Here is a 56,957-nt window from a genome sequence, read left to right as displayed (position 1 = left end):
GGTTCCCTCAGCAGGCGCCTCTGGGAACTGCAAGGCCATGGGTTCAGGTACGGTCGATTCCGGCTCGGCTTCCGTAGCGGCCGGCGCCGGCGCTGTGGTCAGCAGCCGCTGGAACACATCCACATGCGCCAGTTCCAGATCCCGGATCAGGGCGTCGGTAGCAAACGGGTCCCAGGCAATTTCCTGCAGGGCGGCGCGAAGGTCGTCCACCAGGCCGGGGATGGCACGGAGCAGCTCTGCCCGGGTATCCGGACCGATCGGGCGTGGGTCCACGCTCCAGGCCAGGCGCTCCATCAACGCCAACGCCTCCGGCCAGCGGGCGGTTTCCGTGCCCTCCCGCAGGTGCAGCCATTGCAGGTAGCGACTGCCGGGCTCTTCCAGCAGGGTCCGGACCGACTCGGGCAGGTCGTGCCCTGCCACCAGCGGGCGAACCACCTCGGCGGTGGATTCGATGGCCTGCTCCTGGCGGGCGCGGCCTTCCTCGGCGTCCCGCAGGCGCTGCTCGATCAGCTCCCGGCGGCGGCGATCCAGGTCCATGAAGTGCTGGAAATCCCTCAGCAGGGTCTCAAACAGGGACACATCGGTGGCGTACTCGCTGAGCACGCGGGTGACCACTTCCTCGATTTTTTCCTTCAGGGGGTCACGCTGGCCGGCGCGCTTTTCGCTCCAGCCAATGGCCGCCAGCGCCAGCTCGTTCAGCAATTTGCGAACCGGGTGGCCGCCCCGATTGAAAAAATTGCGATCGCTCAGCGCCACCTTCAGCACCGGAATCTGCAGGCGACCGATCAGGGCCTTCATGGTGCCGTGGAGCTGCCGGTCTTCCAGGATAAAATCAAACAGCATGGACACCAGGTTGATCACGTCACTGTCCACCTGCCCGACTTTCAGGGCCTCGCCCTGCTCGTTCCGGAACACCGGCCGCAGTTGCTCGCCCAGGGACACCACTTGCCCCGGCTGCAACCTGGCCGCCTGCACCTGCACGGAGCTAAGCCGGGCCATCAACCGGTCCGTATCCAGCAGAATGCCGCCGGCTGAGCCCAGGTTGTCGCTGCCGGTGTGCTGATGCAGCAGGGCTGCCAGTTCGTTGAAGGTCGGTTGGGTAGTGCCGCCAGCGGACGCCGCCGCTTCATCCTGCGATGCAGCAGCCTCCCCGGTGGCGGGCCGCTGGACGGGACTGCCGGAACCCGCGCCGGGACGGCCGGTCACAGGGGGGCGTTTCATCTCAGGCAGCACGCCCTCGTTTACCAGAATCTGGTTGGCGTCCCGGTAGAAACCGGCGAGCTGCTCGGTCAGCGTCCGATCGAAGAGCTTCAGGACCACCAGCTTGGCGCGGATGTCGATGTCCAGATCGGAACAGGCGTCGGCCACCGCCGCACAGAGCACGTCCGGCCCCAGGGGCAGGGCTTTATCGGACAGGCTCAACCCCGGCATTAAATGGCGGAACCGGGCGGTCAGCAGTTGAATGGCATCCTGGTAGCGGTTGCGCAACTTGTTGGCCAGGTTATCGATGGCCACCTGTTGCTCCATCGCTTCGTTGTCCATCAGGCTCAGGGCATCGCTGTCGATCTGCTCCAAGGCGCCCGATGCCTCAGCCTTGCCAGGGCGACCCAGCTCGTTGAAAGCCCGGGAGACGGACTGCAGCAGGGACACCACCATAGCCTTGCGACGCAGGCGCAGCTCGCGCATCGCATCGAAGTAGGCATTCTGGTCCTGATTGGATGCGGCCCGGTCCGCCAGCTCGAACAGGGCATCGTCGGCGCCGTCGAACAACCCGGCGAGGATCTGTCGCAGAGACTGACCGGATGCGTCACGCAAACGTACGAGCGACGCCGGCAACGCCGGCCGGCCAGCGCCCTGGCCTCCCGTCATGCGGACCACGTTGTTGTCCTTTGCCATCTCGTTACTCCCGGATTCAGACGATGCCGTTCTCGTCGATTACTACGAGCATAGTAGGTCCTCAGTGCGTCACCTTGTGTCAGATTTTGTCACCTTTTGTGTCGTGCGGACGCAGTTCACACTTTCACCGCTCCAGAGAGCCGCGCCCGAGCCGGGAAACCGGCTTGGCGTTCATGGCGCGGCGCTTTACAATCAGGCCCCGCCCTCCCCGGAGGCGATCCCACATTTGGCGTAGGGCCCGGTTTGCGCTGAGCTTCACGCCACCGACAACCGCCACGGACTATCGCCATGCTCAACGATGAACTGCTCCGCCAATCCCGCATCGAATCCGTTGCCCTGAGCCTTCGGGAAGACATTGGCGACGGCGACATCACCGCCCGCCTGATTGCCCCCGAGGCCCGCGCCACCGGACGGGTGATTACCCGGGAAGCGGCGGTCATCGCTGGCCGACGCTGGGTAGAGGAAGTGTTCCGGCAGGTGGACGATACGGTGGTACTGCACTGGCAGGTGCAAGATGGCCAGACGGTGGTGCCAGACCAGGTGTTGTTTACCTTCGAAGGTCCAGCCCGTAGCCTGTTGACCGCCGAGCGAACCGCCCTGAACTGGCTGCAGACCCTATCCGGCGTTGCCACCGCCTGCGCCAGCTATGCCCGGCAGGTTGCCCACACCAAGGTGCGCCTGCTGGACACCCGCAAGACTCTGCCCGGGTTGCGGATGGCGGAAAAGTACGCGGTCACCTGCGGCGGCTGCTACAACCACCGGATCGGGCTGTGGGACGCCTTTCTGATCAAGGAAAATCACATTGCCGCCTGTGGTTCCATCGGCGCGGCGGTGGCAGAGGCCCGGCGGATTGGGCCGGGCCGGCCAGTGGAAGTGGAAACGGAGAACCTCGATGAACTGGATCAGGCCCTGAGCGCCGGCGCGGACATCATCATGCTGGACGAGTTCAGCCTGGCGGATATGACCACCGCCGTGGCGCAGACCGCCGGCCGGGCGAAGCTCGAAGCGTCGGGGAACATCAATGAGCAGACGTTGGTACCGGTGGCGGAGACCGGCGTGGATTACATTTCCATCGGCGCTCTGACCAAGCACCTTCGGGCCACGGACCTGTCCATGCGCCTGAACTGATGCCCGGACCGTCCGGGCCGCCCGCCTCAGGACGGCTCGGACAGCAGCCGGTCCATTTCGGCCAGCGCCCGCACCAGGGCATCACCGGATTCAGGCCGGCTTCGGAAGTGCTCTTCTGCCATCGGCGCAATGCCGGAGACCGCCGGCAGTGGGCCTCCCTGCTCCACCAGTACTTTCATGCGCACCAGGAACACAAACTGCAGCCATTCGGGAAAGGCCATGGTGTCAATGCAGAACGGCTGATCGCTCTCGAACGCCTCGTCCGGCGGCGGTGACGACGCCCAGGCGTCCAACTGGCGCAGGGCCATTTCAATGCGCAGCAGGCTATCGGCGACGTCGGACAGCATAGACTCGGGGGTCTGGCTCATGGGGCTCCCTATTCGGTCAGCGGCTCCACATCCACAGACTCGCCGTGCAGCACCCGGTAGAGATCCTGGTACTGGCGGGTCAGCGGATGGTTCGGAGCCATGTGGATCAGAGGTTGCCGGCTCTGGTGAGATTCCTTCATCTTGACCGAACTGGACAGCCGCACCGGCAGCATCGGCAGTCCCTCTTCGGTCAATTCCCGGACCAACTGGCGCGGCAGGCTGGCGCGGGGCTGGAACTGGTTGGCAACGATGCCTTCTACCACCAGCTCGCTGTTGTGGTCTTCCTGAAGCTCGCGAATTTCCCCCAGGATGTTGTACAGGGCCTGGCGGGAGAAATCGTCGCAGTCGAAGGGAATCAGGCAGCGCTGGGCGGCGATCAGCGCCGAGCGGGTGTAGAAATTCAGCGCCGGCGCCGTGTCCACATAAATGGCATCAAAGCTCTCGCCCAGTTTCTTCAGGGCCTCCCGAAGCTTGTAGATCTTGTGCTTGGCCTCAAGCTTGCGCTCAAGAAAGTCCAGCTCCGGGCTGGAGGGCATGACGAACAGCCCGTCAAACGGGGTCGCGTGCACGAATTCGTCGGGGCGACGGTTGAACACCGTAAAGGCAACGGTTTGCTCCAGGAGGTCGGCGACAGTGTCTTTAAGCTCACTGGCGGGACGGCCAAGCAAATAATGGGTCGAGTTGCCCTGGGGGTCCAGGTCCACCACCAGCGTTCGCTTGCCCCGGGCCGCGCTGATGGCCGCCAGGTTACAGGTGATGCTGGACTTGCCGACACCGCCTTTTTGATTGAACACAACCCGTCTCATGTCGTTTCTCCCCTTCGTCGTCGTGGGCCGCTGCCTCGGTCGGGCGCTTGGCCGTCGTTCCCTGGATCGTGGGCTGGCGGTTCACCAGCCCATCACGGTTTTTACAAACGGAATCGTCAGCCGGCGCTGGGCCTGGAGTGAGTTTTCATCCAGCACGTCCAGCAGCGCCAGCAGGTCGCCGAGGCGCCGTGGCGCGCGCCGGAGGATAAACCCGGCAACGTCGTCCGACATCATCAGGCCGCGCTGCTCGGCCCGGGCCTGGAGAATACGCTCGCGGTCGGCGTCCTGATAGGGCTCCAGCCGCAGCAGCAGCCCGTGAGCCAGCCGGGATACCAGGTCGGGCAAGCCAAACGGCAGCGCCGACGGCACCTCCGACAACCCCACCAGCAGCAGATTGCCCCGGTCGTGCACGCGGTTGTACAAATGGAACACCGCCTCCTCCCAGGCGGCATCCCCGGCAATCCTATCCAGATCGTCGAGGCACACCAACCGTTGGGCATCGAGTCCCGCCAGTGACTCTGGGCCAAAAGGCATGAGCTCACCCACACTCATGCAGACCGCGGTCTGCCCGGTCGCTTCGATGTGATGGCAGGCGGCCTGGAGCAGATGGCTCTTGCCAGTGTCCGAGACACCACACACCGTGATCACCGGCAACCCCAGAGGCTGTTCGCAGGCCAGCCGGAGACGGGCAGCCACCGCCTGGTTTCGGTCGCCGTGAAAATTATCAAACCGGGCGTCGTCTCGCAGCCGGACCCCAAGGCTGAGCTGTGACGCCATCATGGTCGCGTTTCCTTCCAAGCCTTCCGCCCCCAGACCCACAGGTAATGGCCGCCACTGACGGCCGCGGATACGGTCACCAGCGCGATGCCCACATCCACCACCCAGGGCTGCATGGGCCAGTCCGCCAGCAGGATGATGATGGAGAGCACCACCAGGATCTGCACCAGGGTGTTGATCTTGCCCGGGAGGCTGGGCGCCATCTCGTATCGGCCAATGCCCACGTGGTAGGCCAGCGCCCCGCCCACAATCAGCAGATCCCGGGCGAGCACCACGAGGAACAGCCACACCGGCAGCACCGCGGTCAGGGTCAGCATCAGGTAGGAGGTGATCAGGAGGGCCTTGTCCGCCAGCGGATCGGCAATCGCGCCGACCCGGGAGCGCCAGCCGAAATGTCGAGCCAGGAACCCGTCAACGGCATCGGTAATCGCGGCAGCGCCGAAGATCAGCAGCGCCTGCCGATAGTGTTCGGCCAGCAGAGAACCTGCGAAGGGAATGATCAGGACGATGCGCAGAAACGTCAGGGCATTGGGAATCCAGCGCCAGCGTTGCGATCTCACAAGGCTCCCTCCAGTCTCGCCAGTCACCGGGCCATCCGCCCGGCGTTACGGTTGCGCTTGGCGGGCGTCACCAGCGTCGTCGGCAGCCGGCCCGGCGGTCACCGTCGGCGCCGCCTGCCAGCGGTAGTGCAGCACCGGGTACAGGGAACCGAAAGCGGAGTCATCGCCCGTTCCGGTGCCTTCCGGCGCGCTCGGGACCGGCGCAGGCTCCGCTGCCGGTGCCTCCTGGGGCACAAAGCGGGTATCCAGCGCCATGTAGCGTTTGAGCTGCTCCAACTCGCCGGAAAACGCCACTTGCAGGGTCAGGGTGTTGCCATGAACCCGGGAGGCTCCCACCGATTTCACCGGTGTGAGCGCATCCAGCAGTGAGACGGCCTTGCCGTAATCGGCGACCGACTGCACGCCATCAATGACAATATCCACCTTGGGCAGGTCACCCACATCGCCGGCGGCTACCGCGTAACGCTGGGCGTAGCGATCCGCCCACCGGTCAATCAGGGCCTGGGCCAGGCCATCCCGGCTGTCGGCGGTCACCGTCGATTCGCCGTCGTTCATGGACATGCCGTCGAACACCCAGCCGGCCCGCCACTGCCCGCCGGAACGGCTAACCCGTACCAGCGCCATGGCATCGTGCTCAGGTGCTCCGTCGACCGTCCGAAGGCGGTCCGCAAACTGCCCCCAGATTTCCGACAACAGGTTTCGGTCTTCTGACATGGCCGCCGGGGGGAACGCCACCGGCAGGCCGCGCACCCGCGCCGCTGACTGCAGCGCCTGGCGCCAACTGTCGGCGCTGGTCACCGGGGCACCGGTGTTGCCAGCCGGGTCCGCACCGCCAGGTGCGCCCGTGACCAATTGCCGGCTACCACCGTCTTCCACAGCGACCCAGGCCAGCGTCAACGGGCGGTTTGCGCCCCAGACCGGCGCGTTTACCGAGGCCAGGGCCTGGTTCACACCGACCGCGCCAAAACTCATTTTCAGCCGGTCCTGGCCATCGTCGCCCCGCACCACCTGATAGGACAGCAACAGGGATTCGGCGTTGCCCAACAGGCCGTCGATACCTTCGTTAGCGAGCACATCACGGCTGCCGGAGACGCGCACCAGAACCCGGCGAAGCCCTTCCGCATAGCCGGCGGCCAGGTCGCCTGTGCTGGTCCCTTCGACCGGCACATCCACCGAATACAGATCAGGCACGGTCACGGCCTGGGCAGAAAACGCTGCGGCCCAGAGGCTTAGGCACACGGTCAAAGGGCGTATGGCCCGGCCGAGCCACCCTGCCGCGTCTTGTCCGGATACTGACATGAATCACCCTGGTGTTGGCATGGATGGCGCATAGGATACACCATGGCCTATACCGTGAGTAGCTGTTAAAATCCGCCGCCTGTCCCACTACTGCCAACGGTCTGCTAACCATGAGCGAACACAAGCCCTCCCTGACGTACCGCGATGCGGGCGTGGATATCGACGCCGGCAACGAACTGGTCAATCGCATCAAGGAGACGGCCGTTCGTACGCGGCGTCCGGAGGTTCTGGGTGGCCTCGGCGGCTTTGGCGCCATGGTGGCCATCCCTCCCGGCTACAACGAGCCGGTCCTGGTGTCAGGAACCGACGGCGTTGGCACCAAGCTGCGCCTCGCCATGCAGTTGCAGCGCCACGACACCATCGGCATTGACCTGGTTGCCATGTGCGTGAACGACCTGGTGGTCGGCGGCGCCGAGCCGCTGTTCTTCCTGGACTACTACGCCACCGGCAAACTGAACGTGGATGTTGCCGCCCAGGTGGTGGCCGGCATTGGCGAAGGCTGCGAGCAGGCCGGCTGCGCGCTGGTGGGTGGCGAAACGGCCGAGATGCCGGGCATGTACGAAGGCGAAGACTATGACCTGGCGGGCTTCTGCGTGGGCGTGGTTGAACGCAATGAAATCATCGATGGCAGTCACGTGCAGCCCGGTGATGTCCTGCTCGCCCTCGGTTCATCAGGCCCCCACTCCAACGGCTACTCGCTGATCCGGAAGATTCTGGAAATCAGCAACGCGGACCTGAGCCAGACCGTCGGCAGCACCGACCTGGCCACCGCACTGATGGCACCCACTCGCATCTATGTGAAAAACCTGCTGCAACTGATCCGGGAAGTGGACGTGCGCGCCCTGTCCCATATTACCGGCGGTGGCCTGCCCGAGAACATTCCCCGGGTGCTGCCGAACGGCACCGTTGCGGCCATCGACACCAACAGCTGGTCCCTGCCCCCGGTCTTCGAATGGCTGCGCGCCGCCGGCGGCGTGGCCATGGAGGAAATGTACCGAACCTTCAACTGCGGCATCGGCATGATCGTGTGCGTTCCTGCCAACCAGAAGGACCTGGCCATTGACACCCTGAACGCCATGGGCGAAACCGTCTGGCAGGTTGGACTGATTGAAAGCGCCGACCAGCCCGACGCCGAGGCGAAAGTGCGCTACGCACCGGGACTGCTGTCGGCATGAAGGCAGACCCGGCGCCCCTGCCCCGCATCCTCGTGCTGGCGTCCGGCCAGGGGTCCAACCTCCAGGCCCTGATTGACGCCAGCCGAGAGCGGGATTTTCCCGGACAGATCATTGCCGTTGGCTGCAACCGCCCGGGCGCCTTCGCCCTGGAGCGGGCCGGCCAGGCCAACATCGAGAGTTTTGTCGTGGACCACACCCGGTTTGACAGCCGGGAGGCGTTCGATGCGCAACTGATGGCGGAGATCCGCCGGCGGGACCCCGACGTCATCGTTCTGGCCGGGTTCATGCGCATCCTCACCACCGATTTTGTCCGCGCCTTCCGGGGCCGGATGCTGAACGTACACCCCTCGTTGCTGCCCCGCTATACGGGCCTGAACACCCACCAACGGGCGCTCGACGCGGGCGACCGGGTGCACGGCACATCGGTTCATTTTGTGACCGAGGAACTGGACGGCGGCCCCGTCATCGCCCAGGCTGAGGTCACCATCGAACCAAACGATACCGCCGACACCCTGGCCGAGAAAGTTCAGGCTCAGGAACACGTGCTCTACCCCGTTGTTCTGCGCTGGTTCTGCGAGGGCCGCATCCAGCTGGGCGCGGACGGCGTACTGTTTGACGGCGCCCCACTGAGAGCGCCACTGATCCTGCCCGCCAGCTGAGAGGACCCGGCCATGCCAAGTACCAGAGCACACCACGGATTCCGAGGCCTGCTACTGGTGCTGGCGCTGGCGCCCGGCCTGGCCAGCGCCGACAGCGCGCCGGCGGCCAGCGAACCCCAGGCGCTGTCACCCTTTTCAGCCACCTACACCGCCGCCGTGGAAAAAGGCCTGGCATTGAACGGCAGCGGCACCCGCAAACTCACGGATTCCGGCAACGGGGTCTGGCTCTATCAGACCGACGTCTCGTCGTTCGTTGCCGACATCCACGAATCCCTGGTGCTCAAGTGGGAAGACGACCGGGTGATTCCGATCACTTACCGCTATCGGCTGTCCGGCCTGTTCATTCGCGATCGCAGCGAAACCATCGATTTCGACTGGTCCGCCGGCGTCGCCACCGGTGAAGCAAAAGGCAAGGCCTTCCGACTGCCCCTCAAGCCGGGCACCCTTGATCCTCTGGGCTACCAACTGCAACTGCGTCAAGACCTTCGGCGCGGCAAGCGTGATGTGACCTACCAGGTGATCGATCACGGCAAGTACGACGATACCCGGTTTGCGGTGGTTGACGATCCGGCAGGGGATTCAGGGCTGGTGAAAGCGGAAAAAGTGCGCGAGGCCGACGCCAAGCGCCAGACCTACCTCTGGTTTGACCCGGAACGGGCCTTCCTGCTGATGCGCCTGCTCCAGGTGGAGCCGGACGGCGAACGCTACGAGCTGCGCCTCAAGGACGCTCAGCTTGGGCGGTAACCGCCCGAACCTCGTCGGCGATGATGCGAAGCCCGTCGGCAACCCGGTCATCGTCCTGGGAATAGGTCACCCGCAGGCACTCGCGCTGGTGCGCCCAGCCGGCATCCTCCCCGGACAACCCCGGGAAGAAATAGTGGCCTGACACCACCAGCACGCCCCGGGCTTTGAGACGCCGGTACAGCTCCAGGCTGGAGATGGGCAAGCCGGGGAACCACAGCCACAGGAACATCGCACCCTCGGGCCGGTGCACGTACCACGGACAGTCGGCCCCTGCCATTGCTTCGGTAAAGACCGCGACCGCTTTGACCATCTTCTGGCGATAGAAGGGGCACACCACATCCCGGCTAAGCCGCAGAATCTCTCCAGACCGGACCAGCGGTTCCGCCAGCACGGCGCCAAAGCTGCCGGTGGCCAGGTTGAGTATGGCGTTCATCCCCGACAGCGCCCGGATCACCGGCGCCGAGGCAATCACAATGCCGGTCCGGGCCGCCGGAAGCCCGAGTTTGGACAGGCTCAGGCACAGGATGATCTGCTCGTTCCAGGTGGGCGCGGCGTCGGTGAACAGCAGACTGGGGAACGGCGTGCCGTAGGCGCCGTCCACAATCAGGGGAATGTCGTGCTGCCGCGCCAGCGATTCCAGGCGAGCCAGTTCCTCGTCGGTAATCACGTTGCCGGTGGGATTGGTCGGCCGTGACACGCAGATTGCCCCGGTCTGGTCCGTGACGTCCAGGGCGTCGAAATCCACCCGATACTTGAACTCGTGCTCCCCGGTGTAGGTAATCTCCGGCTTGTTGGCCCGGAACAGCTCCGGGGCGATGCCCGCGTCCGCGTAGCCGATGTACTCAGGCGCCAGGGGCAGCAGGATGTGCCGGTGTCCGCCCTCGCCGTCTTCGCCGCCGAACATATTGAACAGCATGAAAAACGCCGCCTGGCTGCCATTGGTCAGGGCGATGTTGTCCGGCGTCAGGCCCCAACCGTACTCCCGGTTCAGCAGGTCCACCAGGGCGCTGATGAAGCGCTTTTCGCCCTGGGGCGGGTCGTAAACGCCGACCAGCCGACGAATGTCCTCATCGTTCTGGCTGATGCCCGCCAGAATCTCCCGGATGCGATCCGCCACCTCTGGAATGTGCCCGGGATTGCCGCCGCCCATCATGATCAGGTCGTCCCCTGAGGCCATGGCGTTGCCCAGGTCGTCCATCAACGAGGTGATGCCGGCGTCGGCGGTGAGCTTGCGGGCAAAGGCGGACAGTTTCATGGGCGGGTTATCCCTCGAGGCTGATCCCCAGGTTGCTGACGCCCTCGTTGGCCGCCAGCGCTTTGAGTTCGTCAACAAACGCCTGCACCGGCGTGCGCTGACGCTTGAGTTCCAGCACCAGCGTGCGCTGGAACTGCTTGTCTTCCTTCATCAGCGGGTGCTGTTCCAGCAGCCGCACCAGGCCGTCCTCCTCCAGCCCTTCCCCTTCAGACACCTCGATAAACTGCATCACGGTGCCGGTGGCCAGGAGGGTCGCGTCGGTCGCCCGGTGCCGACTGGGGTTCAGGCGATTCAGCAGGGCCTGCTCCACCAGCTGGCAGACGTCAAACGCCGGGTACACGCCGTAGGCGTCGTAGTCGTCCACGTCGGGCGACAGCGCCTCCAGACGGGTCAGCATCTGGGGAATGGCGGTATCCCGGCTGCCGGTCTGCAATAGATCCCAGGCCTGGTCCAGCAACTGGCGCATCTTGGCCCCGGTCTTCAGGCCCACCGCGTCGGCAAACAGGGCGTAGTTGGGAAACGCCCGCTCGGCCAGGGCCAGCAGGTACGCGTATTCCCGCCATCCCTGGAGCTGACCGACGGCCTTGAGAAACTGGTTGGCGTTCATGTCCGGGGCAGCGTGACGCCGGTCTGGCCCAGGTATTTGCCGCCCCGATCCTTGTAGCTGGTCTCACAGACCTCATCGGATTCGAAGAACAGCATCTGCGCCACACCCTCGTTGGCGTAGATCTTGGCCGGCAGGTTGGTGGTGTTGGAGAACTCCAGGGTCACCTGGCCTTCCCACTCCGGCTCCAGCGGCGTAACGTTCACGATAATGCCGCACCGGGCGTAGGTGCTCTTGCCCAGGCAGATGGTCAGCACGTTCCGGGGAATCCGGAAATACTCGACGGTACGGGCCAGTGCGAAACTGTTGGGCGGAATGATGCAGACGTCACCGGTGTAGTTGACGAAGCTGTTCTCATCGAAGTTCTTCGGGTCCACCGTGGCGCTGTGCACGTTGGTGAAGATCTTGAACTCGTTGCTGCAACGCACGTCGTACCCGTAGCTGGACGTGCCATAGGAAATGACGCGGCCCTGGCCGGCATCGCGAACCTGGCCGGGCTCGAACGGTTCGATCATGCCGTACTGCTCGGACATCCGGCGGATCCACTTGTCGGATTTGATGCTCATCGGTGAAGTCTCATGTGGTGCGGAATCGTCTGCGGAAAAGTGCCGCGTAGTTTACCCCTTCGCCAGGGCCCTGTCGAAGGGACGAGCCGCTCAGTGGGCGGTCACGGAGACACTGGAAATGGTGCCGCCCAGGTTGCGCTCCCGGGTGGACAGCTCGGCGCCCACGCGGCGGGCGATGTCCCGGTACCGGCGCGCCACTTCCGAATCCGGCTCGGCCACCACCGACGGCCGGCCACTGTCGGTCTGCTCGCGGATGGTCATGTGCAGGGGCAGTTGGCCCAGCAGCGTGGTCTGGTACTCGGCGGCAATGCGCTCGCCGCCGCCGTGGCCGAACAGAGGCTCCTCGTGGCCGCAGTTGGAGCAGATGTGCACGCTCATGTTCTCGATCACGCCAAGGACCGGGATGTCCACCTTGCGGAACATCTCGATGCCCTTCTTGCCGTCCAGCAGGGCAATGTCCTGGGGCGTGGTCACGATGACCGCGCCGGTCACCGGCACCTTTTGGGCCAGGGTAAGCTGGATATCACCGGTGCCCGGGGGCATGTCGATCACCAGGTAGTCCAGCTCGTCCCACAGGGTCTGCTGGAGCAACTGAAGCACGGCACCGCTGACCATCGGGCCGCGCCAGACCATTGGCGTCTTGTCGGTGGTCACGAACGCCATGGAGTTGGCCTGCAGGCCGTGGGCCTCCATGGGCACAAAGTACTTGTTCTCCCGGGTGTCCGGACGCTTGCCTTCTGGGACCCCCAGCATCATGCCAATGGACGGGCCGTAGATGTCCGCGTCCAGCAGCCCCACACGAGCGCCCTCGGCTTTCAACGCCAGGGCCAGGTTGACGGCCGTCGTGGACTTGCCGACGCCGCCCTTGCCGGAGGCCACCGCGATGATGTTCTTGACCCCGGGCACCGCCGGCAGGTCTTTGACCACTTTGCAGGCGTGGATGCGCTGGCTGACGTCCACGTTGACGTCGGTCACGCCGTCAACGTTCTCCAGTGCGTTGCTGACAATCTGCCGCAGCGCGCCGGCAATGCCCGCAGACGGGTAAGGCAGCTCCACCGCCAGGCTCACCCGGCCGTCGGCGTCAGACGCCAGCCGGCGAACGGCGCCGAGTTCAAACAGATCCTTGTTGAGGTACGGGTCGCGGTACTCACGAACGGCGGCTTCCAGGGCCGGCTGGGGAATCTGGGTCATCGGGGGTCTCCGGAATCGGTTATGATGGTCGCCTCAGGGCACCAGCGGACAGGCGCGGCATCGCAGGTGAAAATTCGTTGGCCGGAAGGTATCATCTGTGCCCGTTTCTGACCATATGGGGTCGGCACCGGCCGCAATCAACGCGGGTGCGTTATCAGCCCCCTGGCCCATCCAGATCGACGACAAGGTTCGGACAGCATCATGACGCAAGCGAGCACGCCACAGCGCGACATTCTGGTTACCAGCGCCCTGCCCTACGCCAACGGGCCCATCCACCTCGGGCACCTGCTGGAGTATATCCAGACCGACATCTGGGTGCGTTACCAGAACCTGCGCGGTAACAACTGCTACTACGTCTGCGCCGACGACGCCCACGGTACCGCCATCATGCTGCGGGCCGAGCGCGAGGGCATTACTGCCGAGCAGCTGATCGACCGGATCCGCCAGGAACACCAGGCGGATTTTGCCGGGTTCCACATCCGTTTTGACAATTACTACTCCACCCATTCCGAGGAAAACCGGCACTTTTCCGAGTACATCTACCGCAAGCTCAAGGAAAACGGCCACATCGCCACCCGGAACATCACCCAGTTCTACGATCCGGAAAAAGAGATGTTCCTGGCGGACCGGTTCATCAAGGGCACCTGCCCCAAGTGCAAGACCGACGACCAGTACGGCGACAACTGCGAGGCCTGCGGCGCCACCTACACCCCGGCGGAGCTGATCAACCCCCGGTCCGCGGTGTCCGGTGCCACGCCGGTGGAGAAGACGTCCGAGCACTATTTCTTCCGCCTGCCGGACTTCCAGGACTTCCTGACCGAGTGGACCCGCAGCGGCACCCTGCAGCCCCAGGTGGCAAACAAGCTCGCGGAATGGCTCGACGCCGGCCTGCAGGAATGGGACATCAGCCGGGACGCGCCCTACTTCGGCTTTGAGATTCCGGACGCCCCGGGCAAGTACTTCTATGTGTGGCTGGACGCCCCCATCGGTTACCTGGCCAGCTTCAAGAACCTGTGCAACCGGGAAAACATCGATTTCGAGCACTTCTGGCGCGCCGACTCCACCGCCGAGGTGTACCACTTCATCGGCAAGGACATCATTAACTTCCACGCCCTGTTCTGGCCGTCCATGCTGCACGACGCTGGCCTGCGCACGCCCACGGCGGTCTGGGCCCACGGGTTCGTCACCGTTAACGGCAAGAAGATGTCCAAGTCCCGGGGCACGTTCATCATGGCCCGCACCTACCTGGACCACCTGAACCCGGAGTACCTGCGCTACTACTTTGCCTCCAAGCTCACTGGCAGCGTGGACGACATGGACCTGAACCTTGAGGACTTCGCTGCCCGGGTCAATTCGGACCTGGTCGGCAAGGTGGTCAACATTGCCAGCCGCTGCGCGGGCTTTATCGCCAAACGGTTCGATGGCCAACTGGGCACGGTGACCGAGACCGACAAGCTGCGGGAATTCATCGACGCGGGCGCGGAGATCGAAGGCCACTACGAGAGCCGGGAATTCGGCCGGGCCATGCGCCGTATCATGGAGCTGGCGGACATTGCCAACCAGTACGTGAACGACGAGCAGCCCTGGGTGATTGCCAAGCAGGAAGGCCAGGAGGACGCCCTGCACGCCATCTGCACCAACGCCCTCAACATGTTCCGCCTGCTGATGACCTACCTGTCGCCGGTGCTGCCCGAGACGGCCAAGGCCTCCGAAGCCTTCCTGAAGACCACGCTGGACTGGAACGGCCGGGCCGATCTGCTGGAAAGCCATGGCATTGATACCTTCAAGCCGTTGATGAACCGGGTGGACATGGCGCAGATCGAAAAAATGCTGGAGGCTTCCAAGGAAGAGCTGCCTGCCGCGACCGGGCAGCCCGCGAAAGCCGCCATCGAGCCCATCGCCGAGGAAATCGAGTTCAACGATTTCGCCAAGGTGGACCTGCGGGTGGTCAAGATTGTGGACGCCGAGCGGGTTGAGGGCGCGGACAAGCTGCTGCGGCTGACCCTGGATCTGGGTGAAGGCCAGCGCCAGGTGTTCGCCGGCATCAAGTCCGCCTACGAGCCGGACCAGCTCAAGGGCCGGATGACGGTGATGGTGGCCAACCTCAAGCCCCGCAAGATGAAATTCGGCGTGTCCGAGGGCATGGTGCTGGCGGCCGGCCCGGGCGGCAAGGACATCTTCATCCTGTCCCCGGACGCCGGCGCCACCCCGGGCATGCGGGTGATGTAACGGCCGCCGCCGGGACGGGTGCACAGACACCGGGAGCGTTATGTCGGAGTACCTGCTGATTCTCGTCAGCACCATACTGGTCAACAACTTCGTGCTGGTGCAGTTCCTCGGGCTGTGCCCGTTCATGGGCGTTTCCGGAAAACTGGAGACGGCCATGGGCATGTCCCTGGCCACCACCTTCGTGCTGACCCTGTCTTCGGTGTGCAGCTACCTGGCGTACACCTACCTGCTGGCGCCGCTGGGGCTCGAGTTCCTGCGCACCATCACCTTCATTCTCGTGATCGCCGTGGTGGTCCAGTTCACCGAGCTGGTGGTGCGCAAAACCAGCCCGCTCCTGTACCGGGTGCTGGGCATCTTCCTGCCGCTCATTACCACCAACTGCGCGGTGCTGGGCGTGGCCCTGCTGAACCTCAACAAGCATCACAATTTCGTGGAGTCCGTGCTCTACGGTTTCGGCGCCGCCGTCGGTTTTTCCCTGGTGCTGGTGCTGTTCGCCGCCATGCGCGAGCGCATCGCCGTGTCCGACGTGCCGGTGGCCTTCCGGGGTGCTGCCATTGGCATGGTCACCGCCGGGCTGATGTCCCTGGCGTTCCTGGGATTCACCGGGCTGGTGTCGGTCTGACGTTCCGGAGGCAACCATGTGGACGAGCGTGATCATTGCCGTAGGCGTGCTGCTGGCCCTGTCTGCCATCTTTGGCGCCCTGCTGGGCTTTGCCGCCGACCGGTTCCGGGTGGAAGGCAACGCCCTGGTGGACGACATTGACGCCCTCCTGCCCCAGACCCAGTGCGGCCAGTGCGGCTATCCCGGTTGCCGCCCCTACGCCGAGGCCATTGCCGACGGCGACGCGATCAACAAGTGCCCGCCGGGAGGCGACAGCGCCATCGCCGCCCTGGCGGACCTGCTCGATGTCGAGCCCCAGCCACTCGACGCCGAGCACGGCGTCGCCCAGGCACGCCGCGTGGCGGTGATCCGCGAAGACGAGTGCATCGGTTGCACCAAATGCATCCAGGCCTGCCCGGTGGACGCCATCCTGGGCGCGGCCAAGCACATGCACACCGTCATCGAACAGGAGTGCACCGGCTGCGACCTGTGCGTGGAGCCCTGCCCGGTGGACTGTATTGATATGATCACCGTCGATACGGACATCCGCAACTGGCTGCCGCCGGAGCCCGCGCTGATTGCCACGGACCGGCGCCCGTCACTCACCCAGGCCCGGAATGAGCGGCCGGAGGCGAGCCTGCCATGACACGGCTCTGGACCTTTCCCGGCGGCATCCACCCGCCCGAGCGCAAAGCCCTCTCCAATGCCCGCGCCCTACGCGTCGCTGCCCTGCCCGACCGGCTGATACTGCCCCTGCAGCAACACGTGGGCCAGCCAGCGTCAGTGCGGGTAACGGTTGGCCAAACGGTGCTCAAGGGCGACCGGCTGGCGGATCTGGACGGCGGTCGAGGCGTGCCCGTACACGCGCCGACATCCGGCACCGTTGACGCCATCGCCCAGCATCCCGTGCCGCACCCCTCCGGGCTGGATGACCTCTGCCTGATCCTCCGGCCAGACGGCGATGACCGCTGGCGTCATCGTGAACCCTGGCCCGACTATCAACGGCGAGGCCCGGAGGCGGTTCTGGCCCGTATCCGGGACGCGGGCATTGCCGGCCTCGGCGGCGCCGGCTTCCCGACGCACGAGAAGCTCACGGGCGGACGGCAGCGCCCCATTGACACGCTCATTGTGAACGGCGCCGAGTGTGAGCCGTACATCACCGCCGACGACCGCACCATGCGCGAACGGGCCGCCGACGTGGTGGCCGGCATCGCTGTGCTGCAATGGCTACTGTCGCCGGCCCGAACCGTCGTGGGCATTGAAGACAACAAACCCGAGGCCATTGCGGCTATGGCCGACGCCGCCCGCTTCGCCGGAATCGAGGTGGTGGCCGTACCCACCTTGTACCCTTCCGGAGGCGAGCGGCAACTGATCCGGATACTGACGGGCCGTGAGGTGCCCAGCGGCGGGCTGCCGGCGGAGGTTGGCGTTGTCTGCCAGAATGTGGGTACCGCGTTGGCGGTCGGGCAGGCGGTGCTGCAGGACCATCCGCTGATCTCCCGGGTCATCACCCTGACCGGAACCGCCCTTGCCGAACCCGGTAACGTGGAGGCGTTGATCGGCACGCCGGTGGCGGACCTGATGGCGGGCGCCGGGCTGCGTGCCGACAACCTGGAGCGGCTGGTGATGGGCGGCCCCATGATGGGGTTTGCCCTGGCCACGGATGCGGTCCCGGTCACCAAAACCAGCAACTGCGTGATCGCCGTGGCTCCGGGTGAGTTTGGACAGCCGGCTATTGAACAGCCTTGCATCCGCTGCGGCGAATGCGCCAGCGCCTGCCCAATGACGCTGCTTCCCCAGCAGTTGTTCTGGCACGCCAAATCCGGGGAGTACGACAAGGCAGAACACCTCAACCTGTTTGATTGCATTGAGTGCGGCGCCTGCGCCTACGTCTGCCCGAGTGCCATTCCTCTGGTGCAGCATTACCGCCACGCCAAGGGCGAGCTTCGCCAGAGGCGGGACGATCAGAAGCGGGCAGATCAGGCCCGTGAGCGCTTTGAGGCGCGCCAGGCGCGTCTGGAACGGGAGCGCCTCGAGAAGGAAAAGCGCCGGCAGGAGCGGGCCCGCGCCGCCGCTGAAGCCCAGGCCAGAAAGGCCAACGGAGCGGCCGCACCCCAACCCGACGATCGGGCCGCCAAGGCCGCTCTGGTGCAGCAGGCCCTGGCCCGTAAGCGTGCCCGGGCTGACAAAGCGGTGAACGCGCAGAAGACAGCCTCGGCCAGCCCCGGCGACCAATCGCCCACACAGGACTAACGGATGCAGCAATGGTGATGATGACGTCCCAGTCTCCCGGCTCTGTGCGGGCCCCGCACGCCCGAGGCGCCCGCTCGACGGCCACGGTGATGCGCTGGGTCATTGCGGCGTCGCTTCCGGGCCTTATGGTGCAGACCGGCTGGTTTGGCTGGGGCAACCTGATCAACGTGGTGTTCTGCGTGATCACCGCGATGCTGGCGGAGGCGGCCGTGCTGGCGCTGCGCCGCAAGCCGGTGCGGCGCACCCTCACCGATTCCACCGCCGCGGTAACCGGGCTGCTGCTCGGATTATCACTGCCGCCGTTTGCACCCTGGTGGGTCTCCCTGGTGGCGGTGATCGCGGCCATCGTTCTGGCCAAGCAGCTTTACGGTGGCCTGGGCAGCAACCCGTTCAATCCGGCCATGGTGGGCTATGCCCTCGTACTGGTGTCGTTCCCTGTGGCGATGACCACCAACTGGGCCGCCGCCGTTGGCCTTGACCAGGCCCCGGGGCTCGGCGACACACTGGCCCGGATGTTCTCAGCCCCCCAGGCGGCCCCGGACGGCTGGACCATGGCCACGCCCCTGGATGCCGCCCGCCATGCCAGTACCATCGCCGGCGCAGGCCAGGCCACCGCGTGGCTGTGGGTGAACCTGGCCTTCCTGGCGGGCGGCGTCGGCCTACTGGCGCTGCGGGTGATCCAGTGGCCCATTCCCGCGGCCCTGCTGGCGGCCCTGGCGCTTATGACGCTGATGTTCGGCAGCGCGCCGCTGTCGTTGGACGGGCTGTCGCTTCAACTGCTGTCCGGCGCCACCATGCTCGGGGCGTTTTTCATCGCCACCGATCCGGTGTCCGCCGCCACCAGCGTCCGTGGACGGTTGATCTACGGCGCCGGTATCGGCGTGTTGCTGTTCTGCATCCGCACCTGGGGCAACTACCCGGACGCGGTCGCCTTTGCCGTGCTATTGATGAATTTCGCGGTTCCAATGATTGATTACTACACGCCGCCGCGCACCTTCGGACACCGAAAAGCCGCCCGCGGCTTGTCCGGCCGCTCCGGGGAGGCGCCATGACGGAACGCGCCGCCAGCCTCAAACAGTCCGTGATCCGCAGCGCCATCGGCCTCGCCCTGTTTGCGGCGGTCACCGGCGGGGCGATTGCCGTGACCCAGTCGCTGACCGCCGACCGCATCCGCACCCAGGCCGCCAAAGCCGAGGCCCAGGCCCTGCTGGACATCGTTCCCGGCGAGCATCGGGCCGGGCGCCTGCTGCAGGACACCGTCACCCTGCCGGCCAGCCCGGCCATTGGAACCGGTGGGCCCATCATCGCCTGGGTTGCCCGGGACGGGGGCAGCCCCACCGCCATGGTGCTGCCGGTAACCGCGCCGGACGGCTACTCCGGCAACATCCGGCTGCTGGTGGGCGTTGATCCCGACGGCACGCTGCTGGGCGTACGCGTGACCCGGCACCAGGAAACGCCGGGCCTGGGAGACAAGATCGAGGTCCGGAAATCCGATTGGGTCGAGGGCTTTGTTGGCCGCTCCCTGGACAACACCACACCCAACCAGTGGCACGTCCGCAAGGACGGCGGCGTGTTTGACCAGTTTACCGGCGCCACCATCACGCCCCGAGCGGTGGTGGCTGCTGTACACAATGCGTTGCTGTACGTGCGTGACCAACGGCCGGCCATTCTGGCGCGCCTGAATGCCCCGGGCGGCCAGCCTGACGCAACAGACACCACACCGCCACCGGAGGCCTCCGACCCATGAGCGACGCCCCCACGCCCACCGCAGGGACCGTCATCCGCGATGGTCTCTGGAACAACAACCCCGCCCTGGTCCAGGTGCTCGGGCTCTGCCCGCTGCTGGCCGTGACCAGTACGGTCGTCAATGCCCTGGGCCTGGGCCTGGCCACGCTGATGGTGCTGATGGGCTCGAACCTGGCTGTCTCGCTGATCCGACACTACGTACCCACAGCGGTCCGGCTGCCGGCGTACGTGATGATCATTGCCTCGTTTGTGACCTGCGCGGAGCTGCTCATGCAGGCGTTCGCCTACCCCCTGTACCAGATCCTGGGCATCTTCATTCCGCTGATCGTCACCAACTGCGCCATTCTCGGGCGGGCGGATGCCTTTGCCTCCCGCCAGCCACCGGGGCTGGCCCTGCTGGACGGCACCATGAACGGCCTCGGTTTCCTGGCGGTGCTGATCGTGCTCGGCGGCCTGCGGGAACTGGTGGGCCAGGGAACGTTGTTGCGAGACATGGACCTGCTGCTCGGGCCGGCGGCAGCGGACTGGACGCTGACGCCCTTCGCAGACTACCCCAACGTTCTGTTCATGGTACTGCCGCCGGGAGCGTTTCTCGGTTTGGGCCTGCTGATCGCCCTGAAAAACGTCATAGACGGCCGGCTGGCGGCCCGTCCAGAACGCGTCGCCACAGAGAAAGCCGCCACCGGAGGTAAACGGGTGCGCGTTACCGGCCCGGTAGCCTGACGCGGCCCACTGATTCGTTCCGTTCAATCTGATTGCCAAGAGCACCGCCATGAACAAGCAAAAACGCACCGAGATTTTCAGCCGTCTACGGGCGGCCAACCCGACCCCGACCACGGAGCTGAACTACAGCAACGCTTTCGAGCTGCTGATTGCCGTGATCCTGTCCGCCCAGGCCACAGACGTCAGCGTCAACAAAGTCACCGACAAGCTCTATCCGGTGGCCAACACACCAGAGGCGATCCTGGCCCTGGGGGTCGATGGTCTGAAAACCTACGTGCGCACCATCGGGCTGTTCAACAGCAAGGCCGAAAACATCATCAAGACCTGCCGAATCCTGATCGAGCAACACGGCAGCGAGGTACCGCAATCCCGAGCCGAACTTGAGGCCCTGCCGGGGGTCGGCCGGAAAACCGCCAATGTCGTGCTGAACACCGCCTTCGGCCAGCCCGCCATGGCGGTAGACACCCATATTTTCCGGGTGTCCAACCGTACCGGCATCGCCCCGGGCAAAACGGTGCTGGAAGTGGAAAAACGCCTGATGCGGCTGGTGCCGAAGGAGTTCCTGCTGGACGCCCACCACTGGCTGATCCTGCACGGCCGTTACGTGTGTACGGCCCGAAAGCCAAAATGCGGCGCTTGCCCCATTGAGGATCTGTGCGAGTTCAAGGAAAAGCGGGAGTACCTGTAAGAGGCCGGGAGGCGGCCGGAGGGAGGCGGCTGACCGACACACCGGTCAGCCGGGTATTCATTCGGAGATCGGGAGATCAGTTCTTGCCCAGCATCTCTTCCTTCAGGTCTTCCTGGGCCGGCTTGTCGGACAGCCAGATGCCGAACAGCGCCTTCTTGAACGCCAGATCGCCCACGGTGTCTTTCAGCTTGCCGTTCTTCAATACGCGAACGCCTTCACCGGGCACGTAGACCAGATCAAACACGTCGCCTTCCTTGATCTCTTCCTTGAACACCGCCATGAACTGGTCGATGTCGCTCTGAACCGGCGCCAGATTGCCGTGGGTGGAGGCTTCGAAGCCCTCCAGCGTGGCCTCGCTCATGCGGTCGCTGGTGATCAGGCCGGAAATGATGTGCAGGGTGATGGCCTGGGGCTCATCGGCGTTGATGATGGCCTCGCCGTTCTTTTGCGCCTGGGGTACGTACAGCCCACCCACGTACAGGTCCATGAACCACTTGGAGCGGGTTCCCGCGCCGTTCAGGGTCAGATTCTGGTCCATCACCTGATAGGTTTCAGGAACATCCACACCTTCCACGGTGCGGGCCAAGACCGGGGCGCTCAGGGCACCGGCCAGCATTACGGAGGTCAATCCTGTTAACAGGGCCTTCTTCATAGTCCTTTCCTTTTCCATCGTTATTATTCACGTGTTTCATTCGCACCAGGCCACCGCCTACCACGCCCCGGCCCACGCATTCTAACAACGCAGCCGGTTACCCCGGCGCAAACGGGTTCTCATTTGCACATCATAAAAACGCAAACGCCGGCTCAGCAAGCTGGCCGGCGTTTGCAGGATGGAAACCGGACTATTTGAACAACACGTTGCCCGAAAGCCCTTCTTTCTCGAGGATTTCCCGCAGACGGCGCAAGGCTTCCACCTGAATCTGCCGGACCCGCTCCCGGGTCAGGCCAATCTCCTGCCCGACTTCCTCAAGCGTGCTGACCGGGTAGCCCCGCAGACCAAACCGGCGGGACAGCACTTCCTGCTGTTTGTCGCTCAGCTGGTCAATCCAGTTCTCCAGACACGAACACATGTTGTTGTCCTGGAGCAGGTCCGCCGGATCGGAAGCGCCTTCGTCGGCTACGGTATCGAGCAGGGATTTCTCCCCGCCGGCCCCGATCGGGGTGTCCATTGATGCCACGCGCTCGTTCAAGCCAAGCAGGCGCTCAACGTCAGAGACCGGCTTATCCACCATGCGGGCGATATCTTCCGCCGATGGCTCGTGGTCCAGTTTCTGGGTGAGTTCCCGGGCGGCGCGAAGGTACAGGTTCAGTTCCTTGACCACATGAATCGGCAGCCGGATGGTCCGGGTCTGGTTCATGATGGCGCGCTCGATGGTCTGCCGGATCCACCAGGTGGCGTAGGTGGAGAAACGGAAGCCCCGTTCCGGGTCAAACTTCTCTACCGCCCGGATCAGGCCCAAATTGCCTTCCTCGATCAGGTCCAGGAGCGTGAGGCCACGGTTGACGTAGCGACGGGCGATCTTGACCACCAGGCGGAGGTTGCTCTCGATCATGCGCTTGCGACCGGATTCTTCACCCTTACGCGCCAGGCGGGCGAAGTAGACTTCTTCTTCCGGGGTCAGAAGGGGTGAAAAGCCGATCTCGTTCAGGTAAAGCTGGGTGGCGTCCAGCTGCTTGTAAGACGTGAAATAACCGCTGTGCGTGGGGAAATCCGATTCCTCGGACGTCTCTTCCCTGGCGGGCTTGTCCTCCGCCAGAACCTCTTCGTCGGCATCGTCGACGTCTTCCACACGATCCATGATGATGTCTTCTTGCTCTGCTGACATGGTATTGCCCCGCCTCTCAATAATCCTGTTTGAACGCCCGATACTTCTTGTTATTGCGGGCCCCTTGCTTGCGTATGGCTTCTTCAGGACATTTGCAGTGTGCCGGCGCCAATGCCGGCTTTGTTGTTATTGTGCTCGCGGTTTTATATCAGTGCCGGGGCCGATTCACCGGGGCGGCAGGTAACCGATGGGGTCCACCGGGTTGCCGTTCTTCCGGATTTCAAAGTGCAGCATGGGACGGTTTGCTCCGCTGCTGCCCAGTTCGGCGATCACCTGACCGGCTTTTACCTCCTCCCCTTCCTGCACCAGGATCTTTCGATTGTGCGCGTACGCGCTCAAATATTGTTCACTGTGATTTACGATAATCAGATTACCGTACCCGAGCAAGCCATTTCCGGCGTAGACCACGTTGCCGCCTGCGGCGGCCCGGACCGGATCGCCCGGCTGACCGGCAATGTCGATGCCTTTGTTGACTTTTCCGGATGTCGAATATTTTGCAAGTATGGTGCCAGTGTGGGGCCACCGCCAATTGATCGCCGCCACCGTCTGCGTCCGCTTCGCCAGGGCCTGCCGGGTGTCGGCCGGCCGGGTCACCACCGGGCGGGATTCCGTCTGCCGGGTCGTGCGGGCCTGGCCGGCCGGGGCCCGTGACGGATGGCTATTGCTGGCAGTCTGCCCGGAGGATGTGACGGTTCCGCGAACATCCAGCCGCAGGACCTGCCCCGGCTTGATGGTCCAGGGCGGGCGCAGACCGTTGGCCCGCCCCAGTTCCCGGTAGTCCCGACCATACTGCCAGGCGATGCCATACAGGGTTTCGCCCTGCTGGACCACGTGTCGGCCCCAGTAAACCGGCGGGTTGTAGAGGTCGTCCTGGTAAAGGGCCGCGTTGTTGCAGCCCTGGAGCATCAGCACCAAAACGACCAGCAAACCCATCGACAGGCGCCGATTCGGTGCAGGCTGATGGGGGATGAAGGAGGCACAGGCGGAGCCTGAGGCACCAAAGGGGAGCCGCGGATAAGCCGGTCGGACGGTGGACCCTTGCCCACGGATAGGTTTCACAGAGATAAAACCGCCCCTTTATAGAAGAAATCCGTCTTTCACGGACGGCGATGCCAGGCTGTTTCTGAACTTTCGGAAGTAAGCACCTAATTTATTGCACATTTAACGTCGCAATCCAACCCGCCGTCCGGCCGCCGGTGTTACCTCAGAACACAACCAGAGTGTGCGTCAGGTAACACTTTTCCGCTGACCCAGCCACTCGATGGCCAGGACAAGGCCCAGGCCCAGCAGCATCATCAGCAAGGCAAGGCCGATCTCGGGGCTGTGGCCGGTCACCTGTTCGAAGGCGCCAGGCCAGACGTTCAGCTCGGTCAGGGGCACCTGTTCGCCGGCGTGATTGGTGCGCCAGGTGAGCACCTCTTTCCACGGCCAGACCTTGTTCAATGCGCCAATCATGAAGCCGGTGAGCAGCGCCATGACAGCATCATGAAAATGCCGAAACGCCCAGGTAATGAGGCGAGCGATGGACAACAGACCCACCAGACAGCCGCTGGCAAACAACACCAGAATGGCAAGGTCCGCGGACTTGACGGCGTCGAGCACCGGCCCATACATACCGATCATCAGCAGGATGAAACTGCCGGAAATGCCGGGCAGGATCATCGCGCAGATGGCCAGCGCACCGGCGCCGAAAAACACCAGGGGCGACGGCGCTACCTGGCTGGCGGCCATGGTGGTGACCCACCAGGCCGCTGCAATGCCCGCCAGCAGCGGCAGCGCCAGGCCACCACGCCAGCGGATCTGGCGCCCCACGTGCCAGATGGACGCGAGGATCAGCCCGAGGAAAAAGCTCCACACCAGCACGGGATACTCCGCGAGCCCGTAGGTGATCGCCGATGCCAGGCTGACAATGCTGGTGAGGATGCCCGCCAGCAAGGCCACCAGAAAGGTGCCGTCGATCGCGGTCCAGAAGGCCCCGGGGCGACCCCGGAGCAGGTGCCGGAACACCGCCACAGGCACCGCACTGATCGCCGCCAGCAGCCGGAAGTAAATGCCGGAAATAAAAGCAATGGTGCCTCCGGAGACACCGGGCACCACGTCGGCGGCGCCCATGGCAACGCCCCGGAGATACACGGCGGCGGGGTGGTGGTGGCGCTCAACGCCGTCGCTTTCGGTTTCCGGGGTTACGGCCATATCAGTCAACGGACAACGCCTCCAAGCAGGGGAACAAAACGGACCGGCTCAAGTTCACGACGTTCGAAGGCGTCGCCGTGCCGGGTGACCTCAACCAGGACCTGATGCTCATCCCCGACCGGCGCGATCAGAACGCCGCCGTCGGCGAGCTGGTCCAGCAACTCATGGGGGATTTCCGAGGGCGCGGCGGTCACGATGATGCCGTCAAACGGTGCCTTCTCCGGCCAGCCCATGCCCCCGTCGGCGTGGCGGAGCATGGCGTTGCGCACCCCCAGCTGGCGCAGGCGATCCCGGGCTCGGTCCTGCAACGGTTTGATCCGCTCGACGCTGTAGACCTCGGGGAACAGCCGGCACAGCAGCGCGGTCTGGTAACCGGAGCCGGTGCCCAGCTCCAGCACCCGACGGGGCTGGTGCTGCTCCAGAAACTCGGTCATCCGGGCCACAATGTAGGGCTGTGACAACGTCTGGCCGTAGCCGATGGGCAGGGCCGTATCCTCATAGGCGCGATGGGCCAGCGCCTCGTCCAGAAAAATGTGCCGGGGCAGATCCGCCATGGCATCCAGCACACGCTCCGAGGCAATGCCCGCCTCCCGGAGCCGCTGGATCAGCCGCATGCGAGTGCGCCGGGAAGTCATGCCGATGCCCTGCAACTGTGCGCTCATTAGCTACGCCCTTCTGGCAACGCGGCGCCGAGAGACGCCGCTTCGGCCCACTCTTGCAGCGACACCAGGGCGTCGTGCCGGGTCATGTCGATGTGCACGGGGGTCACCGAGATATAGCCCTCGCTGACCGCGTGAAAATCCGTGCCTGGGCCCGCGTCACCACCGGCACCGGCGGCGCCGATCCAATAACGCTGGCGGCCCCGGGGGCAGGTCACCGGAATCGCGCCCTCGGCCCGTTCCCGGTGCCCCAGGCGGGTGATGCGGAAGCCGGCGATGTGCGCCCAGGGGCGATCCGGTACGTTCACGTTCAGGATGGTACGGGGGCCAAGCTGGGGCGGCGGGTCCTGCTCCAGCAGAAGCCGAACCGCCCGGGCGGCCGTGTCGTAATGGAAGTGACCGTCGTTCACCAGGGAGACAGCAATCGCCGGCAGGCCAAGATGCCGGCCTTCGGTGGCGGCCGCCACGGTGCCGGAATAGATGATGTCATCGCCCAGGTTGGCGTGCGTGTTGATGCCGGAAATCACCCGGTCAAAGGGGACATCGAACAGGCCATTGACGGCAAGATGCACGCAGTCGGTGGGAGTGCCATCCACCGAGCGGAACCCGTTCGGGTGGGTTTCCACGGTCAGTGGTCGGTTCAACGTCAGCGCGTTGGACGCGCCGCTATGGTCCCGGTCCGGGGCAACCACGTCCAGGTGCCCAAGGCCCGCAAGCCCTTCATACAGGGCAACCAGCCCCGGCGAGTGGACGCCATCATCGTTGGACAACAGAATTCGCACCGTGTTCTCCGCTAGCAGTTCGTTCGTTATTATCGGTCGTTATGATTCGGGGCCGGCGCTGAGAGACTCGCGTCGGTCAGCGCCAGAATATCCCCGATTACCGTGGTGGCATACTGACCCGGCGCAAGTCGGAAGCGCAGTTCCAGGACACCGTCACCCAGACACCGCCAGTCCAACGCCTCAGGTCTGATCACCAGCGGCCGACGCTCCGGCCGCATACGGGTGGTGGCAAACAGGGGCAGCAGACGAGCGGCGCCCACGCCCGCGCCGTCAACCCGGCCGTCGATGACTGCCCGCTCCCGCTCCGCCAACGCACCGGTGGCACTGGTGCCGCCATCGCCCCAGAGCGGGCCGCTCGGCGCCTGATCATCCGGCGCCGGGTCGCCTTCCACGGTGGTATGCCAGGTGCCGTCACTGACCCGACTGGCCAACACCTCGTTGAACAGCCAGGCCCGGGCGGCCGAAAAGTACAATACGTTTTTCGAGGACCGCTTGCCACCTCGCCGCCCCGCCATCGGACGGGCCGAATCCAGCGCCGCCGCACGTTCCAGGTTTCCGCCCTGATGGCCAAACCGCTGTGGCCCGAAGTAGTTGGGCGCGCCCTGCTCTGCCAGCCGGTTCAGGGCGGCTTCAAGCGACGCCTGGGGCGCATCCAGTGACCGCAGGACGATCACAAAGTCGTTGGCCAGATGCTCACCCCGGCGCAGCTTCCGGGGGCTACGGCCGCTATCGAGCAGGTTCCAGTGCTCCCCCACCGCCGCCAGAAAGTCAGCATCGCCGGCTTCCAGGCCTGGCCGGTACACGCTGAACCACTGCCGTGTGACCGCGTGACGGTCCTTCAGACCACAATAGCCCACGTCGAAATCCCGACAGCCCGACAGCCGGGCCAGGGTTCTGGCTACGTACTCGGTATTGTCGCCCGACTTCTCCAGGTGCAGCATCAGATGTTCGCCGGTGCCAGACGGCAAAAGCGCAGGGGGCAAGACTTCGCTCACCCGGAAGTCGTCCGGCGTGGTTTTCAGCCGGGCCCGGCCCACCCGCTCAACGGAGACCGGCCAGTTCAGGCGCCAGGGACCCATGGCCGTCATGACACCACCGGCTCAAGCAGGCAGACCGCCTGGCAAGCGATGCCCTCACCCCGCCCGGTGAAACCAAGCGCTTCGGTGGTCGTTGCCTTAACGCTGACCCGGTTCGCGGGAATACCCAGATCTTCCGCCAGGTTCAAGCGCATGGCCTCGACGTGCGGCGCCATTTTCGGCGCCTGCGCAATGATCGTGCTGTCCAGGTTAAGCACCTGGAAGCCGGTTTCCCGGACCCGCTCCACCACCTTTCTGAGCAAATCGCGGCTGTCTGCGCCGGCCCACTCGTCGCTGGTGTCCGGGAACAGGTGGCCGATGTCCCCCAGGGCAGCGGCGCCAAGCAGGGCATCAGCCACGGCGTGTAGCAGGACGTCACCATCGGAGTGAGCCTTCAGGCCCTGGTGGAATGGAATCACCACGCCGCCGAGGGTGACCGCGTCACCCTCGCAGAACGCGTGGACATCAAAGCCCTGACCTATACGCATGGGATTCTCCGGAAATCAGAAACGGAATCGCCCACGATCAGCCCTGGCTCAGGATAAAACGGGCCAGCGCCAGATCCGAGGGCACAGTGATCTTGAGGTTGTCGGGCCGCCCTTCCACCAGCAACGGGCGATAACCAGCCTGCTCGATGGCGGATGCTTCATCGGTAATGAGGTTCCCCGTCGCCAGCGCGTCCGCCAGAGCGCGGCGCAGCAGACGGTAGCGAAACATCTGCGGGGTCAGCGCCCGCCAGAGCCCTGACCGATCCACCGTGGCCAGCACCTCGGGCACACCATCCGGCCCGGACTGCTTTAAAGTATCCGCGACCGGTGCCGCCAGCAAGCCGCCTACCGGATGGTCGCGAAGATTGGCCATCAACCGGGACAGGTCGTCACCGTGCAGGCAGGGGCGCGCGGCATCGTGCACCAATACCCAGTCGTCCGGCGCAGCACGACCGTCAAGGGCGTTCAGTGCCGACAGCACGGAGTCGGCCCGTTCGCGGCCCCCGGCGCATGGCGTAATCCGGGCGTCCCGGGCTGCGTCGGTGTGGGCCCACCAGGTATCGTCAGCGCTGATCGGCACCATACAGCCGTCAAAGGTTGCCTGGGACAACAGGCGCGACAGGGTAACGTCCAGCACGGTGTGGCCGTTCAGGGGCAGGTATTGTTTGGGGCAGTCGGCGCCCATGCGTCGGCCGACGCCGGCCGCGGGCACCACGAGCCAGAACTTGGGGTCAGTCATGGGGCGGAATTATAGCGGGTTGTCGATCCGGAGTGGATCAAAAGGGATCAGTTATCGACCACCAGGAAGAAAGTTTCGCCGTCCCGAATCAGGCCCAGGTTCATGCGGGCGCGTTCTTCAACGGCCCCCTGCTCGTTGCGCAGGTTGCGAACCTCGGCATACAGGCTGCCATTGCGGGCCGCCAGTTTGGCGTTCTCGGCGCGCTGCTCGGCAATGGACTGCTTTAGCGACCAGACCTGGGCAAAACTGCCCTCGCCCACCCACAGGCGTACCTGCAGCAGGAGGATCAGCACTACCATGAGGGCCCAGAGCGCTTTCATGCGGATACCGTACAAAAAGTGATCAAATTCGCGTTCACGTCGAACGCTCAGTATAGACGTTCTAGTAGATTAGCAACAAATAATGGTAACTGCTTGTACAAAAAGGCCATCACGTCTGAATTTTCATTCAGAACGCGATGGCCTTAACGAAACAGACGGCCCCGGGGGACCGTCTGTTAGTCTCCGGCACGCCCGGGACTACCCAGGCAGCCGGCAAGCCGATCTCAGGCCTGGCCCTTGATCTCGCTCAGTCCGCGGTAAGGTGCCTTGCCGTCCAGAGCCTCCTCGATGCGAAGCAGCTGGTTGTACTTGGCAACGCGGTCCGAGCGGCACAGGGAGCCGGTCTTGATCTGGCCGGCGCGGGTGGCCACCGCCAGGTCGGCGATGGTGGTGTCCTCGGTCTCACCGGAGCGATGGGAGATCACCGCGGTGTAGCCCGCGTCCTGGGCCATCTTGATGGCGTCCAGGGTCTCGGACAGGCTGCCGATCTGGTTGAACTTGATCAGGATGGAGTTACCAATACCCTTCTCAATGCCCTGCTTGAGAATCTTGGTGTTGGTGACGAACAGGTCGTCGCCCACCAGCTGGATCTTGCCGCCGAGCTTGTCGGTCAGCACTTTCCAGCCGTCCCAGTCGCTTTCGTCCATGCCGTCTTCGATGGAGACAATCGGGTAGCGCTCGCTCAGGCCCGCCAGATAGTCGGCAAAGCCAGCGGAGTCAAAGCTCTTGCCCTCGCCGGACAGCTGGTACTGGCCATCCTTGTAGAATTCGGACGAAGCGCAGTCCAGCGCCAGGGTCACATCCGTACCCAGGGCGTAACCCGCTTTCTCTACGGCTTCCTTGATCACCGCCAGCGCCGCTTCGTTGGACGGCAGGTTCGGAGCAAAACCGCCCTCGTCACCCACAGCGGTGTTCAGACCTTGGGCTTTCAGCACTTTCTTCAGGCTGTGGAAGATTTCCGCACCCACCCGCAGGGCCTCCGCAAAGCTCTTGGCCGCTACCGGCTGCACCATGAACTCCTGGATATCCACGTTGTTGTCTGCGTGCTCACCACCGTTGAGGATGTTCATCATCGGCACCGGCATGGAGTACTGGCCAGCGGTACCGTTGACGTTGGCGATGTGCTCGTACAGCGGCTTGCCCAGGGAGGCAGCAGCGGCCTTCGCCGCGGCCAGGGACACCGCCAGGATGGCATTGGCACCCAGGTTGGCCTTGTTCTCAGTGCCGTCCAGATCGATCATGATCTTGTCCAGGGCACGCTGGTCTGCAGCGTCTTTACCGATCAGCGCATCGCGGATCTGGCCGTTCACCGCCGCAACCGCCTTCAGAACACCCTTGCCCAGGTAACGGGCCGCATCGCCGTCCCGCAGCTCCAGAGCCTCGCGGGAGCCAGTGGACGCGCCGGAGGGGGCGCAGGCGCTGCCAATGGTGCCGTCTTCGAGAATAACGTCGGCTTCAACCGTGGGGTTACCCCGGGAGTCCAGAACCTCGCGGCCCTTGATGTTGGCAATCTTGGTCATTCCTATGAATCTCCGTAAGTTCACTATCTCAAAGGTTATTTCGTATTATCAGATCGCGAGCAGGCGGGGGCTGGCCTTATGAAACCGTGCGGAGCCATGGATGGCGTAGCTCAAGCGTCACGGGGATGTGCCGCCAGGAGCGTGTTTCATAAAGCCAGCCCTAGCCTGCTCCCTACTCCCCCCGAAGCAAAACAAACACCGCCAATCAGGCGGTGTCGATGGGTTTGAAACTTTTCACCAGGTCATCCACGGCCTTGACCCGCTGCAGGAACGGTTCCAGCTGGCTTAGCCGCAGGGCGCAGGGCCCGTCGCACTTGGCGTTGTCCGGGTCCGGATGCGCTTCCAGGAACAGGCCGGCCAGGCCCTGGGACATGCCCGCCAGCGCCAGGTCGGTCACCTGGGCCCGGCGGCCACCGGCGGAATCCGCGCGGCCACCGGGCATCTGCAGGGAATGGGTGACGTCAAAAAACACCGGCACGCTCATGGCTTTCATGATGCCGAAGCCCAGCATGTCGACCACCAGGTTGTTGTAGCCGAAGCTGCTGCCCCGTTCGCACAGGATGACCTGGTCGTTACCGGCTTCCTCGCACTTGGTGATGATGTGCTTCATTTCCTGAGGCGCCAGGAACTGGGCCTTCTTAATGTTGATGACCGCACCGGTTCTGGCCATGGCCACCACCAGATCGGTCTGGCGGCTGAGGAACGCCGGCAACTGGATGACGTCGCACACCTCTGCCGCGGGCTCGGCCTGGGCCGGCTCGTGCACGTCCGAGATGATCGGCACGCCGAATTTGGCCTTGATGTCCGCCAGAATCTGCAGGCCCTTATCCAGCCCGGGCCCCCGGAAGGAATGCACGGAAGAGCGGTTGGCCTTGTCGAATGACGCCTTGAACACATAGGGGATGCCCAGGCGGCCGCAGATGTCCACGTAGGCCTGAGCCACTTCGAACGCCAGTTCCCGGGACTCCAGCACGTTCATGCCGCCGAACAGCACAAACGGCTTGTGGTTGGCGATCTCAATACCGGAGACGTTCAGTTCGCTACGGGCCATGGATCATGCCTCCTGTTTGTGGGCCAGGGCGGCCTTGACGAAACCCTTGAACAGCGGGTGGCCGTCCCGGGGCGTGGAGGTGAACTCCGGGTGGAACTGGCAGGCCACGAACCAGGGATGGTCCGGCGCTTCCACCACCTCAACCAGCCGCCCGTCGGCCGAGCGGCCAGAGACCTTCAGGCCGGCCGCCTCAAGCTGGGGCAGGAAGTGGTTGTTGACTTCATACCGGTGACGGTGGCGCTCGCGGATGGTCTTCTTGCCGTAGCAATTGGCGATGGTGGAGCCCTCCACCAGCACGCAGTCCTGGGCACCCAGGCGCATGGTGCCGCCCAGATCGGACTCTTCCGTGCGCTCTTCCCGCTCGCCACTGGCGTCCAGCCATTCGGTGATCAGGCCCACCACCGGCTCCGGGGTGTGGGACCGGAATTCCGTGCTGTGGGCGTCGGTCAGGCCGGCCACATGGCGGGCGTACTCGATGACCGCCACCTGCATGCCCAGGCAGATGCCCAGATAGGGAATGCGGTTCTCGCGGGCGTAGCGCACGGTGCGGATCTTGCCTTCAACGCCGCGCTCGCCAAAGCCGCCGGGCACCAGAATGGCATCGGCGGAGGCCAGCACCTGGGTGCCGTCGCGCTCGATGTCTTCGGAATCAATGTATTGGATGTTGACCTTGGTGCGGGTCTTGATGCCGGCGTGCAGCAGGGACTCGATCAGGGACTTGTAAGCGTCCAGCAGTTCCATGTACTTGCCCACCATGGCGATGGTGACTTCGCCCTGGGGGTTCATCAGTGCCTCGACCACGCTGTCCCACTCGGACAGGTCGGCGGCGCGGGCATTGAGGTTGAAACGCTCGATCACCAGCTGGTCCAGCCCGTGCTCGTGCAGCATGCGCGGAATGGCGTAGATCGATTTGGCGTCCCGGAGCGGGATGACGGCACGCTCTTCCACGTTCGTGAACAGCGCGATCTTGCGGCGGGAACTGGCGTCCACCTCATGCTCGGACCGGCACAGCAGGATGTCCGGCTGCAGGCCGATGGAGCGCATTTCTTTCACCGAATGCTGAGTCGGCTTGGTCTTGATCTCGCCGGCGGTGGCGATGTACGGAACCAGGGTGAGATGCATGAACAGGGCGCGCTGCGGCCCCACCTCCACCTTCAACTGGCGGCACGCCTCGAGGAACGGCAGGGATTCGATGTCGCCTACGGTGCCCCCCACTTCAATCAGGGCGACATCCACACCGGCGGCGCCCTCGATCACACGGCGCTTGATTTCATCGGTGATGTGCGGAATCACCTGCACCGTGCCACCCAGATAATCGCCGCGACGTTCCTTACGGATGACTTCCTCGTACACGCGGCCGGTGGTGAAGTTGTTGCGGCGGCTCATCCGGGTCCGGATGAAGCGCTCATAGTGGCCAAGGTCCAGGTCGGTTTCGGCACCGTCTTCGGTCACGAAGACTTCACCGTGCTGGAACGGGCTCATGGTGCCCGGATCTACGTTGATGTAAGGGTCCAGCTTGAGAATAGTGACCTTCAGGCCGCGTGCTTCGAGGATGGCTGCCAGGGACGCCGAGGCAATACCTTTCCCCAGGGAAGACACGACACCGCCGGTGACGAAAATATAACGCGTCATGCAGATTCCGTGATTGTCTGGTTCGGTGAAGGGGGGAGATTGTTCATCTCAAGATGGGTCGCCAGAGTACCAGAAAGGCCCTGACGACTCAATCACAATCCCGCTCGACAACCAGCCGCCAGCCGGCGGCAGGAGCGCTTCCGGAGTATTGTTCAGAACACCAGAAATCGCCAACGGCCACCAGCGATTCGGCCCCTTCCGATGCCTCGAAAACCAGCGGAAGACGGGCTCGTTCCCAGGGGGGAACCGCGGTTTCCTGAAGCCAGTTTTTCAGGGTCTTCAGCGGCCCACCCGGCTGCGGGCGAAACCGTTCGCCACCGAGCCTGGCCCGCACCTGAATCGACGGTGCCGGCTGATCCCCTGCCGGCTGGAGTATGAGCTGCCAGTCACCCCATCGAAGCGGCTGACCCGGGCACAGCGTGGCCTCGACCGGCCTGGCCGAGGGCTGTTCCGCAACGAGGTGCAGCCGGCCCTGGTAGCGCCGCACCCGGAAGCCCTCTCCCACCAGTTCCGGCGCGCGATCAGGGGCCGCCGCCAAAAGCTGACCCAGCACCTCTGGCCAGCCCCGGATAGCGGGCACCGGCCAGCCACCGCGGCGAATCCACCACTGCATCAGGTTCTTTTGCTCAGCCACCGGAAGCCTGCCAAGGCCGGCCACCGCCAGGGTCTGCCCGTCCTCCGTGCACTCCCGCCACTGGCGTTCCGCTAGTGCGTCCGCCAGCACGGCGGCCTCGCGGCAGGCCTCGGCGGTCGCCGCCAGGCGCCGGTTCAGATCAGGCCAGCGGCTTCGAAGCACCGGCAGGGCCTGATGTCGCAGGAAATTCCGGTCAAAACGCGGGTCGGCGTTGCTCGGATCGTCCTTCCAGGTGACACCGGCGGCCCTGGCCGCCTGAGCCAATACGTCTCGGGAAACGGACAACAGGGGCCGGTACAGCATGCCCTGCCCGAGCTGACGCTGCCGGGGCATGCCCGCCAACCCCCGAACCCCGGTGCCCCGCAGCAGCCGGAACACTAAGGTTTCAGCCTGATCATCGGCGTGGTGGGCCATGAGCAGTAGGTCACCGGGGCCAAGCACTTCCTCAAACACCCGGTAACGGGCGTTGCGGGCAGCCTCTTCCAGGCCGCCCGCCGGAGTGTCGCTGGCGACCACCGATACCCGATGTACCTGCACAGGCACGCCCAGGGTAGCGGCCACGTCCTGGCAATGTTGGGCCATGGCGTCCGCGTTGGGCTGGAGCTGATGGTTTACGTGGATAGCGGTGGGTAATTCCGCGGTGGCCCGGGCGGCCACCGCCAGATGCAGCAACACCGTCGAATCCAGGCCACCACTGAAGGCGACCCAGAGACGACGGTATTCGGGGAGCGAGCGGACCAGAGCAATCAGTGGCTCTGGCCAGGGGGATGTCGCAGCCTGGGCGCCTGGGTTAGCGCCCGTTGTCATAGCGGGTCAGACGCTCATAGCGACGGGACACCAGCTCATCGGCCGGCAGCCGGCTCAGTTCCGTCACGCCCTTGGTGAGGGCTTTCTTCAGCGCCTCCGCCATTTTTTCCGGATTCCGGTGCGCGCCACCAAGGGGTTCCCCGATCACGTTGTCCGCCAGCCCCAGGTCCTTCAGCCGGTCCGCCGTCACGCCCATGGCCTCGGCGGCCTGGGCAGCGTACTCCGCGCTCTTCCACAGGATGGAGGCGCAGCCTTCCGGAGAGATAACGGAGTAGGTGGCGTACTGCAGCATGTACAACTGATCGCACACGCCAATGGCCAGGGCGCCGCCGGACCCTCCCTCACCAATCACCGTTGAGATGATCGGTGTTTTCAGCCGGGACATCACCGCCAGGTTGTAGGCGATCGCCTCACTCTGGCCCCGTTCCTCGGCTCCGATGCCCGGATAGGCGCCTGGGGTATCGATAAAGGTCAGGATGGGCATGCGGAAGCGTTCGGCCATCTCCATCAGGCGCAAGGCCTTTCGATAGCCTTCCGGACGGGGCATGCCGAAATTACGACGCACCTTGTCCCGCACTTCCCGGCCCTTCTGGTGACCAATGACCATCACCGGCTGGTCGTTCAGGCGAGCGGTGCCACCGACGATGGCCTGGTCGTCGGCGTAGTGCCGGTCGCCGTGCAGCTCATCGAAATCTTCAAACATGAGGTCAATGTAATCCAGCGTGTAGGGCCGGCGCGGGTGCCGTGCCAGGCGGGCAATGTCCCAGGGCTGGAGGTCCGAGAAGATGTTCTCGGTGAGGCTCACGCTCTTCTTCTTGAGGCGGCTGATTTCATCGGTGATGTTGATGTCGGTGTCGTTGCCGACCATGCGAAGCTCTTCGATCTTGGCTTCCAGGTCGGCGATCGGCTGTTCGAAATCCAGGTAATTAGGGTTCATGATGTTCCATCATTTGATTGCCAGGTGACCCGTAGGGCCACCCTAACCAGAATTTGGGACCAAGATAACAGCGGCCAAACAGCGGCTAAAGCGGACATTGGTCTTAATCATAGACCAGTTCGACGGATTTCTCGCCCACCAGATGCCGCAGCTCCAGCAGGAGGTTGTCGTCCGGCTGCACGCGCCAGGATTCCCCGAGTTCGATCCGCGTGTTGGCCTGGTCACTGCTGTACTCGATCCACACCGGGCTGCCCTCGCAGCGAAACGGTCGCAGGGTACTGTCAATGCGGTCCAGCAGGCCGTTCTGGAGCTGGTCCGCCCGCAGCGCCAGTTTCAGGCCGCGGCTGAACTGCTGGCGGGCCGAGGCCACGTCCATGACCGAATTAACCCGCATTTTCATCTGCCCCGAGTAATCGTCGTGGCTGACCTGCCCTTCCACCACAATGACCTGATCGGATTGGAGCAGTTCCCGGTTCTCGAAGAACGCCTCCGAGAACAGCGTCGCCTCGATGCGAGCGCTGCGGTCGTCCAGAGTGATGAAGCACATGGTGGAGCCGGATTTGGTTTTCATGGTGCGCTGGGCCACCACCAGGCCCGCGACCCGCTGGGGCGCCTTGTTGGGCTTGAGATCCGAGATGGCGTTGCGCACGAAGCGGCGCACTTCCCGCTCGTACTCGTCGAACGGGTGGCCGGTCAGGTACAGGCCGAGGGTGTCTTTCTCCCCTTTCAGACGCTCCTTCTCCGGCCATTCCCGCACGTTGGCCACGTCCGCGTAGGGATCGCCGCCATCACCGCCGGCCTCCAGCATTTCGCCAAACATGTCCATCATGCCGGCCGCCTCATTCCGGGACTGCTGGTCTGCCTGCTGGATGGCCTTGTCAACACTGGCCATCAGTTGGGCCCGGCCCGGCCCAAGCTTGTCCATGGCGCCAGAGCGAATCAGCGCTTCCAGCGCCCGCTTGTTCACCTTCTTCAGATCCACCCGACGGCAGAAATCAAACAGATCCTGAAACGGCCCGTCCTTCGCCGCCGCCACAATGCTGTCGATGGGCCCCTCACCGAGGCCCTTGATGGCACCGAGGCCGTACACAATCTGGCCGTCGTCGTTGACGGTGAAGGTGTACTCGGAACGGCTGACGTCTGGCACCAGCAGGTCCAGCTTCATGTTCCGACACTCTTCCACCAGCGTGACCACCTTGTCGGTGTTCTGCATATCAGCGGTGAGCACGGCGGCCATGAACTCGGCGGGATAGTGGGTTTTCAGCCACAGCGTCTGGTAGGACACCAGCGCGTAGGCGGCGGAGTGCGACTTGTTGAAGCCGTAGCCCGCAAACTTTTCCACCAGGTCGAAGATGTTCTCCGCCAGGGTCTTGTTGATGCCGTTGTTTTCACAGCCGTCCAGGAAAATCGCCTTTTGCTTGGCCATTTCCTCCGGCTTCTTCTTACCCATGGCCCGGCGCAGCATGTCGGCGCCGCCGAGGGTGTAGCCGGCCATCACCTGGGCAATCTGCATGACCTGCTCCTGGTACAGGATAACCCCGTAGGTGGGCTCCAGGACCGGCTTCAGGCCTTCATACTGGTAATCCGGGTGCGGGTAGGACAACGGCTGTCGGCCATGCTTCCGGTCGATAAAGTCGTCCACCATGCCCGACTGAAGCGGGCCGGGCCGGAACAGCGCCACCAGGGCGATCATGTCCTCCAGGGAGTCCGGCTGCAGGCGCCGGATCAGATCCTTCATGCCCCGGGATTCCAGCTGGAACACCGCGGTGGTTTCCGCCTTCTTCAGCAGGTCGAAGGAGGGCTTGTCCTCGAGCGGAATGGTGGCGATGTCCAGATCGTCCAGGCCTCGGGCCCGGCGACGGGGATTGATCATGTTCAGCGCCCACTTGATGATGGTGAGCGTGCGCAGGCCCAGGAAGTCGAACTTGACCAGTCCGGCGTCTTCCACATCGCCCTTATCAAACTGGGTGACCAGGCTGCCGCCGTCTTCGTCGCAGTACAGGGGCGAGAAATCGGTGATCTTGGTGGGGGCGATGACCACCCCACCGGCGTGCTTGCCTGCGTTCCGGCACACGCCCTCCAGCTTCAGGGCCATGTCCCAGATTTCCTGGGCTTCCTCGTCCTGCTCGAGGAACTCCTTGAGCTGCGGCTCCTGCTCGATGGCCTTGTTCAGGGTCATGCCCACTTCGAACGGAATCATCTTCGACAGCTTATCGGCCAAGCCATAGGACTTGCCCTGCACCCGAGCGACATCCCGCACCACCGCCTTGGCCGCCATGGTGCCAAAGGTGATGATCTGGGACACCGCCTCGCGGCCGTATTTCTGGGCGGTGTATTCAATCACCCGGTCCCGGCCTTCCATGCAGAAATCGACGTCGAAGTCAGGCATCGAAACCCGCTCCGGGTTCAGGAAGCGCTCGAACAGCAGATCGTACTGAAGCGGGTCGAGGTCGGTAATGAGCAGCGCGTAGGCCACCAGTGAGCCCGCGCCGGACCCCCGGCCCGGCCCCACCGGCACGCCGTTGTTCTTGGCCCACTTGATGAAGTCCATCACGATCAGGAAGTAACCCGGAAACCCCATCTGGGTGATGATATCCAGCTCGAAGTTCAGCCGGGTGTAGTACTCGGCGCGGCGGGTCTCGTAGTCCGGATCGTCCTTGCTGAGAATGGTGGACAGGCGGAATTCGAGCCCTTCTTCCGACACATGGCGGAAATACTCGTCCATGGTCATGCCATCGGGAATCGGGTAGTTGGGCAGGAAGTACTCGCCCATGCGCACTTTCACGGAGCAGCGGCGGGCGATTTCCACCGTGTTCTCGATGGCCTCGGGGATATCGGCGAACAGCTCGACCATCTCCTCGGCGGAGCGCAGGTACTGCTGGTCGCTGAACCGGCGATCCCGCCGCGGGTCGTCCAGGGTCCGGCTCTCACCGATGCAGACCCGGGCCTCGTGGGCTTCGAAATCGTCGGCGGTCAGGAAGTGCACGTCGTTGGTGGCGACCACCGGCAGCCCCATTTTACCGGCCAGTTCCACGCTCAGGTGCAGGCAGTCCTCATCGCCCTCCCGGCCCGTGCGCTGGAGCTCCAGGTAATAGCTGTTCGGGTACAGACCCTGCCAGTACGCGGCGCGCTCCCGGGCCAGCTCGGGCTTCCCCGCGAGCAGTGCCTTGCCGACATCCCCCATCTTGCCGCCGGACAGGGCAATGAGCCCTCCGGCTCGGGCTTCCAGCCAATCGCGCTGAATGATAGGGCGGCCAAAACGCTGGCCGTCGGTGTAGCCCAGGGAAATGATTTCAGTGAGATTGCGGTAACCATCCTCATTGCGGGCCAGCAGGGTCAGGCGAAACGGCGCCTCCGGTTCTTCCGGGTTATCCAACCACAGGTCCGCGCCGATGATGGGCTTGACCCCGGCGCCCATGGCCGCTTTGTAGAAGCGCACCAGCGAGCACATGTTGGACTGCTCGGTGAGCCCCACCGCGGGCATCCCCAGCTCGGCGACCCGGCTGACCAGCGGTTTTACCCGCACCAGCCCATCGACCATGGAGTATTCGGAATGTACGCGAAGGTGTACGAAGGTCTGCGCCGTCATGTGAGGCTGGTCCTGCTGCTGTTCGGTGGTCGGGCTATGGCCCGCACACGCCTCCTGATAGACTGCGGGCTCCGAGCCGGGGATTATACGCCACCCGGGGTCGCCTTCGACAGGGTAGATCAGCGACAGGACCACCCGACATGGGCCAATCAGAGACACCGACTTTCCCGCACGCCGCCTTGCCGGCCGGCGCCCTGACCCTGCGCAGCCTTTGCCAGCTGCTGGCGGACGCCGGAGAGATCACACCCCGGGACGCCGAACGGGTGAGCCAGGCCAATCTCGGCAGTGCCAGCACCCGCACCGCCGCCCAGCGCCACCCCATCGAACTGGTGGCCATTGCTGGCCTGACCAGCAAGCGGGACGGCCGCGCCCTGGACGCCGAGCGCCTGACTCAGTGGCTCGCCGGGCAGGCGGGCCAGGGGTATTACCACATCGATCCGCTCAGCGTGGACATTCCGGCGGTGGCCCGGGTGATGTCCTACGCCTTCGCCCAGCGCCACGGCATCCTGGCGGTGGAGGTCACCCCCGATACCGTGGTCATTGCCAGCGCCGAGCCGTTCAAGGCGGACTGGGAAACCAACCTGCAGCAGGCAGTGCGCCGTGAGATCCGCCGGGTGGTGGCCAACCCGGAGGACATCCGGCGGTACACGGTGGAGTTCTACCAGCTGGCCAATTCGGTCAGCAAAGCCGGCGGCCAGACCAACAGCGTCGGCAGCCAGAATTTTGAACAGCTGCTGGACCTGGGTGCCAGCGACAACCCGGACGCCAACGACCAGCACGTGGTGCGCATCGTCGACTGGCTGTTGCAGTACGCCTTCGACCAGCGCGCCTCCGACATTCACATTGAGCCTCGACGGGGCGTGACCCGGGTTCGATTCCGCATCGACGGGGTACTGCACAACGTCTACGAATTCCCGGAGCACGTGGGTATGGCGGTCACCAGCCGCCTGAAAATTCTGGGGCGGCTCAACGTGGCGGAAAAGCGGCGGCCCCAGGACGGCCGCATCAAGACCCGCAAGCCGGACGACCGGGAAGTAGAACTGCGTCTGGCCACCATGCCCACCGCCTTTGGCGAGAAAATGGTCATGCGGATCTTTGATCCGGAAGTGCTGCTGAAAAGCTACGAGCAGCTCGGCTTCGGCCGGGAGGATCGGGAAAAATGGCAGCAGATCACCGATCATCCACACGGCATTGTGCTGGTTACGGGCCCCACGGGCTCGGGCAAGACCACTACGCTGTACTCCACCCTCAAACAGATTGCCTCGCCGGAGCTGAACATCTGCACCATTGAGGACCCGATCGAAATGGTGGAGCCGGCATTCAACCAGATGCAGGTGCAGACCAACATCGATCTAACCTTTGCCGCCGGCGTACGGGCGCTGATGCGCCAGGACCCGGACATCATCATGATTGGCGAGATCCGTGACCTGGAGACCGCTGAAATGGCGGTGCAGGCGGCGCTCACCGGGCACCTGGTGTTGTCCACCCTGCACACCAACGACGCCCCCAGCGCGGTCACCCGGCTGATGGAACTGGGCATTCCGCCCTACCTGATCCGAGCCACCGTGCTCGGGGTAATGGCCCAGCGGCTGGTGCGCACCCTCTGCCCCCACTGCAAGCGCCCCGCCCCGGCGGACGACGACGCCTGGCAGGCCCTCACCCGCCCGTGGAAGGCCACGACGCCGGCGCAATTCCAGGAGCCGGTCGGCTGCCTGGAATGCCGGAACACGGGCTATCTGGGCCGCGCCGGGGTCTATGAAATCATGACGCTGTCGGACGGACTGATTGCTCAGATTACCGACCAGTGCGAGTTGGACGGCCTGCGCCGGTCGGCCTACCGGGAGGGCATGAAATCCCTGCGGCTGAGCGGTGCCCAGAAGGTGGCGGCGGGCCTGACCACGGTGGAGGAAATCCTGCGGGTGACGCCCCAGAGCCAGCGCTGAGGCGCCTCGCCTCGCCTTGCTCCACCTCGCATCACCTGGCCTTTGCTTAGGCCCCCGGCCGCATCCCGCACTGACCCAGCAGAGCCTGCCAGGCGCGGGTGTGGTCCGCCATGGCGCGGTCCAGCCCTTGCCACACGCTGGTCTCACCGGTCAGGGCCAGATAACGCTCATACCACGGACGGAACGTGGCCGGCATCACCGCCGACTGCGCCTCCGCCAGCGCCGCCATCGGCACCATCAGAGCATCCCGCGCCCGCCGAACGTCGGCCAGATACGGCTGCACCTTGCCAATGTAAATGTTGAAAAACACGTTGCGAACGACGGTGGCCTGGGGATTGGGCTTCTGGTTCAGGCACAGGGGACGGCCGTCCAGGCGGCGCTGGATCAACCCGGTGGCATCGTCAAGGCGGGCCGTCAGCAGGACAGCGCTGCGAATCAGCTGCCCGGCCCGGCTCTCTGCCTGCCACCGCTGGTGGACGTCGCCCGCGAACTCGAGGGAAACATCCAGCTTGCCAGCCAGCAGACGTTGCACTGCCGCGTCCATCTGAGCCGCCTCCCGCGCCAGGTCCGACACGGGGTTACCTCCGGTATCCCCGGGCTTGCGCACCGGATAGGTCCCCTGAGCAAGGGAGAACAGCGATTCAATGTCCGGGGAGCCCCAGGTGGCGTTCCAGATCGCCAGCGGCAGGGATTTTTGTTTGGCGGCGATGGCGTCTTTGACGGTAGTCCGGAGGTCCTTGTCGTCCACCGAAGGCAGGCAGTCCTGGGCGGACCGGATGAAACGCAGCTCGTAGCGCAAACGATTCAGAGGTTGCATGACGCGGCCGAGGACCGAATTCTTCTCGCCGACCACGTACTGCAGTTCACAGCCGTAGAGGGACAGGAAATCCAGGATACCCATGTCCAGGTCCGGCAGCGCCAACATCCGGTCCCGCCGCCTCGGCATGCGCGCCGCGTCCGGAACCGGTGAGAGCTGTGCGTCCACCTCAAGCACCCGACCGACCCGCTCGACGTACTCATCCATCATTGAGGGGGCCTTGGAAAACGGGTTGCAGGCCCCGAGCCACGGCAGCAGCGCCAGTAGCAAGCACACCCGCAAGGGCGGCCGCGCTCGGGCGAATGGGACAGCACGCATGACAGCTCCTGGTCGACGGCAAAGACCGGCGGCGCTCCTTTGAACGGTGAGGCTCTGGGGCTCCGCCGAGCCGGGATCAGCGCCGGCGCAACAGCGCGTCCACCTCGTCGAACGAGCGGGCCACCGGGCGGCCGGTATCGGGCAGCTCACCGTCCCGGACCAGCCAGACGGTCTTCAGGCCGACGGCTTCGGCCGCCTCCAGCTCTGCCTCTACGTCCGAGAGAAACAGCACCGAGGACGGCGACACCCCCAGCTCTTCCAGAATGGTCTGGTAGGCCTGTGGTTCGCGCTTGGCGCCAACGCGGGTATCAAAATACCCCGAGAAGAACGGCGTAAAGTCGCCCTCGGTGGTGAACCCGAAAATCAGCTTCTGGGCCTTCACGGACCCGGAGGAGTATACGAACAGGCGAAGGCCCCGATCATGCCAGCGCTGCAGATAATCGGCCGCGTCCGGGTAGATGTGTCCTTTCAATTCGCCCCGGGTGTAGCCCTCCTCCCAGACCATGCCCTGCAGAGCCTTGAGGGGCGTGGCTTTGCGATCCTCGGCGATCCACAACAGCAATACCTCGATGAGACCGTCCAGATCCTTGCGGTCGACACCGCTTTCCCGGGCCACGGCATCCAGCTGCTCGGCCACCGCCGCCTCCTTACCGTGGGCGCGGACAAACGCCGGCAAATGGTCACGGGCGTAGGGAAACAGCACCTCATGCACGAATGAAATCGAACTGGTGGTGCCTTCAATATCGGTCAGAATGACCCGGATCATGCACGGGCCTCCGCCAGGGCTTCATAGCGCGGCAACCGGGCGGCGATATCCTCGCCCGTGAAGTTGGCCACCCATCCCTCGGGATTGGTGAACAACCGGATGCAGGTGAATGCCGGCTCGGGCCCCATATCAAACCAGTGACGGGTGCCGTCCGGGACGCTGATCAGGTCGTTCTTCTGACACAGCAGCGCGTATACCTGCCCGTTCAGATGGAGGTAAAACAGCCCCTGACCCCGCACGAAGAAGCGCACTTCGTCTTCGCTGTGCACGTGTTCGTCGAGAAATTTCTGGCGCAGGACGTCCTTTTGGGGGTGGTCCGGCGTCAGGCTGATGACATCGGCGGTCTGGAAACCTCGCTCGGCTTTCAGGCGCGCCACCTCCTCTGCGTAGGCCTCCAGAATGTCCTCCTGACCCGCATTCTCCGGCAGGTTCCGGGTGGGCCACTGCTCGAAGCGGATGCCCTGCCCGTCCAGCAACGCGGCAATACGGGCCGGATCGGTGGTGACGGTGTGGGCCTGATCGGGCCGGGACGGATCAAAAATGCTGAGAGTGGTCATGGGCGGAGCCTCCTGGTCTCAAGCTCGCAGTCAAACAGGAATTCAAACGCTTCAACGTGGCGGAGGCACTCCGCCATGGTGCGCCCCCAGGTATACAACCCGTGGCCGCGAATCAGGTAGCCCGGCTGGTCCGAGTGCTCCCGGAACCATGCCCGGGTTTGCTCTGCCAGGGCGTCGATGTCCTGGGTGTTATTGAAGACCGGGACCGTCACCTGCCCTTCGTGGGTGGTGACACCGGCAAACGCTTTTTGCAGCTCGTAGCCCTCGAACACCAGCGGTTCCCCCGGGGGGATCAACCGGCTCAGCACCGTTGCGCCAACAGAGTGCGTGTGAAGGACCGCACCAACGGCCGGGAACTGCTCATACAACACCGTGTGCAGGCGGGTTTCCGCCGATGACCGGGCATCGCTCTGGATCGGCTGGCCCGCCAGATCCACCACCATCACATCGCCGGCACCCAACTCGCCCTTATGGCGACCCGACACCGTAATGGCGATATGGCGGTCATCCAGCCTCGCCGAATAATTGCTGCTGGTGGCCGGTGACCAGCCCTTCTGGTACAGAAACCGACCGGCCCGGATAATCTCATCCGCAGCCTGGGCATACTGGAGTACGTCAAACACGGTGGATGGTGCTCCTGCCGGGATGCCTTATTTGATGATCTCTTTGCCGTCTTTGTTGACCCAGATCTTGCGTTCTCCGGAGTCCATCTTGCCGTTGGTGTTCCAGACCGTCCGGTCTTTACCGGCTTCCTCGATTTTTCCGTGATCGTCCCAGATTACCCGGTTCTGGCAACCGGCGAGTACCGCCACAATGGCGGTCAACATGACAACTTTCTTGATCATTACCTATCTCCTGCCGTGAAGGTCACGGTTCCGTTGTTTGTCCTGGTCGCCCTTGCGAATCATCACGTACACCGCGCCGGTGCCGCCATGATGCTTCTGGGCCGAATGAAAGGCCAGCACGTCAGCCAGCTCTGGCAGCCACTTGGCCAGGTAGCTTTTCAACTGGGCAATGCCATCGGGATTCCGCTCACCCTTGCCATGCAGGATGATGACCGAACGCAGCCCGTAGCGCACGCAATCGCCGACGAAGCCAAATACCTCACGTCGAGCCTGCTCCACGGTCATCCGATGCAGATCCAGCCGGGCCTCAATCGGATACTGGCCCAGCCGGAGTTTGCGGAACACGCCGTGCTGCACGCCCGGCCGCTGCCAGCACAATACGTCGTGAGCGGTCAGAGGTTCCACCATGTCAGCGGTCAGCGGGTTGGTGTCCCGAAGGGGCTTGGCCACGGCCGACCGTTGCCGTTCGAGGTGCCCCGGTGTCAGCTCGCGGGGGCGTTCCACCTCCGCCCGGTTGCCTCTGCGAATGCGCCGGACGTCCTTCATCTCTTCGAGAAACGCCAGTCGCTCGTCTTTCGTTGTCATGGGTGATGGATTCCGGTTATCCGAATGCCCGCACTTTACCACCGGCGGCAGGCGCCATAAAGAAAGCTGGACGGCGGCGGCGCCATGAGACCAAAATCCCAGCGACGGCCGGCCCGACCTGTCCTACACTCCGGTCAGGGCCAAAGGATCGCAAGGAACCCGACATGACCGTTCAACCGGACAGCCAACGCCCCCAGAACATTCGCGCCATCATGGGCTTTCTGCGGGAACACGCGCCGTTCTCGGGTATGGACGATGCCCATCTGGCCCACTTCGCCGAACACGCGTCACTGCGCTTTTTTGCTGACGGTGACGTGGTTCTGGCCCCGGACGATGGCGTGATTGACCGATTCTACGTCGTCAAACAGGGACGGATTCGTGGCGAGCGTTACAGCGAACAGGAAGGCCGCACCAAAACCACGTTTGAGATCAGCCAGGGGGAGTGCTTTCCGCTGGCGGCGCTGATCGGCGAACGCCCAACCCGCACCCTGCATCGCGCCCAGGGTGATACCTTCTGCCTGACCATTGAACAGGATGCGTTTATTACCCTGTTCGCCGAAAGCGAGCCCTTCCGGGATTTCTGCGTGCGCGGCGTCAGCAGCCTGCTCGACCAGGTCAACCGGCGAATCCAGTCCCGAGCCATGGCGTCCATCGGGCCGAGCCATTCCCTGGATACGCCCCTGGCCCGTTATGCCTTGCGCAACCCGATCGTCTGTTCACCGGACCTACCGGTGAACAAGGCCGTTGCCCGAATGCACGAGAACAGCGTGGGCAGCATCGTCGTGACCGACGATCACCGGCACCCCATCGGCATTTTTACGCTCCGCGACCTGCGCACCCTGGTCGCAGAGGGTACGGCACCTCTGGATGCGCCCATTCGCCAGGTGATGACGCGGGAACCCTGCCGGCTACCGGCGGAGGCCGACGCCTTTGAGGCCGCGATGATCATGGCGGAACGCCACTTCGCCCATCTCTGCGTGGTGGACGGGGACGATCGGCTGATCGGCGTGGTCTCGGAGCGGGACCTGTTCTCTCTCCAGCGGGTTGACCTGGTCAATCTGGCCCGGACCATCGGTACCGCGCCGCACCTGAAAACCCTGGTCAGCCTGCGGGCGGACGTGTCCCGGCTGGTCGACACCATGCTGGCCCACGGGGCCGATTCCGGGCAGGTGGTCAAGATCATCACCACTCTGAACGACGTCACGGTGCGGCGGGTACTGGAGCTGAACCTCAAGGCCAACGACCCCGGCATTACGTTTACCTGGTTGACCTTCGGCAGCGAGGGCCGTCAGGAGCAGACGCTGCTGACCGACCAGGACAACGGCATGCTGTTCCAGGTGCCCGAGGGCATGACCGAGGACGGTGTCCGTGAGCGCCTGCTGCCGTTTGCCCGTAAGGTGAACGACGACCTGGCGGAGTGCGGCTTCACCCTGTGCAAGGGCAACATCATGGCGAGCAATCCCAAGCTGTGCCTGAGCGGCGCGGAGTGGGACGACTGGTTCGTGCGCTTTATCGATGCCTCAACGCCCCAGAATCTGGTGTATTCCTCGATTTTCCTGGACATGCGTGCGGTGTTCGGCCCCACTGAGCCTCTGGACCACTTGCTGGATCGGGTGCTGGTTCGCATCCGCAAGAACGCCCTCTTCCAGAAAATGCTGGCGGGCAACGCGTTGCAGCGGCGGCCGCCGCTGACCCTGTTCCGGACGTTCCGTTACGTCACGGACGGCGACCGCCAGGCCCTGGACCTGAAGCGTCAGGGCCTGGCTCCGTTCGTGGAAGCGGTCCGGGTGTTTGCCCTCGCCAACGGCGTGGCAGCGGCCAATACCCTCGAACGCATGGACGACCTGGCCCGCAAGGGCGTGTTCGACGCCAAGGACGCCAACGCCTGGAAAGAAGGCTACAGCCTGATCCAGGCGATCCGGATGCGTGCTCACCAGGAGATGCTGGCGCGGGAGGAACCGTTGACGAATTTGATCCACCCCGACGACCTGAACCCCCTTGACCGCCGGATTCTCCGGGAATCGTTCCGGCAGGCCCAGCGCCTGCAGCAGAAACTCGAACTCACCTACCAACTCTGATGCCCTGTGACGATGCTTGATGTAATTCGTGAGTGGCTGGAGCGCCGACGGGCCGGACAGGCCATCGACTGGCAACACGCGCCCACCCCGAAGCTGGCGGATGACCGACCGCTCAGCAATGCGCGGTTGGTTGTGCTGGATCTCGAGACTACTGGCCTGAATGCCGGGCGGGATGAAGTGATCGCCATTGGTGCCGTAGCCATCCAGGGCGAGCAGATCCACCTGGATGACCAGTTTGACCTGGTGCTTCGCCGGCCGGAACTGGACATCCGGGAGACGGTGCTGATTCACGGTATCGGCCCGGAAGCCCTGACTCACGGCCACGAAACCGAGGACGCGCTGCTGCGGCTTCTGGACTGGATGAACGGCGACCCGATTCTGGCTTACCACGCCGCGTTCGACAAAAAGTTCCTGGAGAAAACCCTCAAGCAACAGCTGGGCTACACCCGAAGCCACACGTGGCTGGACGTGGCCGAGCTATTACCCGCCTTCTTTCCGGACGCCAGCCCGGGTGGCCACGGCCTCGATCACTGGGCCGATCACTTTGGCCTGGACATCAGCGCAAGGCACAACGCCGCCGCCGACGCCCTGGTGACCGCCGAGCTGACCCTCGCCGCCCTCAACAAAGCCCACAAGACCGGCGTAAACACTCTGAAAGCCCTCCACGACAAGCTCCGTTACCAGCGCCAGCTCAAAAACATGAAGCGGATGTGAGCGCCGGCGCAAAATGGCCCCAAACCACTGAGAATTAGACCTTTTGCCAATATCTATAACTGGCTTGACGGGTAAAGTCGGATGTGACAACAGTCGGAGAAATACCTATATGAATAATAAATTCTCTTTGTCAGCGCTCTCATTGAAAACCCATCCAATTTCTACAACAACAACCAAGGAGTGATGCGATGTCAGGTCAAAGCTATGATCCTGAAAAATACTGGAAGGCGAACCTCCGCCTCATCTTCGGAAGCCTGGTCATCTGGGCTCTCGTCTCCTACGGCTTCGCCATTCTGCTGCGCCCGATGCTGGCAGGCATTCACATTGGTGGTACCGACCTCGGCTTCTGGTTCGCCGAGCAGGGCTCCATTCTTACCTTCATTGTTCTCATCTTTTTCTATGCCTGGCGCATGAACAAGATCGACGAACAGTTCGGCGTGCAAGAGGAGTAAGAACCCATGAGCCAATTTGCCATCAACATTATTTTCGTCGGGGGCTCTTTCCTCCTGTATATCCTGATTGCGATCTGGGCCAAAGCCGGAAGCACGAAGGATTTCTACGTCGCTGGCGGCGGGGTTCACCCGATCACCAACGGCATGGCTATCGGTGCCGACTGGATGTCTGCGGCGTCGTTCATCTCCATGGCGGGCCTGCTGGCCGCCGGCGGTTACGCCAACTCCGCCTTCCTGATGGGCTGGACCGGTGGTTACGTGCTGCTGGCTATGCTGCTGGCGCCGTACCTGCGGAAGTTCGGCAAGTTCACGGTACCCGAGTTCATCGGTGACCGGTTCTACAGCAAGAACGCCCGTCTGGTGGCGGTTATCTGTCTGATCGTGGCGTCCGTCACCTACGTTATCGGCCAGATGGCCGGTGCCGGCGTGGCCTTCTCCCGCTTCCTGGAAGTCGATTCAACCACCGGCCTGCTGATTGCTGCCGTTGTGGTCTTCGTGTACGCGGTACTCGGCGGCATGAAGGGCATCACTTACACCCAGGTGGCCCAGTACATCGTGCTGATCATTGCCTACACCATCCCCGCGGTGTTCATCTCCCTGCAACTGACCGGCAACGCCCTGCCCCCGCTGGGCCTGTTCGGCACGCATACCGAGTCCGGTATGCCCCTGCTGCAGAAGCTGAACGAAGTGGTGACGGATCTGGGCTTCAACTCCTACACCGCCGACGTGGACAACAAGCTGAACATGGTGCTGTTCACCCTGACACTGATGATCGGTACTGCCGGCCTGCCCCACGTCATCATCCGCTTCTTCACCGTGCCGAAAGTGGCTGACGCCCGCTGGTCCGCCGGCTGGGCCCTGGTGTTCATCGCCCTGCTGTACCTGACCGCACCGGCCGTTGCCTCCATGGCGCGTCTGAACCTGCTGAACACCATCTACCCGCAGGGTACCCAGGCCGCGCCGATCCAGTACGACGAGCGTCCGGACTGGATCAAGAACTGGGAAGTGACCGGCCTCATCAAGTATGAGGACAAGAACAACGACGGTCGTATCCAGTTCTACAACGACTCGCCCGCGTTCAAAGACCAGGCCCAGGCCCGTGGCTGGAACGGCAACGAGATGACCGTAAACGGCGACATCCTGGTTCTGGCCAACCCGGAAATTGCCAACCTGCCGGGTTGGGTGGTCGGCCTGATTGCCGCTGGTGGCCTTGCCGCCGCGCTGTCAACCGCCGCCGGTCTGCTGCTGGCCATCTCCTCGGCGGTCAGCCACGACCTGATCAAGGGCTCGATCAACCCGGACATCTCCGAGAAAGGCGAGCTGATGGCCGCCCGGATTGCCATGGCAGTGGCGATTGCCGTGGCTACCTATCTGGGGGCGAACCCACCGGGCTTCGCCGCGCAGGTGGTGGCCCTGGCCTTCGGTATCGCGGCAGCCTCGCTGTTCCCGGTGCTGATGATGGGTATCTTCTCCAAGCGGGTGAACAACAAGGGCGCCGTTGCCGGTATGCTGACCGGTCTGGCGTTCACCCTGGTATACATCTTCGTGTACAAGGGCTGGTTCTTCATTCCGGATACCAACAACCTGCCGGATAACGCGGCAAACTGGGTACTGGGTATCTCCCCGCTGTCCATCGGTGCCATTGGTGCAATCATCAACTTTGCGGTAGCCTTCGTGGTGTCCAACGCCACCGAAGAACCGCCCGTTGAGATTCAGGAGCTGGTTGAAAGCGTCCGTTACCCGCGCGGTGCCGGACAAGCGACCGACCACTGAGCATCGAGCCGGGCTGAGCCAGTCTCTGGACAGTCCGGTTGATACCGGACGGGCTTCCTCTCAGAGGGAGCCCGTTTTTTTTGAGGAAACTGAAACATGTTCTGGAATTTGATCGCCACGGTCGTCTGTGGCCTTGGGGCGGCCGGCATTGCCCTCAGTATTCGTGCCGTCACCCGACAACGCGCCCCGCGCTGGCTGATTCCGGTGTTCGCCGGAGCCGGCATGCTGGCGTACCTGATTTACGGGGAGTACACCTGGTTTTCGCTCAAAGAGCAGCGGTTGCCGCCGGAAGCGGTCATCGTCGATACGGAGCAAGAAGGCATTCTCTGGCGACCCTGGACCTTCGTGGTACCGTACGTGACGGCGTTCACCACCGTCGATACCAAGAGCATCGCCCGGGATACCGACAACCCGGACATCGTCCGGTTCACCCTGTACCGGTTTAATCAGAAAGTGACGGACGCGGTGTCTCACCGGGTGCACCTGTTGAACTGCGATAGCCGCGAACTGGTACCGCTGGGCGACGACGGCCGCCCCCGCGTGGATAATCTGAAAGTGCTGGCACCCGGCGACCGGTTGCTGAAAACGGTCTGCGGCCGCTGATCGCCGCCGGCCCACAACGCGTGTAGAGGACACAACGGCATGATCAGCGCCTGGCTGCTGGTACTCATCTCGATTACCTACATTTCGGTCCTGTTCGTGATCGCCTGGGCCGGCGACAAGCACCCCGGGCTTTACCGGCGCCGGCTGGCGCGCACGCACATCTACGCCCTGTCGCTGGCGGTCTACTTCACCTCCTGGACGTTCTACGGTGCGGTGGGCCGAGCCACCCAGGAGGGCCTGGGCTTCCTGCCCATCTATCTCGGCCCATTGCTCGTGTTCGTGTTCGGCGCGCCGCTGTTGCGACGGATCATCTACATCTCCAAACGCAACAACAGCACCTCCATCGCCGACTTCATCGCCTCCCGCTACGGCAAGTCACAGGTGCTGGCGGCGATGATTGCCACCTTCGCCCTGATCGGCAGCGTGCCTTACATCGCCCTTCAGCTGAAGGCCATATCCATGGGCTTTAACGTACTGAGTGATACCGGCTCCGGCTACCATCAGCTCAGCTCGACGCTCTGGAACGATTCTGCCTGGTACATCACCCTCGCCCTGGCCGTATTCACGGTGCTGTTTGGTACCCGCCATCTCGAGTCCACGGAGCATCACCGGGGCATGATTCAGGCGGTGGCGTTCGAATCCCTGATCAAGCTCGTGGCCTTTGTCGCCGTCGGGCTGTTTGTCAGTTACGGAATGTTCAACGGATTTGGTGACCTCTTCGGGAAGATCCGCGAAGCCAACCTGATGGACGTTCTGACCACCGAGCGACTCGAGGCGCCGGCGTTCATTACCCAGACCCTGGTCGCCATGCTGGCGATTGTCTGCCTGCCCCGCCAGTTCCACGTGATGGTGGTGGAAAACACCGATCACCGGGATTTCGAGGTTGCACGCTGGGCCATGCCGATCTACCTGGTGGTCGCCAGCGCGTTTGTGCTGCCCATCGCCGCCGGCGGACTGCTGCATCCGGAATCCATGCTGGGCAATCCAGACATTCTGATTCTCCAACTGCCCATATCCGCCGGCAAGGAATGGCTGGCAATCCTGGCGTTCTTGGGGGGTGGTTCGGCGGCCGCGGCCATGGTCATCGTCTGCTCGGTGGCGATTGCTACCATGGTGAGCAACGAGATCATCATGCCGGCGCTGCTGAAATTTTTCCGGCCGGGCATGAACCGCCGGGCCGACCTCAGCCATCTGCTGCTGAGCATCCGGCGGGTGGCCATTTTCGTGATCCTGCTCACCGCCTATGGGTTCTATCGGATGGCGGGAGCAGAATACAGCCTGACCGCATTCGGCCTGCTATCGTTCGCCGCCGCCGCCCAGTTCGGCCCCGCCCTGGTGGGCGGTATCCTCTGGCGTCAGGGCAACTTTACCGGCGCTGCCTGGGGCCTGGCCCTCGGCTTCCTGATGTGGTGCTACACGCTGCTGCTGCCGGCTCTGGTGAGCACCGGCTGGCTCCCGGACAACCTGGTGGAACAGGGCCTCTGGGGCCTCTCCTGGACCCGCCCGACCGCCCTGTTCGGCTCAGACCTTGATCAGGTCAGCCACGGCATTCTGTGGAGCCTGGGCATCAACACCCTCACCTATATTGCGCTGTCACTCGTCACCCGGCAGCGTGTGCGGGAAAAAATCCAGATTGCCTCGTTCTTCCACGATCCGCAGCCCCGGGCGGAAACGCCCCACCACCAGACCTGGCAGGGCGAGGTCCTGACCTCGGACCTGCAGGCGCTGACCGACCGGTTCATGGGTGAGGAACGCTCGGAGACCGTGTTCCGGAACTATGAACGGCGTAACGCGCTGCGTCTGCACCCGCAGCGCCCGGCCTCCACCCATTTAATGAAGTACATCGAGCGCCAACTGGCGTCGGTGATTGGTGCTTCTACGGCCCGGGTGGTGCTGGAATCCACCCTCACCGGCCGGGACATGCAGATCGAGGATGTGGTGAGCATCGTCGACGAAGCCTCCCAGGCCATGACGTTCAGCCGGGAACTGCTGCAGTCCGCCATCGAGAACATCAGCCTGGGCGTGTCGGTGGTGAATCACCAGCAGCAGCTGGTGGTGTGGAACCACCGCTACCTGGAGCTGTTCAACTACCCCAAGGGCTTTGTGCGGGTGGGCCGCCCCATCGAAGACCTGATGCGCTACAACCTGACCAACGCCAACCTGTCGGCGCGGCGTATCGATGAAATCGTCGAGGACCGCTGCAACAGCATGCGCCAGGGTACGCCCATGTCCTACGAGCGCCAACGCCCGGACGGCACGGTGGTCCGGATTGACGGCAGCCCGATTCCAGGGGGCGGTTATGTCACTACCTTCCAGGACATCACCGCCATGCGCCGCACCGAGCAGGCGCTGAAGGAAACCAACATCTATCTGGAACAACGGGTCAAGGAGCGTACCCAGGAACTTCAGGTGATCAACGAGCAGATGCTCAAGGCCAAGTCCGTGGCCGAACAGGCCAACCAAAGTAAAACCCGCTTCCTGGCGTCGGCGAGCCACGACCTGCTGCAACCTCTGAACGCGGCCCGCCTGTTTACCTCCGCCCTGGCTGGCAAGACCGAAGACGGCGAGATGAAGAATCTGGTGGACCACATCGACAGCTCCCTGGGCGCTGCCGAAGAGATTATCAGCACCCTGCTGGACATCTCCAAGCTGGACGCGGGCGCCCTGGAACCGGACATCGGCGTCTTCCCGGTGGACGATCTGCTGAGCCACCTGGCCACCGACTTTACCGCCATCGCCAACGAGCAGAACCTCTCCCTGCGGGTGGTACCAAGCACCGTCTGGGTGCGCTCCGACGCCAAGCTGCTGCGCCGTGTCGTGCAGAATTTCCTATCCAACGCCATACGCTATACCCCAAAAGGCCGCATCCTGCTGGGCTGCCGGCGTCTGAAAGGGTATATCCGCATTGAGGTCTGGGACACCGGGCCAGGTATCCCAGACGATCAGCTCAACCACATCTTCGAGGAGTTCCGGCGCTTCCAACAGGGCCGGGACAAGAAGGGCCTCGGCTTGGGTCTGGCCATCGTTGACCGGATCAGCGGAATGCTCAACCACCCGGTGACGGTCCGCTCCACCCAGGGCCATGGCAGCGTGTTCGGCATCACGGTACCGGTCGCGCCGGCCGAGCCGGTCCCGCAACCGGCGGTCCGTCCTGGCGGGCAATCCCGCCGGCTATCGAGCCTGGGAGGACTGCACGTGTTATGCATCGACAACGACCCGGCCATCCTGCAGGGAATGACCGCCCTGCTCGGCAACTGGAAATGCAACGTGACCGCCGCGGAGAGCCTGGAAGACGCCCTGGACAAGCTGGAGGGAAGCCGGCCGGATATCATGCTGGCGGACTACCAGCTGGACGATAACCGCAACGGCCTGGACGCGATGGACAGCCTGCGATCGCACATAGATCCGAAAATACCCGGTATACTGATTACTGGATATATGGCGCCGGAAGTCAGGGACGACGCCATGAAACGTGGATATCATGTGCTTTATAAGCCGGTGAAGCCGGCGGCACTTCGGGCGCTCGTCAACAAACTACTGAAGCAGACACGCTGATGACGGACGCACTTTCACCTTCGCCGACCAGCGCTATTGCGGCGTTCGCCAAGCTGAATTTTCTGGTGCTCGACGATTTCGAGAATTTCCGCCTGTCCATGCGACAGATGCTCCGGAGTTGCGGCGCCAACCGGATTGAGCTGGTCGGCCAGGCCAACCAGGCCATCCAGTACTGCACCTACAACCCGGTCGACGTGGTGCTCTGCGATTATAATCTGGGCGGCGGCAGAAACGGTCAGCACGTGCTGGAAGAGCTTCGCCACAAGAAGCTGCTACGACGATCGTCCCTGTTCCTGATGGTGACCGCAGAAACGTCCAAGGAGATGGTCATGGGCGCCCGGGAATACCAGCCGGACGGCTACCTGACCAAGCCCATTAACCGGGCCATGCTGGAGAAGCGCCTGGGTGCTCTGATCGACCAGCGCAACGCACTGCTCCCGATCAACCGGGAAATTGATCGGGAAAACTACCCCGAGGCCATCTCCCAGTGCCTGCAGGCCCTGCCGCGGCAGCCACGCTACAAAACCTGGCTGATGAAAACCCTGGGGGACCTGTATTACCGCCTGGGCGACCTGGCCCATGCCCGCAAGATCTATGAAGACGTGCTCGCCCAGCGGGAACTCTCCTGGGCGCGTCTGGGCCTGTGCCGCGTACTGCTCGCTAACGGCAGCCACGACGAAGCGGTGGAGCAGCTTCGGGCGCTGATCGCCAAACACCCTGATTACATGGAAGGCTACGACCTGCTGGCCGAAGGCCTGGAAAAGCAGGGGCGCCCGGTCCGCGCCCAGAAGGTTCTGGAGGACGCCGCCGAGCGCTCCCCGAATGCCCTGCTCCGTCACCGACAGTTGGCCGAACTGGCCGGCATTAACCAGGACGTGGAAACGGCCACCAGCGCCTGGCGCCAGACCGTTTCCCTGGGCACCCACTCCATTCACGACAGCAGTGCCCACTACCTGGCCCTGGCCCAGAGCCTGTCGGACCTGAGCGACGGCGACACCTCCGAGGAGGCCGGCCAGCAGGCGGCGGAGGCACTGGCAGTACTGGGGCGCATGGAAAAACGGTTTGAAGACGACCACCTGTCCGTACGCAGCGCGATCATCCAGTGCCGGGTACACGCCGGTCAGGGTCGACAGGCCGAGGCCTCACGCCTGTTGGCGCAGGTTCGGGAATCGCTGCCGGAAGACGATCAGTTGCCGGCGGATATGGGGATCGACTTTGCCCGAACGCTGTTTCGACTCGGCCAGGAAGACGACGCCAAGACGCTACTGAAAGGACTGGCCCAGCGTTTTTCTGACGATCCAGACGTGCTGCAGCAGATTGAAAGCCTTCTGGATGAACCGGTAGGTTTCCGCCAGAAGCTCAAGGCCCGGGCACTCAACCGGGACGGCATTCAGGCGTTTGAAAGTGGCGACCTGAAGGCGGCCGCAGAGGCATTTCAGGAAGCGCTCGGAGTGGTGCCTGACCATGCGGCCCTGAACCTGAACCTGGTGCAAGTGCTGATCAAACAATACCTGTCAGGCGGCCGCGACGCGGCCGTGCTGAAACGCTGCCAGACCTGTCTGGACCGGCTTGGAACCCTGCCCGAGCAACACCGGCAGTATCGGCGCTACCGGGCACTGCAACAGAAACTCGAAGGCCTCCTGTCATGACCGATCGCAACATCGATTTTTCCATGGTTCTGGCGTCCGCCGTTCACGATATGAAGAACTCTCTGGGCATGCTCCTGAACTCCATCGACGAGCTGAGAAACCAGAATGAACCGTCGCTGGCCGGCTCGCGGAGTTTCAATACGCTCCAGTACGAAGCCGAGCGCATGCATAACGATCTGGTGCAATTGCTGGGCATCTATCGGCTGGGGGAGAACAACCTGTCGGCGCACATGGAGGAGCACTATGTACCCGACTTTCTCGGTGAACACCTTGCCCGCCACACCCCGCTGCTTGATGGGTTATCCATCGAACATGAGATTGACGCCGAGGAGATCAATGGATTTTTCGACGCGGATCTGCTGACCGGCGTGCTCAACAACACCATCAACAACGCCATCCGGTACACCCGCTCGCGCATTCGGCTGACCGCGAGGCAGGACGAGGATTTCCTGGTGATTGGCGTGGAAGATGACGGGCAGGGCTATCCTGAGAGTATGCAGTATAGCGGTACGCCCGACTTCAAGGCGCTGGACTTCAAGAGCGGGAGTACTAGCTTGGGGCTGTTTTTCGCATCGTCCGTGGCGAAGCTACACACTGAGGGCCAACGGACGGGCGCCATTCGACTGCGTAACGGTGGCAGCCTGGGTGGCGGGATTTTCGAAATCTGGTTGCCGTAACCTGCTAATTCGATTGCTTTTTTCTGCCAATAAAAAACCCCAGCATCGCGAGATGCTGGGGTTTGGGTATTAAGAGCCTGACGATGACCTACTCTCGCATGGGC

At 63.8% G+C, this 56,957-nt stretch carries 53 protein-coding genes (1 of these 53 running past the window's edge); 21 read left to right on the top strand and 32 right to left on the bottom strand.

The window, feature by feature from the left end:
- On the bottom strand, nucleotides 1-1,896 hold the 5' portion of the coding sequence (locus tag V3388_RS15810) for a DUF1631 domain-containing protein (RefSeq protein WP_336368537.1). The gene continues 453 nt to the left of window position 1, outside the view; 1,896 of the gene's 2,349 nt are visible here — the first part of the coding sequence; it begins with the start codon at nucleotides 1,894-1,896; the stop codon falls past the left edge of the window.
- A gap of 288 nt (nucleotides 1,897-2,184) precedes the next feature.
- On the opposite strand from V3388_RS15810, the gene nadC reads away from it, so the two are divergent.
- Complete coding sequence (gene nadC / locus V3388_RS15805) at nucleotides 2,185-3,024, top strand: carboxylating nicotinate-nucleotide diphosphorylase (protein WP_336368536.1); 840 nt, start codon at nucleotides 2,185-2,187, stop codon at nucleotides 3,022-3,024.
- 26 nt (nucleotides 3,025-3,050) lie between these two features.
- Here nadC and V3388_RS15800 read toward each other — a convergent pair whose 3' ends face one another.
- The 5 genes from V3388_RS15800 to V3388_RS15780 form a co-directional block, all read right to left on the bottom strand.
- Entirely contained in the window at nucleotides 3,051-3,392 is a 342-nt protein-coding gene (locus V3388_RS15800) for a YqcC family protein (protein ID WP_336368535.1), read from the bottom strand.
- Between the two features lie 8 nt (nucleotides 3,393-3,400).
- The gene (locus V3388_RS15795; RefSeq protein WP_336368534.1) at nucleotides 3,401-4,198 is read right to left on the bottom strand and encodes a ParA family protein; all 798 of its coding nucleotides are present in this window, start codon (nucleotides 4,196-4,198) and stop codon (nucleotides 3,401-3,403) included.
- An 81-nt stretch (nucleotides 4,199-4,279) separates the two neighbouring features.
- Nucleotides 4,280-4,978: a DnaA regulatory inactivator Hda gene (gene hda / locus V3388_RS15790; RefSeq protein ID WP_336368533.1), complete on the bottom strand. Its 699-nt coding sequence runs from the start codon at nucleotides 4,976-4,978 to the stop codon at nucleotides 4,280-4,282.
- Entirely contained in the window at nucleotides 4,975-5,535 is a 561-nt protein-coding gene (locus tag V3388_RS15785) for a CDP-alcohol phosphatidyltransferase family protein (protein ID WP_336368532.1), read from the bottom strand. Before V3388_RS15785 ends, hda begins: the two co-directional genes overlap by 4 nt.
- 45 nt (nucleotides 5,536-5,580) lie before the next feature.
- Complete coding sequence (locus V3388_RS15780) at nucleotides 5,581-6,726, bottom strand: DUF2066 domain-containing protein (RefSeq protein WP_336368531.1); 1,146 nt, start codon at nucleotides 6,724-6,726, stop codon at nucleotides 5,581-5,583.
- Between the two features lie 218 nt (nucleotides 6,727-6,944).
- On the opposite strand from V3388_RS15780, the gene purM reads away from it, so the two are divergent.
- The 3 genes from purM to V3388_RS15765 are packed head-to-tail and all read left to right on the top strand — an operon-like array spanning nucleotide 6,945 to nucleotide 9,412.
- Nucleotides 6,945-8,009 (top strand): phosphoribosylformylglycinamidine cyclo-ligase, encoded by a 1,065-nt coding sequence (gene purM / locus V3388_RS15775; protein WP_336368530.1) that lies wholly within the window; start codon nucleotides 6,945-6,947, stop codon nucleotides 8,007-8,009.
- Nucleotides 8,006-8,668, top strand: a complete 663-nt coding sequence (purN, locus tag V3388_RS15770) for a phosphoribosylglycinamide formyltransferase (RefSeq protein WP_336368529.1) — start codon at nucleotides 8,006-8,008, stop codon at nucleotides 8,666-8,668. The genes purM and purN overlap by 4 nt, the downstream gene beginning before the upstream one ends.
- Before the next feature lie 12 nt (nucleotides 8,669-8,680).
- Nucleotides 8,681-9,412 (top strand): DUF3108 domain-containing protein, encoded by a 732-nt coding sequence (locus V3388_RS15765; RefSeq protein ID WP_336368528.1) that lies wholly within the window; start codon nucleotides 8,681-8,683, stop codon nucleotides 9,410-9,412.
- On the opposite strand, the gene V3388_RS15760 is transcribed toward V3388_RS15765, so the two are convergent.
- The 4 genes from V3388_RS15760 to apbC form a co-directional block, all read right to left on the bottom strand.
- Nucleotides 9,387-10,667: a valine--pyruvate transaminase gene (locus tag V3388_RS15760; protein ID WP_336368527.1), complete on the bottom strand. Its 1,281-nt coding sequence runs from the start codon at nucleotides 10,665-10,667 to the stop codon at nucleotides 9,387-9,389. The two genes, V3388_RS15765 and V3388_RS15760, sit on opposite strands and share 26 nt — an antisense overlap.
- Nucleotides 10,668-10,674: 7 nt before the next feature.
- The gene (locus V3388_RS15755) at nucleotides 10,675-11,274 is read right to left on the bottom strand and encodes a YjaG family protein (protein ID WP_336368526.1); all 600 of its coding nucleotides are present in this window, start codon (nucleotides 11,272-11,274) and stop codon (nucleotides 10,675-10,677) included.
- The gene (gene dcd, locus V3388_RS15750; RefSeq protein ID WP_336368525.1) at nucleotides 11,271-11,837 is read right to left on the bottom strand and encodes a dCTP deaminase; all 567 of its coding nucleotides are present in this window, start codon (nucleotides 11,835-11,837) and stop codon (nucleotides 11,271-11,273) included. Before dcd ends, V3388_RS15755 begins: the two co-directional genes overlap by 4 nt.
- Nucleotides 11,838-11,927: 90 nt before the next feature.
- Nucleotides 11,928-13,028 carry an iron-sulfur cluster carrier protein ApbC gene (gene apbC, locus V3388_RS15745; protein ID WP_336368524.1) on the bottom strand — a complete coding sequence of 367 codons (1,101 nt, stop codon included), beginning with the start codon at nucleotides 13,026-13,028 and terminating at the stop codon, nucleotides 11,928-11,930.
- A 201-nt stretch (nucleotides 13,029-13,229) separates the two neighbouring features.
- Between apbC and metG the strand changes: the two genes are divergently transcribed.
- The 8 genes from metG (at nucleotide 13,230) to nth (ending at nucleotide 21,268) form a co-directional block, all read left to right on the top strand.
- Nucleotides 13,230-15,257: a methionine--tRNA ligase gene (metG, locus tag V3388_RS15740; protein ID WP_336368523.1), complete on the top strand. Its 2,028-nt coding sequence runs from the start codon at nucleotides 13,230-13,232 to the stop codon at nucleotides 15,255-15,257.
- A gap of 40 nt (nucleotides 15,258-15,297) precedes the next feature.
- On the top strand, nucleotides 15,298-15,879 hold the full coding sequence (gene rsxA / locus V3388_RS15735; protein ID WP_336368522.1) for an electron transport complex subunit RsxA: 582 nt from the start codon (nucleotides 15,298-15,300) through the stop codon (nucleotides 15,877-15,879).
- Between the two features lie 16 nt (nucleotides 15,880-15,895).
- Nucleotides 15,896-16,504 carry an electron transport complex subunit RsxB gene (gene rsxB / locus V3388_RS15730; protein ID WP_336368521.1) on the top strand — a complete coding sequence of 203 codons (609 nt, stop codon included), beginning with the start codon at nucleotides 15,896-15,898 and terminating at the stop codon, nucleotides 16,502-16,504.
- Nucleotides 16,501-18,111, top strand: coding sequence for an electron transport complex subunit RsxC (rsxC, locus tag V3388_RS15725; RefSeq protein WP_336368520.1), 1,611 nt, complete (start codon nucleotides 16,501-16,503; stop codon nucleotides 18,109-18,111). Before rsxB ends, rsxC begins: the two co-directional genes overlap by 4 nt.
- An 89-nt stretch (nucleotides 18,112-18,200) precedes the next feature.
- Nucleotides 18,201-19,163 carry an RnfABCDGE type electron transport complex subunit D gene (locus V3388_RS15720; RefSeq protein WP_442915660.1) on the top strand — a complete coding sequence of 321 codons (963 nt, stop codon included), beginning with the start codon at nucleotides 18,201-18,203 and terminating at the stop codon, nucleotides 19,161-19,163.
- Nucleotides 19,160-19,858, top strand: coding sequence for an electron transport complex subunit RsxG (gene rsxG / locus V3388_RS15715; RefSeq protein WP_336368518.1), 699 nt, complete (start codon nucleotides 19,160-19,162; stop codon nucleotides 19,856-19,858). The genes V3388_RS15720 and rsxG overlap by 4 nt, the downstream gene beginning before the upstream one ends.
- Nucleotides 19,855-20,580 (top strand): electron transport complex subunit E, encoded by a 726-nt coding sequence (locus V3388_RS15710; protein ID WP_336368517.1) that lies wholly within the window; start codon nucleotides 19,855-19,857, stop codon nucleotides 20,578-20,580. Before rsxG ends, V3388_RS15710 begins: the two co-directional genes overlap by 4 nt.
- A gap of 49 nt (nucleotides 20,581-20,629) precedes the next feature.
- On the top strand, nucleotides 20,630-21,268 hold the full coding sequence (gene nth, locus V3388_RS15705; RefSeq protein WP_336368516.1) for an endonuclease III: 639 nt from the start codon (nucleotides 20,630-20,632) through the stop codon (nucleotides 21,266-21,268).
- 76 nt (nucleotides 21,269-21,344) lie between these two features.
- On the opposite strand, the gene V3388_RS15700 is transcribed toward nth, so the two are convergent.
- From V3388_RS15700 to dnaE, 16 genes are all read right to left on the bottom strand, one after another.
- Nucleotides 21,345-21,920, bottom strand: a complete 576-nt coding sequence (locus V3388_RS15700) for a chalcone isomerase family protein (RefSeq protein ID WP_336368515.1) — start codon at nucleotides 21,918-21,920, stop codon at nucleotides 21,345-21,347.
- Nucleotides 21,921-22,110: 190 nt separating this feature from the next.
- Entirely contained in the window at nucleotides 22,111-23,094 is a 984-nt protein-coding gene (gene rpoS, locus V3388_RS15695; protein ID WP_336368514.1) for an RNA polymerase sigma factor RpoS, read from the bottom strand.
- Between the two features lie 165 nt (nucleotides 23,095-23,259).
- Complete coding sequence (locus V3388_RS15690) at nucleotides 23,260-24,027, bottom strand: peptidoglycan DD-metalloendopeptidase family protein (RefSeq protein WP_336368513.1); 768 nt, start codon at nucleotides 24,025-24,027, stop codon at nucleotides 23,260-23,262.
- A gap of 294 nt (nucleotides 24,028-24,321) precedes the next feature.
- A complete protein-coding gene (locus V3388_RS15685) occupies nucleotides 24,322-25,287 on the bottom strand; it encodes a DUF368 domain-containing protein (protein ID WP_336368631.1) in 966 nt (321 codons plus the stop codon).
- Between the two features lie 5 nt (nucleotides 25,288-25,292).
- Nucleotides 25,293-25,949 (bottom strand): protein-L-isoaspartate(D-aspartate) O-methyltransferase, encoded by a 657-nt coding sequence (locus tag V3388_RS15680; protein ID WP_336368512.1) that lies wholly within the window; start codon nucleotides 25,947-25,949, stop codon nucleotides 25,293-25,295.
- A complete protein-coding gene (surE, locus tag V3388_RS15675; protein ID WP_336368511.1) occupies nucleotides 25,949-26,728 on the bottom strand; it encodes a 5'/3'-nucleotidase SurE in 780 nt (259 codons plus the stop codon). Before surE ends, V3388_RS15680 begins: the two co-directional genes overlap by 1 nt.
- A gap of 29 nt (nucleotides 26,729-26,757) precedes the next feature.
- The gene (gene truD, locus V3388_RS15670; RefSeq protein ID WP_336368510.1) at nucleotides 26,758-27,816 is read right to left on the bottom strand and encodes a tRNA pseudouridine(13) synthase TruD; all 1,059 of its coding nucleotides are present in this window, start codon (nucleotides 27,814-27,816) and stop codon (nucleotides 26,758-26,760) included.
- Entirely contained in the window at nucleotides 27,813-28,292 is a 480-nt protein-coding gene (ispF, locus tag V3388_RS15665) for a 2-C-methyl-D-erythritol 2,4-cyclodiphosphate synthase (RefSeq protein ID WP_336368509.1), read from the bottom strand. The genes truD and ispF overlap by 4 nt, the downstream gene beginning before the upstream one ends.
- Before the next feature lie 37 nt (nucleotides 28,293-28,329).
- Entirely contained in the window at nucleotides 28,330-29,031 is a 702-nt protein-coding gene (gene ispD, locus V3388_RS15660) for a 2-C-methyl-D-erythritol 4-phosphate cytidylyltransferase (protein ID WP_336368508.1), read from the bottom strand.
- Nucleotides 29,032-29,078: 47 nt separating this feature from the next.
- Complete coding sequence (locus V3388_RS15655; RefSeq protein ID WP_336368507.1) at nucleotides 29,079-29,351, bottom strand: septum formation initiator family protein; 273 nt, start codon at nucleotides 29,349-29,351, stop codon at nucleotides 29,079-29,081.
- A gap of 224 nt (nucleotides 29,352-29,575) precedes the next feature.
- Nucleotides 29,576-30,871: a phosphopyruvate hydratase gene (eno, locus tag V3388_RS15650; protein ID WP_336368506.1), complete on the bottom strand. Its 1,296-nt coding sequence runs from the start codon at nucleotides 30,869-30,871 to the stop codon at nucleotides 29,576-29,578.
- 205 nt (nucleotides 30,872-31,076) lie between these two features.
- Nucleotides 31,077-31,922 carry a 3-deoxy-8-phosphooctulonate synthase gene (gene kdsA / locus V3388_RS15645; RefSeq protein ID WP_336368505.1) on the bottom strand — a complete coding sequence of 282 codons (846 nt, stop codon included), beginning with the start codon at nucleotides 31,920-31,922 and terminating at the stop codon, nucleotides 31,077-31,079.
- A 3-nt stretch (nucleotides 31,923-31,925) separates the two neighbouring features.
- Nucleotides 31,926-33,554: a CTP synthase gene (locus V3388_RS15640; RefSeq protein ID WP_336368504.1), complete on the bottom strand. Its 1,629-nt coding sequence runs from the start codon at nucleotides 33,552-33,554 to the stop codon at nucleotides 31,926-31,928.
- 88 nt (nucleotides 33,555-33,642) lie between these two features.
- On the bottom strand, nucleotides 33,643-34,995 hold the full coding sequence (gene tilS, locus V3388_RS15635) for a tRNA lysidine(34) synthetase TilS (RefSeq protein ID WP_336368503.1): 1,353 nt from the start codon (nucleotides 34,993-34,995) through the stop codon (nucleotides 33,643-33,645).
- Complete coding sequence (gene accA / locus V3388_RS15630) at nucleotides 34,979-35,932, bottom strand: acetyl-CoA carboxylase carboxyl transferase subunit alpha (protein WP_336368502.1); 954 nt, start codon at nucleotides 35,930-35,932, stop codon at nucleotides 34,979-34,981. The genes tilS and accA overlap by 17 nt, the downstream gene beginning before the upstream one ends.
- Before the next feature lie 103 nt (nucleotides 35,933-36,035).
- Nucleotides 36,036-39,521 (bottom strand): DNA polymerase III subunit alpha, encoded by a 3,486-nt coding sequence (gene dnaE / locus V3388_RS15625; protein WP_336368501.1) that lies wholly within the window; start codon nucleotides 39,519-39,521, stop codon nucleotides 36,036-36,038.
- Nucleotides 39,522-39,661: 140 nt separating this feature from the next.
- On the opposite strand from dnaE, the gene V3388_RS15620 reads away from it, so the two are divergent.
- Nucleotides 39,662-41,464 carry a GspE/PulE family protein gene (locus tag V3388_RS15620; protein ID WP_336368500.1) on the top strand — a complete coding sequence of 601 codons (1,803 nt, stop codon included), beginning with the start codon at nucleotides 39,662-39,664 and terminating at the stop codon, nucleotides 41,462-41,464.
- Nucleotides 41,465-41,510: 46 nt separating this feature from the next.
- Here the strand turns inward: V3388_RS15620 and V3388_RS15615 are convergent, their stop codons facing one another.
- The 6 genes from V3388_RS15615 to smrA all read right to left on the bottom strand — a co-directional run bounded on the left by V3388_RS15615 (nucleotide 41,511) and on the right by smrA (nucleotide 45,352).
- Nucleotides 41,511-42,599, bottom strand: coding sequence for a DUF3080 domain-containing protein (locus V3388_RS15615; RefSeq protein ID WP_336368499.1), 1,089 nt, complete (start codon nucleotides 42,597-42,599; stop codon nucleotides 41,511-41,513).
- Nucleotides 42,600-42,675: 76 nt separating this feature from the next.
- Complete coding sequence (gene mtnC / locus V3388_RS15610) at nucleotides 42,676-43,365, bottom strand: acireductone synthase (RefSeq protein ID WP_336368498.1); 690 nt, start codon at nucleotides 43,363-43,365, stop codon at nucleotides 42,676-42,678.
- A complete protein-coding gene (locus tag V3388_RS15605) occupies nucleotides 43,362-43,922 on the bottom strand; it encodes a 1,2-dihydroxy-3-keto-5-methylthiopentene dioxygenase (protein WP_336368497.1) in 561 nt (186 codons plus the stop codon). The genes mtnC and V3388_RS15605 overlap by 4 nt, the downstream gene beginning before the upstream one ends.
- Nucleotides 43,919-44,545, bottom strand: coding sequence for a methylthioribulose 1-phosphate dehydratase (locus V3388_RS15600; RefSeq protein ID WP_336368496.1), 627 nt, complete (start codon nucleotides 44,543-44,545; stop codon nucleotides 43,919-43,921). The genes V3388_RS15605 and V3388_RS15600 overlap by 4 nt, the downstream gene beginning before the upstream one ends.
- Before the next feature lie 27 nt (nucleotides 44,546-44,572).
- Nucleotides 44,573-44,767, bottom strand: a complete 195-nt coding sequence (locus tag V3388_RS15595; protein WP_336368495.1) for a hypothetical protein — start codon at nucleotides 44,765-44,767, stop codon at nucleotides 44,573-44,575.
- Nucleotides 44,768-44,770: 3 nt separating this feature from the next.
- Nucleotides 44,771-45,352 (bottom strand): DNA endonuclease SmrA, encoded by a 582-nt coding sequence (gene smrA / locus V3388_RS15590; protein WP_336368494.1) that lies wholly within the window; start codon nucleotides 45,350-45,352, stop codon nucleotides 44,771-44,773.
- Between the two features lie 164 nt (nucleotides 45,353-45,516).
- On the opposite strand from smrA, the gene V3388_RS15585 reads away from it, so the two are divergent.
- The 8 genes from V3388_RS15585 to V3388_RS15550 all read left to right on the top strand — a co-directional run bounded on the left by V3388_RS15585 (nucleotide 45,517) and on the right by V3388_RS15550 (nucleotide 56,853).
- A complete protein-coding gene (locus tag V3388_RS15585) occupies nucleotides 45,517-47,430 on the top strand; it encodes a putative nucleotidyltransferase substrate binding domain-containing protein (protein WP_336368493.1) in 1,914 nt (637 codons plus the stop codon).
- A gap of 12 nt (nucleotides 47,431-47,442) precedes the next feature.
- Nucleotides 47,443-48,144 carry a 3'-5' exonuclease gene (locus V3388_RS15580; protein ID WP_336368492.1) on the top strand — a complete coding sequence of 234 codons (702 nt, stop codon included), beginning with the start codon at nucleotides 47,443-47,445 and terminating at the stop codon, nucleotides 48,142-48,144.
- A 188-nt stretch (nucleotides 48,145-48,332) separates the two neighbouring features.
- A complete protein-coding gene (locus V3388_RS15575; RefSeq protein WP_336368491.1) occupies nucleotides 48,333-48,596 on the top strand; it encodes a DUF4212 domain-containing protein in 264 nt (87 codons plus the stop codon).
- Nucleotides 48,597-48,602: 6 nt separating this feature from the next.
- Entirely contained in the window at nucleotides 48,603-50,369 is a 1,767-nt protein-coding gene (locus V3388_RS15570) for a sodium:solute symporter family protein (RefSeq protein ID WP_336368490.1), read from the top strand.
- A gap of 96 nt (nucleotides 50,370-50,465) precedes the next feature.
- The gene (locus V3388_RS15565; RefSeq protein WP_336368489.1) at nucleotides 50,466-50,972 is read left to right on the top strand and encodes a hypothetical protein; all 507 of its coding nucleotides are present in this window, start codon (nucleotides 50,466-50,468) and stop codon (nucleotides 50,970-50,972) included.
- A gap of 39 nt (nucleotides 50,973-51,011) precedes the next feature.
- On the top strand, nucleotides 51,012-54,527 hold the full coding sequence (locus tag V3388_RS15560; protein WP_336368488.1) for a hybrid sensor histidine kinase/response regulator: 3,516 nt from the start codon (nucleotides 51,012-51,014) through the stop codon (nucleotides 54,525-54,527).
- The gene (locus V3388_RS15555; RefSeq protein WP_336368487.1) at nucleotides 54,527-56,176 is read left to right on the top strand and encodes a tetratricopeptide repeat protein; all 1,650 of its coding nucleotides are present in this window, start codon (nucleotides 54,527-54,529) and stop codon (nucleotides 56,174-56,176) included. Before V3388_RS15560 ends, V3388_RS15555 begins: the two co-directional genes overlap by 1 nt.
- Complete coding sequence (locus V3388_RS15550; RefSeq protein WP_336368486.1) at nucleotides 56,173-56,853, top strand: sensor histidine kinase; 681 nt, start codon at nucleotides 56,173-56,175, stop codon at nucleotides 56,851-56,853. The genes V3388_RS15555 and V3388_RS15550 overlap by 4 nt, the downstream gene beginning before the upstream one ends.
- Nucleotides 56,854-56,957 lie beyond the last annotated feature (104 nt).

Source organism: Marinobacter sp. C2H3 (assembly GCF_037080155.1).
Taxonomy (GTDB): Bacteria; Pseudomonadota; Gammaproteobacteria; order Pseudomonadales; family Oleiphilaceae; genus Marinobacter.
Note: the sequence above shows the minus strand (reverse complement) of the source record. Positions and strands in the feature narration are given on the sequence as shown.

Bases quoted from the DNA above. Each gene is read 5' to 3' on its own strand.
- V3388_RS15795 (WP_336368534.1), bottom strand. From the start codon at position 4,198: ATGAGACGGGTTGTGTTCAATCAAAAAGGCGGTGTCGGCAAGTCCAGC.
- eno (WP_336368506.1), bottom strand. From the start codon at position 30,871: ATGACCAAGATTGCCAACATCAAGGGCCGCGAGGTTCTGGACTCCCGG.
- V3388_RS15615 (WP_336368499.1), bottom strand. From the start codon at position 42,599: ATGCGTGCTGTCCCATTCGCCCGAGCGCGGCCGCCCTTGCGGGTGTGC.
- mtnC (WP_336368498.1), bottom strand. From the start codon at position 43,365: ATGATCCGGGTCATTCTGACCGATATTGAAGGCACCACCAGTTCGATT.
- ispF (WP_336368509.1), bottom strand. From the start codon at position 28,292: ATGCGTATAGGTCAGGGCTTTGATGTCCACGCGTTCTGCGAGGGTGAC.
- V3388_RS15690 (WP_336368513.1), bottom strand. From the start codon at position 24,027: ATGGGTTTGCTGGTCGTTTTGGTGCTGATGCTCCAGGGCTGCAACAAC.
- smrA (WP_336368494.1), bottom strand. From the start codon at position 45,352: ATGACAACGAAAGACGAGCGACTGGCGTTTCTCGAAGAGATGAAGGAC.
- tilS (WP_336368503.1), bottom strand. From the start codon at position 34,995: ATGACAACGGGCGCTAACCCAGGCGCCCAGGCTGCGACATCCCCCTGG.
- V3388_RS15655 (WP_336368507.1), bottom strand. From the start codon at position 29,351: ATGAAAGCGCTCTGGGCCCTCATGGTAGTGCTGATCCTCCTGCTGCAG.
- V3388_RS15570 (WP_336368490.1), top strand. From the start codon at position 48,603: ATGAGCCAATTTGCCATCAACATTATTTTCGTCGGGGGCTCTTTCCTC.
- rsxB (WP_336368521.1), top strand. From the start codon at position 15,896: ATGTGGACGAGCGTGATCATTGCCGTAGGCGTGCTGCTGGCCCTGTCT.
- nadC (WP_336368536.1), top strand. From the start codon at position 2,185: ATGCTCAACGATGAACTGCTCCGCCAATCCCGCATCGAATCCGTTGCC.
- V3388_RS15580 (WP_336368492.1), top strand. From the start codon at position 47,443: ATGCTTGATGTAATTCGTGAGTGGCTGGAGCGCCGACGGGCCGGACAG.
- V3388_RS15800 (WP_336368535.1), bottom strand. From the start codon at position 3,392: ATGAGCCAGACCCCCGAGTCTATGCTGTCCGACGTCGCCGATAGCCTG.
- V3388_RS15680 (WP_336368512.1), bottom strand. From the start codon at position 25,949: ATGAGCGCACAGTTGCAGGGCATCGGCATGACTTCCCGGCGCACTCGC.
- V3388_RS15760 (WP_336368527.1), bottom strand. From the start codon at position 10,667: ATGAAACTGTCCGCCTTTGCCCGCAAGCTCACCGCCGACGCCGGCATC.
- V3388_RS15620 (WP_336368500.1), top strand. From the start codon at position 39,662: ATGGGCCAATCAGAGACACCGACTTTCCCGCACGCCGCCTTGCCGGCC.
- V3388_RS15700 (WP_336368515.1), bottom strand. From the start codon at position 21,920: ATGAAGAAGGCCCTGTTAACAGGATTGACCTCCGTAATGCTGGCCGGT.
- kdsA (WP_336368505.1), bottom strand. From the start codon at position 31,922: ATGGCCCGTAGCGAACTGAACGTCTCCGGTATTGAGATCGCCAACCAC.
- V3388_RS15755 (WP_336368526.1), bottom strand. From the start codon at position 11,274: ATGAACGCCAACCAGTTTCTCAAGGCCGTCGGTCAGCTCCAGGGATGG.
- V3388_RS15565 (WP_336368489.1), top strand. From the start codon at position 50,466: ATGTTCTGGAATTTGATCGCCACGGTCGTCTGTGGCCTTGGGGCGGCC.
- V3388_RS15685 (WP_336368631.1), bottom strand. From the start codon at position 25,287: ATGGCCGTAACCCCGGAAACCGAAAGCGACGGCGTTGAGCGCCACCAC.
- rpoS (WP_336368514.1), bottom strand. From the start codon at position 23,094: ATGTCAGCAGAGCAAGAAGACATCATCATGGATCGTGTGGAAGACGTC.
- ispD (WP_336368508.1), bottom strand. From the start codon at position 29,031: ATGACTGACCCCAAGTTCTGGCTCGTGGTGCCCGCGGCCGGCGTCGGC.
- V3388_RS15585 (WP_336368493.1), top strand. From the start codon at position 45,517: ATGACCGTTCAACCGGACAGCCAACGCCCCCAGAACATTCGCGCCATC.
- V3388_RS15640 (WP_336368504.1), bottom strand. From the start codon at position 33,554: ATGACGCGTTATATTTTCGTCACCGGCGGTGTCGTGTCTTCCCTGGGG.
- apbC (WP_336368524.1), bottom strand. From the start codon at position 13,028: ATGACCCAGATTCCCCAGCCGGCCCTGGAAGCCGCCGTTCGTGAGTAC.
- nth (WP_336368516.1), top strand. From the start codon at position 20,630: ATGAACAAGCAAAAACGCACCGAGATTTTCAGCCGTCTACGGGCGGCC.
- rsxC (WP_336368520.1), top strand. From the start codon at position 16,501: ATGACACGGCTCTGGACCTTTCCCGGCGGCATCCACCCGCCCGAGCGC.
- V3388_RS15605 (WP_336368497.1), bottom strand. From the start codon at position 43,922: ATGACCACTCTCAGCATTTTTGATCCGTCCCGGCCCGATCAGGCCCAC.
- V3388_RS15560 (WP_336368488.1), top strand. From the start codon at position 51,012: ATGATCAGCGCCTGGCTGCTGGTACTCATCTCGATTACCTACATTTCG.
- V3388_RS15595 (WP_336368495.1), bottom strand. From the start codon at position 44,767: ATGATCAAGAAAGTTGTCATGTTGACCGCCATTGTGGCGGTACTCGCC.
- purN (WP_336368529.1), top strand. From the start codon at position 8,006: ATGAAGGCAGACCCGGCGCCCCTGCCCCGCATCCTCGTGCTGGCGTCC.
- dcd (WP_336368525.1), bottom strand. From the start codon at position 11,837: ATGAGCATCAAATCCGACAAGTGGATCCGCCGGATGTCCGAGCAGTAC.
- V3388_RS15720 (WP_442915660.1), top strand. From the start codon at position 18,201: ATGCGCTGGGTCATTGCGGCGTCGCTTCCGGGCCTTATGGTGCAGACC.
- rsxG (WP_336368518.1), top strand. From the start codon at position 19,160: ATGACGGAACGCGCCGCCAGCCTCAAACAGTCCGTGATCCGCAGCGCC.
- purM (WP_336368530.1), top strand. From the start codon at position 6,945: ATGAGCGAACACAAGCCCTCCCTGACGTACCGCGATGCGGGCGTGGAT.
- rsxA (WP_336368522.1), top strand. From the start codon at position 15,298: ATGTCGGAGTACCTGCTGATTCTCGTCAGCACCATACTGGTCAACAAC.
- V3388_RS15575 (WP_336368491.1), top strand. From the start codon at position 48,333: ATGTCAGGTCAAAGCTATGATCCTGAAAAATACTGGAAGGCGAACCTC.
- truD (WP_336368510.1), bottom strand. From the start codon at position 27,816: ATGACGGCCATGGGTCCCTGGCGCCTGAACTGGCCGGTCTCCGTTGAG.
- accA (WP_336368502.1), bottom strand. From the start codon at position 35,932: ATGAACCCTAATTACCTGGATTTCGAACAGCCGATCGCCGACCTGGAA.
- dnaE (WP_336368501.1), bottom strand. From the start codon at position 39,521: ATGACGGCGCAGACCTTCGTACACCTTCGCGTACATTCCGAATACTCC.
- metG (WP_336368523.1), top strand. From the start codon at position 13,230: ATGACGCAAGCGAGCACGCCACAGCGCGACATTCTGGTTACCAGCGCC.
- hda (WP_336368533.1), bottom strand. From the start codon at position 4,978: ATGATGGCGTCACAGCTCAGCCTTGGGGTCCGGCTGCGAGACGACGCC.
- V3388_RS15710 (WP_336368517.1), top strand. From the start codon at position 19,855: ATGAGCGACGCCCCCACGCCCACCGCAGGGACCGTCATCCGCGATGGT.
- V3388_RS15555 (WP_336368487.1), top strand. From the start codon at position 54,527: ATGACGGACGCACTTTCACCTTCGCCGACCAGCGCTATTGCGGCGTTC.
- V3388_RS15765 (WP_336368528.1), top strand. From the start codon at position 8,681: ATGCCAAGTACCAGAGCACACCACGGATTCCGAGGCCTGCTACTGGTG.
- V3388_RS15550 (WP_336368486.1), top strand. From the start codon at position 56,173: ATGACCGATCGCAACATCGATTTTTCCATGGTTCTGGCGTCCGCCGTT.